This is a genomic window from Enterobacter cloacae complex sp. P40C2, assembly GCF_014930695.1.
In the GTDB taxonomy this organism is placed as follows: Bacteria; Pseudomonadota; Gammaproteobacteria; order Enterobacterales; family Enterobacteriaceae; genus Enterobacter; species Enterobacter pasteurii.
In genome coordinates, this window is the sequence record NZ_JADBRP010000013.1 from 1 (window position 1) to 57,128 (window position 57,128).

53 protein-coding genes and 2 rRNA genes (1 of these 55 running past the window's edge) are annotated in these 57,128 nt (G+C 56.9%); 29 read left to right on the top strand and 26 right to left on the bottom strand.

Annotated features, from left to right (window positions below; translation table 11 throughout):
- Positions 1–187 (top strand): 23S ribosomal RNA (locus IM304_RS18960); the annotation flags it as partial.
- A 65-nt stretch (positions 188–252) separates the two neighbouring features.
- Positions 253–368, top strand: a 5S ribosomal RNA gene (gene rrf / locus IM304_RS18965).
- 80 nt (positions 369–448) lie between these two features.
- Here rrf and mobB read toward each other — a convergent pair.
- Together mobB and mobA are read right to left on the bottom strand one after the other, a co-directional pair.
- On the bottom strand, positions 449–952 hold the full coding sequence (mobB, locus tag IM304_RS18970) for a molybdopterin-guanine dinucleotide biosynthesis protein MobB (RefSeq protein WP_193355935.1): 504 nt from the start codon (positions 950–952) through the stop codon (positions 449–451).
- A complete protein-coding gene (mobA, locus tag IM304_RS18975) occupies positions 949–1,533 on the bottom strand; it encodes a molybdenum cofactor guanylyltransferase MobA (RefSeq protein ID WP_193355934.1) in 585 nt (194 codons plus the stop codon). The genes mobB and mobA overlap by 4 nt, the downstream gene beginning before the upstream one ends.
- A gap of 68 nt (positions 1,534–1,601) precedes the next feature.
- Between mobA and IM304_RS18980 the strand changes: the two genes are divergently transcribed.
- The 3 genes from IM304_RS18980 (at position 1,602) to dsbA (ending at position 3,584) form a co-directional block, all read left to right on the top strand.
- Positions 1,602–1,871 carry a YihD family protein gene (locus IM304_RS18980; protein WP_003861904.1) on the top strand — a complete coding sequence of 90 codons (270 nt, stop codon included), beginning with the start codon at positions 1,602–1,604 and terminating at the stop codon, positions 1,869–1,871.
- Between the two features lie 75 nt (positions 1,872–1,946).
- The gene (locus tag IM304_RS18985) at positions 1,947–2,933 is read left to right on the top strand and encodes a serine/threonine protein kinase (RefSeq protein WP_193355933.1); all 987 of its coding nucleotides are present in this window, start codon (positions 1,947–1,949) and stop codon (positions 2,931–2,933) included.
- A 27-nt stretch (positions 2,934–2,960) separates the two neighbouring features.
- Positions 2,961–3,584: a thiol:disulfide interchange protein DsbA gene (dsbA, locus tag IM304_RS18990; protein WP_148422553.1), complete on the top strand. Its 624-nt coding sequence runs from the start codon at positions 2,961–2,963 to the stop codon at positions 3,582–3,584.
- A 21-nt stretch (positions 3,585–3,605) separates the two neighbouring features.
- Here dsbA and IM304_RS18995 read toward each other — a convergent pair whose 3' ends face one another.
- The gene (locus IM304_RS18995) at positions 3,606–4,514 is read right to left on the bottom strand and encodes an acyltransferase (protein WP_193355932.1); all 909 of its coding nucleotides are present in this window, start codon (positions 4,512–4,514) and stop codon (positions 3,606–3,608) included.
- 439 nt (positions 4,515–4,953) lie between these two features.
- Between IM304_RS18995 and polA the strand changes: the two genes are divergently transcribed.
- Complete coding sequence (gene polA, locus IM304_RS19000) at positions 4,954–7,746, top strand: DNA polymerase I (protein WP_193355931.1); 2,793 nt, start codon at positions 4,954–4,956, stop codon at positions 7,744–7,746.
- A 312-nt stretch (positions 7,747–8,058) separates the two neighbouring features.
- On the opposite strand, the gene yihA is transcribed toward polA, so the two are convergent.
- Positions 8,059–8,688, bottom strand: a complete 630-nt coding sequence (gene yihA / locus IM304_RS19005) for a ribosome biogenesis GTP-binding protein YihA/YsxC (RefSeq protein WP_148422550.1) — start codon at positions 8,686–8,688, stop codon at positions 8,059–8,061.
- Positions 8,689–9,267: 579 nt separating this feature from the next.
- Here yihA and yihI point away from each other — a divergent pair.
- Both yihI and hemN read left to right on the top strand, forming a co-directional pair.
- Positions 9,268–9,783, top strand: coding sequence for a Der GTPase-activating protein YihI (yihI, locus tag IM304_RS19010; protein WP_148422548.1), 516 nt, complete (start codon positions 9,268–9,270; stop codon positions 9,781–9,783).
- Between the two features lie 188 nt (positions 9,784–9,971).
- Positions 9,972–11,345, top strand: coding sequence for an oxygen-independent coproporphyrinogen III oxidase (hemN, locus tag IM304_RS19015; protein ID WP_148422546.1), 1,374 nt, complete (start codon positions 9,972–9,974; stop codon positions 11,343–11,345).
- Between the two features lie 51 nt (positions 11,346–11,396).
- Here the strand turns inward: hemN and IM304_RS19020 are convergent, their stop codons facing one another.
- The 4 genes from IM304_RS19020 to glnA all read right to left on the bottom strand — a co-directional run bounded on the left by IM304_RS19020 (position 11,397) and on the right by glnA (position 15,668).
- Positions 11,397–11,507 (bottom strand): YshB family small membrane protein, encoded by a 111-nt coding sequence (locus tag IM304_RS19020; protein WP_148422545.1) that lies wholly within the window; start codon positions 11,505–11,507, stop codon positions 11,397–11,399.
- 110 nt (positions 11,508–11,617) lie between these two features.
- Positions 11,618–13,030, bottom strand: coding sequence for a nitrogen regulation protein NR(I) (gene glnG / locus IM304_RS19025; RefSeq protein ID WP_148422544.1), 1,413 nt, complete (start codon positions 13,028–13,030; stop codon positions 11,618–11,620).
- 11 nt (positions 13,031–13,041) lie between these two features.
- On the bottom strand, positions 13,042–14,091 hold the full coding sequence (gene glnL, locus IM304_RS19030) for a nitrogen regulation protein NR(II) (RefSeq protein ID WP_148422543.1): 1,050 nt from the start codon (positions 14,089–14,091) through the stop codon (positions 13,042–13,044).
- A 167-nt stretch (positions 14,092–14,258) separates the two neighbouring features.
- Positions 14,259–15,668, bottom strand: coding sequence for a glutamate--ammonia ligase (gene glnA / locus IM304_RS19035; RefSeq protein ID WP_040077943.1), 1,410 nt, complete (start codon positions 15,666–15,668; stop codon positions 14,259–14,261).
- 377 nt (positions 15,669–16,045) lie between these two features.
- On the opposite strand from glnA, the gene typA reads away from it, so the two are divergent.
- Positions 16,046–17,869 (top strand): ribosome-dependent GTPase TypA, encoded by a 1,824-nt coding sequence (gene typA / locus IM304_RS19040; RefSeq protein ID WP_006808726.1) that lies wholly within the window; start codon positions 16,046–16,048, stop codon positions 17,867–17,869.
- An 80-nt stretch (positions 17,870–17,949) separates the two neighbouring features.
- Here the strand turns inward: typA and ompL are convergent, their stop codons facing one another.
- The 7 genes from ompL to yihU all read right to left on the bottom strand — a co-directional run bounded on the left by ompL (position 17,950) and on the right by yihU (position 26,688).
- The gene (gene ompL / locus IM304_RS19045; protein WP_193355930.1) at positions 17,950–18,636 is read right to left on the bottom strand and encodes a porin OmpL; all 687 of its coding nucleotides are present in this window, start codon (positions 18,634–18,636) and stop codon (positions 17,950–17,952) included.
- A gap of 74 nt (positions 18,637–18,710) precedes the next feature.
- Entirely contained in the window at positions 18,711–20,135 is a 1,425-nt protein-coding gene (locus IM304_RS19050) for an MFS transporter (protein WP_193355929.1), read from the bottom strand.
- Positions 20,136–20,179: 44 nt separating this feature from the next.
- Positions 20,180–21,562: an MFS transporter gene (locus tag IM304_RS19055; RefSeq protein ID WP_126787024.1), complete on the bottom strand. Its 1,383-nt coding sequence runs from the start codon at positions 21,560–21,562 to the stop codon at positions 20,180–20,182.
- A 45-nt stretch (positions 21,563–21,607) separates the two neighbouring features.
- Positions 21,608–23,632: an alpha-glucosidase gene (locus tag IM304_RS19060; protein WP_193355928.1), complete on the bottom strand. Its 2,025-nt coding sequence runs from the start codon at positions 23,630–23,632 to the stop codon at positions 21,608–21,610.
- A 16-nt stretch (positions 23,633–23,648) separates the two neighbouring features.
- Positions 23,649–24,890 (bottom strand): sulfoquinovose isomerase, encoded by a 1,242-nt coding sequence (gene yihS, locus IM304_RS19065; protein WP_038985317.1) that lies wholly within the window; start codon positions 24,888–24,890, stop codon positions 23,649–23,651.
- Positions 24,891–24,904: 14 nt separating this feature from the next.
- Positions 24,905–25,780, bottom strand: coding sequence for a sulfofructosephosphate aldolase (yihT, locus tag IM304_RS19070; protein ID WP_193355927.1), 876 nt, complete (start codon positions 25,778–25,780; stop codon positions 24,905–24,907).
- Between the two features lie 17 nt (positions 25,781–25,797).
- Positions 25,798–26,688 (bottom strand): sulfolactaldehyde 3-reductase, encoded by an 891-nt coding sequence (yihU, locus tag IM304_RS19075; protein ID WP_193355926.1) that lies wholly within the window; start codon positions 26,686–26,688, stop codon positions 25,798–25,800.
- Between the two features lie 155 nt (positions 26,689–26,843).
- Here yihU and IM304_RS19080 point away from each other — a divergent pair, with 155 nt between their 5' ends.
- The 8 genes from IM304_RS19080 to IM304_RS19115 all read left to right on the top strand — a co-directional run bounded on the left by IM304_RS19080 (position 26,844) and on the right by IM304_RS19115 (position 32,327).
- Positions 26,844–27,740: a sugar kinase gene (locus IM304_RS19080; protein WP_193355925.1), complete on the top strand. Its 897-nt coding sequence runs from the start codon at positions 26,844–26,846 to the stop codon at positions 27,738–27,740.
- Positions 27,741–27,774: 34 nt separating this feature from the next.
- Positions 27,775–28,575, top strand: a complete 801-nt coding sequence (locus IM304_RS19085) for a DeoR/GlpR family DNA-binding transcription regulator (RefSeq protein ID WP_193355924.1) — start codon at positions 27,775–27,777, stop codon at positions 28,573–28,575.
- Positions 28,576–28,693: 118 nt separating this feature from the next.
- Positions 28,694–29,293, top strand: a complete 600-nt coding sequence (gene yihX, locus IM304_RS19090; protein ID WP_193355923.1) for a glucose-1-phosphatase — start codon at positions 28,694–28,696, stop codon at positions 29,291–29,293.
- Positions 29,287–30,168 (top strand): virulence factor BrkB family protein, encoded by an 882-nt coding sequence (locus IM304_RS19095; protein WP_193355922.1) that lies wholly within the window; start codon positions 29,287–29,289, stop codon positions 30,166–30,168. The genes yihX and IM304_RS19095 overlap by 7 nt, the downstream gene beginning before the upstream one ends.
- Positions 30,165–30,602 carry a D-aminoacyl-tRNA deacylase gene (dtd, locus tag IM304_RS19100; RefSeq protein ID WP_148422532.1) on the top strand — a complete coding sequence of 146 codons (438 nt, stop codon included), beginning with the start codon at positions 30,165–30,167 and terminating at the stop codon, positions 30,600–30,602. The genes IM304_RS19095 and dtd overlap by 4 nt, the downstream gene beginning before the upstream one ends.
- A gap of 44 nt (positions 30,603–30,646) precedes the next feature.
- Positions 30,647–31,588 (top strand): fatty acid biosynthesis protein FabY, encoded by a 942-nt coding sequence (fabY, locus tag IM304_RS19105; protein ID WP_176609165.1) that lies wholly within the window; start codon positions 30,647–30,649, stop codon positions 31,586–31,588.
- 122 nt (positions 31,589–31,710) lie between these two features.
- Positions 31,711–31,953, top strand: coding sequence for a ribbon-helix-helix protein, CopG family (locus IM304_RS19110; protein WP_023618112.1), 243 nt, complete (start codon positions 31,711–31,713; stop codon positions 31,951–31,953).
- A gap of 2 nt (positions 31,954–31,955) precedes the next feature.
- Entirely contained in the window at positions 31,956–32,327 is a 372-nt protein-coding gene (locus IM304_RS19115) for a type II toxin-antitoxin system VapC family toxin (RefSeq protein ID WP_193355921.1), read from the top strand.
- Between the two features lie 39 nt (positions 32,328–32,366).
- Here the strand turns inward: IM304_RS19115 and fdhE are convergent, their stop codons facing one another.
- The 4 genes from fdhE to fdnG are packed head-to-tail and all read right to left on the bottom strand — an operon-like array spanning position 32,367 to position 37,890.
- Positions 32,367–33,296: a formate dehydrogenase accessory protein FdhE gene (gene fdhE, locus IM304_RS19120; RefSeq protein ID WP_022652077.1), complete on the bottom strand. Its 930-nt coding sequence runs from the start codon at positions 33,294–33,296 to the stop codon at positions 32,367–32,369.
- Positions 33,293–33,928 (bottom strand): formate dehydrogenase cytochrome b556 subunit, encoded by a 636-nt coding sequence (gene fdoI / locus IM304_RS19125; protein WP_015569914.1) that lies wholly within the window; start codon positions 33,926–33,928, stop codon positions 33,293–33,295. Before fdoI ends, fdhE begins: the two co-directional genes overlap by 4 nt.
- A complete protein-coding gene (fdxH, locus tag IM304_RS19130; protein ID WP_003861960.1) occupies positions 33,925–34,827 on the bottom strand; it encodes a formate dehydrogenase subunit beta in 903 nt (300 codons plus the stop codon). Before fdxH ends, fdoI begins: the two co-directional genes overlap by 4 nt.
- Before the next feature lie 12 nt (positions 34,828–34,839).
- A complete protein-coding gene (gene fdnG / locus IM304_RS19135; protein WP_148422527.1) occupies positions 34,840–37,890 on the bottom strand; it encodes a formate dehydrogenase-N subunit alpha in 3,051 nt (1,016 codons plus the stop codon).
- 382 nt (positions 37,891–38,272) lie between these two features.
- On the opposite strand from fdnG, the gene fdhD reads away from it, so the two are divergent.
- The 6 genes from fdhD (at position 38,273) to IM304_RS19165 (ending at position 44,327) form a co-directional block, all read left to right on the top strand.
- The gene (gene fdhD / locus IM304_RS19140) at positions 38,273–39,109 is read left to right on the top strand and encodes a formate dehydrogenase accessory sulfurtransferase FdhD (protein ID WP_148422526.1); all 837 of its coding nucleotides are present in this window, start codon (positions 38,273–38,275) and stop codon (positions 39,107–39,109) included.
- A gap of 114 nt (positions 39,110–39,223) precedes the next feature.
- Positions 39,224–39,436, top strand: a complete 213-nt coding sequence (locus tag IM304_RS19145) for a DUF1471 domain-containing protein (protein ID WP_015569916.1) — start codon at positions 39,224–39,226, stop codon at positions 39,434–39,436.
- A 406-nt stretch (positions 39,437–39,842) separates the two neighbouring features.
- Positions 39,843–40,541 carry a DUF1120 domain-containing protein gene (locus IM304_RS19150; RefSeq protein ID WP_193355920.1) on the top strand — a complete coding sequence of 233 codons (699 nt, stop codon included), beginning with the start codon at positions 39,843–39,845 and terminating at the stop codon, positions 40,539–40,541.
- A 74-nt stretch (positions 40,542–40,615) separates the two neighbouring features.
- The gene (locus IM304_RS19155) at positions 40,616–41,299 is read left to right on the top strand and encodes a fimbria/pilus chaperone family protein (protein ID WP_193355919.1); all 684 of its coding nucleotides are present in this window, start codon (positions 40,616–40,618) and stop codon (positions 41,297–41,299) included.
- 17 nt (positions 41,300–41,316) lie between these two features.
- Positions 41,317–43,746, top strand: coding sequence for a fimbrial biogenesis outer membrane usher protein (locus IM304_RS19160; RefSeq protein ID WP_193355918.1), 2,430 nt, complete (start codon positions 41,317–41,319; stop codon positions 43,744–43,746).
- Positions 43,737–44,327, top strand: a complete 591-nt coding sequence (locus tag IM304_RS19165) for a hypothetical protein (RefSeq protein ID WP_193355917.1) — start codon at positions 43,737–43,739, stop codon at positions 44,325–44,327. The genes IM304_RS19160 and IM304_RS19165 overlap by 10 nt, the downstream gene beginning before the upstream one ends.
- Before the next feature lie 39 nt (positions 44,328–44,366).
- Here IM304_RS19165 and IM304_RS19170 read toward each other — a convergent pair whose 3' ends face one another.
- Together IM304_RS19170 and IM304_RS19175 are read right to left on the bottom strand one after the other, a co-directional pair.
- Complete coding sequence (locus IM304_RS19170; RefSeq protein WP_193355916.1) at positions 44,367–44,690, bottom strand: AzlD domain-containing protein; 324 nt, start codon at positions 44,688–44,690, stop codon at positions 44,367–44,369.
- Positions 44,690–45,349, bottom strand: a complete 660-nt coding sequence (locus tag IM304_RS19175) for an AzlC family ABC transporter permease (RefSeq protein WP_193355915.1) — start codon at positions 45,347–45,349, stop codon at positions 44,690–44,692. Before IM304_RS19175 ends, IM304_RS19170 begins: the two co-directional genes overlap by 1 nt.
- Before the next feature lie 102 nt (positions 45,350–45,451).
- On the opposite strand from IM304_RS19175, the gene IM304_RS19180 reads away from it, so the two are divergent.
- The 4 genes from IM304_RS19180 (at position 45,452) to IM304_RS19195 (ending at position 50,563) form a co-directional block, all read left to right on the top strand.
- Positions 45,452–46,000: a helix-turn-helix domain-containing protein gene (locus IM304_RS19180; protein WP_148422519.1), complete on the top strand. Its 549-nt coding sequence runs from the start codon at positions 45,452–45,454 to the stop codon at positions 45,998–46,000.
- Positions 46,001–46,017: 17 nt separating this feature from the next.
- On the top strand, positions 46,018–47,013 hold the full coding sequence (locus IM304_RS19185; RefSeq protein WP_193355914.1) for a LacI family DNA-binding transcriptional regulator: 996 nt from the start codon (positions 46,018–46,020) through the stop codon (positions 47,011–47,013).
- Positions 47,014–47,117: 104 nt separating this feature from the next.
- Complete coding sequence (locus IM304_RS19190) at positions 47,118–49,241, top strand: alpha-galactosidase (protein ID WP_193355913.1); 2,124 nt, start codon at positions 47,118–47,120, stop codon at positions 49,239–49,241.
- A gap of 44 nt (positions 49,242–49,285) precedes the next feature.
- On the top strand, positions 49,286–50,563 hold the full coding sequence (locus IM304_RS19195) for an MFS transporter (protein ID WP_176609175.1): 1,278 nt from the start codon (positions 49,286–49,288) through the stop codon (positions 50,561–50,563).
- On the opposite strand, the gene rhaM is transcribed toward IM304_RS19195, so the two are convergent.
- The 5 genes from rhaM to rhaB form a co-directional block, all read right to left on the bottom strand.
- Positions 50,551–50,865, bottom strand: a complete 315-nt coding sequence (gene rhaM / locus IM304_RS19200; protein WP_193355912.1) for an L-rhamnose mutarotase — start codon at positions 50,863–50,865, stop codon at positions 50,551–50,553. The two genes, IM304_RS19195 and rhaM, sit on opposite strands and share 13 nt — an antisense overlap.
- Positions 50,862–52,010 carry a lactaldehyde reductase gene (fucO, locus tag IM304_RS19205; RefSeq protein ID WP_193355911.1) on the bottom strand — a complete coding sequence of 383 codons (1,149 nt, stop codon included), beginning with the start codon at positions 52,008–52,010 and terminating at the stop codon, positions 50,862–50,864. The genes rhaM and fucO overlap by 4 nt, the downstream gene beginning before the upstream one ends.
- 46 nt (positions 52,011–52,056) lie before the next feature.
- Entirely contained in the window at positions 52,057–52,887 is an 831-nt protein-coding gene (gene rhaD, locus IM304_RS19210; protein ID WP_176609178.1) for a rhamnulose-1-phosphate aldolase, read from the bottom strand.
- Positions 52,888–53,008: 121 nt separating this feature from the next.
- On the bottom strand, positions 53,009–54,268 hold the full coding sequence (gene rhaA / locus IM304_RS19215) for an L-rhamnose isomerase (protein WP_193355910.1): 1,260 nt from the start codon (positions 54,266–54,268) through the stop codon (positions 53,009–53,011).
- A complete protein-coding gene (gene rhaB, locus IM304_RS19220; protein WP_193355909.1) occupies positions 54,265–55,734 on the bottom strand; it encodes a rhamnulokinase in 1,470 nt (489 codons plus the stop codon). The genes rhaA and rhaB overlap by 4 nt, the downstream gene beginning before the upstream one ends.
- Before the next feature lie 301 nt (positions 55,735–56,035).
- Here rhaB and rhaS point away from each other — a divergent pair, with 301 nt between their 5' ends.
- Together rhaS and rhaR are read left to right on the top strand one after the other, a co-directional pair.
- On the top strand, positions 56,036–56,872 hold the full coding sequence (gene rhaS, locus IM304_RS19225) for an HTH-type transcriptional activator RhaS (RefSeq protein ID WP_193355908.1): 837 nt from the start codon (positions 56,036–56,038) through the stop codon (positions 56,870–56,872).
- A gap of 73 nt (positions 56,873–56,945) precedes the next feature.
- Positions 56,946–57,128 carry the 5' end (the start) of an HTH-type transcriptional activator RhaR gene (gene rhaR, locus IM304_RS19230; RefSeq protein ID WP_193355907.1) on the top strand. The gene runs 666 nt beyond the window's last position, so the window shows 183 of its 849 coding nt (coding positions 1–183); its start codon is at positions 56,946–56,948; the stop codon falls past the right edge of the window.

Here is a 57,128-nt window from a genome sequence, read left to right on the forward strand (position 1 = left end):
GGTAGCTAAATGCGGAAGAGATAAGTGCTGAAAGCATCTAAGCACGAAACTTGCCCCGAGATGAGTTCTCCCTGAGACTTTAAGTCTCCTGAAGGAACGTTGAAGACGACGACGTTGATAGGTCGGGTGTGTAAGCGCAGCGATGCGTTGAGCTAACCGATACTAATGAACCGTGAGGCTTAACCTTACAACGCCGAAGATGTTTTGGCGAAGAGACAGAATTTTCAGCCTGATACAGATTAACAGAATTTGCCTGGCGGCTTTAGCGCGGTGGTCCCACCTGACCCCATGCCGAACTCAGAAGTGAAACGCCGTAGCGCCGATGGTAGTGTGGGGTCTCCCCATGTGAGAGTAGGGAACTGCCAGGCATCAAATAAGTGAAAAGGCCATCCGGAAGGATGGCCTTTTTGCGTTTTGGGGTTTTCCTCCTCCCCTGTGAAAGCGGGCGTCAGACCGCACCCCACCTCACAATAAACTCCGCAATCTCATCCACATTATTTAAATCCAGAACCGGTACTTCCAGAGGCAAAGCAGCATCACTCGCCACTGCAATCACGTGCTCATCAAGCGTTAATTCGCTGACATCATGTCCGGCACCGCTTCTGAACAGCAGGATCTTAGGCACGGCCTCATGCTTAAACCCCTCAACCAGCACCAGATCCAGCCTGGAATGATCCATTCGACTGACCAGATAAGCGAGATCCAGCGGCGCTTCATCCGGGGTTTCTGTCATCAATGCCCAGCGCTGATTACTCGCCACCATCGTTTGCGCAGCGCCAGCCTTGCGTAGCTCATAGCTGTCTTTCCCCGGCTTATCGACATCCATGTTATGGTGCGTGTGCTTAATCAATCCGGGACGAATGCCTTTGGCGCAAAGTGCTGGTATCAGTTTTTTTAGCAGCGTGGTTTTTCCGGTACCACTCCAGGCTGAGATCGCTAAAACGGGTATCATTTCTTCTCCTGCATCATCTGCAAATCTTCCGTGGTGTTCACGTTCACAAACGCAGATTTCATGTCGCTGAAGTCAACGGAATGCCCACCGGCCTGGCGCATAAATACCATTACCCGCCGTTCTCCTGCGGCCAGGTAAGCTTCCAGCGCAGCCGTTAACGAGCGGTTCATTAAAGCGATAGTTGGATGATCGCGCTCGCCGTCGTGTACCCATACGACGGGAGCATCACCGCGCCGCTGCACCAGACGTTCAACCAGACAAGACGGGATACAGGGCGTATCGCACGAACAAAAGAGAAACCACTCGCCCCGCGACTGCTGCATAACGGAAAGCATTCCCGCCAGCGGACCGGGGTAATCGAGCTGGTTATCCTGATAAACCGGATATCCACTGCGCTGGTAGATGTCGAGATGCCGGTTAGCGCTGATTGCCATCGACGAGACCCGATCTGCAAGCGTATCAGCAACATGCTGCCATAACGGTTTGTCGTTCAGGAGCTGAAGCCCCTTATCTTTTCCGCCCATTCGCGTTGCTCTGCCACCGGCCAGAACGACCCCGATGATTTCCTGGCGTTGATTCACGAATATCGCCTCTTTTATTGTGGGATTGACCCTGCTAACGTGTCTCTCTAAATGAAAGGAGCACTACCATGAAATGTAAACGTCTAAATGAAGTCATTGAACTCCTCCAGCCGGCATGGCAGAAAGAGCCAGAGCTGAATCTGATGCAATTTTTACAGAAACTGGCCAAAGAGTCAGGTTTTGATGGCGAACTGGCAGACCTTTCTGACGACATCCTGATCTACCACCTTAAAATGCGCGACTCAGCTAAAGATGCTGTTATTCCTGGTATTCAGAAAGACTATGAGGAAGATTTTAAAACCGCACTGCTGCGCGCCAGAGGCGTAATTAAAGAGTAAAAGCTTGTAAGCGGAGCCACCGAAATCGCCACAAGATGATATCCTGAATCATTCGTATAATTTCCGGATGATCGGATGAACGACCAGGCTTTTACTTTCCAGACATTACACCCGGATACCATTATGGATGCGCTGTTCGAGCAGGGTATTCGGGTGGATTCCGGGTTAACCCCTTTAAATAGCTACGAAAACCGCGTCTATCAGTTTCAGGACGAAGAGCGCCAGCGCTTTGTCGTAAAGTTTTACCGCCCGCAGCGCTGGTCCGCAGAACAAATTCAGGAAGAGCATCAGTTTGCCCACGATCTCCTGAATGATGATGTTCCCGTTGCCGCACCGCTCGCATTCAATAACCAAACGCTGTTGACCCATCAAGGGTTTTACTACGCGGTATTTCCGAGCCTGGGTGGAAGACAGTTTGAGGCGGATAATATCGATCAGATGGAATGGGTCGCTCGCTATCTGGGGCGTATTCATCAGACGGGACGTAAAACACCGTTTATGGCCCGTCCGACCATTGGTGTTCAGGAATATCTCATCGAGCCGCGACATATATTCGAAACGTCGACGCTAATTCCGAAGGCGTTAAAGGATAATTTCCTCGCGGCGACCGATAAGCTTATTGATGCCGTAAAAGCCAGCTGGCGAGAGGATATTACGACGCTGCGTCTGCACGGTGACTGCCACGCCGGGAATATTCTCTGGCGCGACGGCCCGCTATTTGTCGATCTCGACGATGCCCGTATGGGCCCAGCGGTTCAGGATCTGTGGATGTTGCTCAACGGTGATAAAGCCGAGCAGCGCATGCAGCTTGAGACCATAATTGAAGCTTATGAAGAATTTAGCCCCTTTAATTCAGACGAAATTGCCTTGATAGAGCCTTTACGTGCGATGCGTTTTGTTTATTATCTCGCGTGGCTAATCAGGCGTTGGGAAGACCCGGCGTTTCCCCGAAATTTCCCCTGGCTTACCGGGGAGGATTACTGGCGCAACCAGATATCCGCATTTACCGAGCAGGTTAAAGTTTTGCAGGAACCACCTTTGCAATTAACGCCGATGTATTAATTGGACACACCCAGGAGAGAGTTAATCATGAAAAAAATTTGGCTGGCGCTGGCTGGTATGATTCTGGCATTTAGCGCATCTGCTGCGCAGTTTACCGACGGCAAGCAGTACATCACGCTGGACAAGCCTGTTGCTGGCGAGCCGCAGGTGCTGGAGTTCTTCTCGTTCTACTGCCCGCACTGCTACGAGTTTGAGCAGGTGCTTCATGTTTCTGATAACGTGAAGAAAAAACTGCCGGAAGGCACCAAAATGACCAAATATCACGTTGAGTTCCTTGGCCCGCTGGGTAAAGACCTGACTCAGGCGTGGGCGGTTGCAATTGCGCTGGGTGTGGAAGATAAGATCACCGCGCCAATGTTTGAAGCCGTACAGAAAACCCAGACCGTGCAGACCGCCGCAGATATCCGCAAAGTGTTCGTAGATGCCGGTGTGAAAGGTGAAGACTACGACGCGGCCTGGAACAGTTTTGTGGTGAAATCCCTCGTGGCGCAGCAGGAAAAAGCGGCTTCAGACCTTCAGCTGCAGGGCGTTCCGGCGATGTATGTTAACGGCAAATACCAGGTGAATACGCGTGGTATGGATACGACCAGCATGGATATCTTCGTACAACAGTACGCTGATACCGTGAAGTATCTGGTTGAGAAGAAGTAACAGACATAACGAAAACGCCGGTCACTGACCGGCGTTTTTGTATGAAGATTTGATACTCGCTATCTGCTCGTCTTTCTCTTTCCAGAGCGTATTAAGCCAAAGCTGGAAACGACGTTTGAAGTTTTTATCGTTTACGTAATCACCATGCAGTGCCGTGTCGACCGGCACCAGATCAACACGAACAACAATACGCGTCAGCTTGCCGCTCAGCATATCGTAGAACGGCGTCCTGTCGTTCTCGGGATAGCAGAGCGTCACGTTCAGCAGCTTATCGAACTGTGCACCCAGCACGTTGAGCGCCATGGCTATACCCGCCGCCTTTGGCGGCAACAGGTTCTGATAGGGGGAGCGAGTCTGCTGGCGCTTCTCTTCGGTAAAGCGGGACCCTTCAACGAAGTTAACTATCGTCGTGGGATGCGCGCGAAACTTTTCGCAAGAGCGGCGCGTGGTTTCAACATCCTTACCACGGCGTTCCGGATGACGAAGCAAATAGCTGCGCGAATAGCGTTTCATAAACGGCATATCCAGCGCCCAGCAGGCCAACCCAATAAAAGGGACCCAGGCCAGCTGCTGCTTCAGAAAGTACTTATTCATCGGTATGCGTTTGCGAAACAGCACGCACAATACAACGATGTCGGCCCAGCTGTGATGATTGCAGATCAGCAGATACCAGTTCTTTTTGTTCAGCATGTCGAGACCCTGAACATCCCACTTAAGCCAGGGGTTAAGGTGCAGCAGGATCGCCAGCCCTTCACACCAGCAATACATCATAAAATTACAAAAAGCAGAAACCGCGCGCCATACCGCAGGAACAGGCAACAGCAGCTTAATTATTCCGGCAATAATGATCGGCACAGAACAGGCGATGGTAACCAGAATGGTTAAAATGACGCTAAGCAATAATGTTATTGCAGCGAGTATTTTCGACATAATCAGTTTTTTCAGATAGTTAGCTGTAAATGAGCAGCCGGCTACCCGGTGCTGGGCGCCGATCTTATCAGAAATTCGCCCTCAGCAGGGCGCTTTCACGCGAAGAGGCGGCGGCCCGTGCCTCATGGCAGCGAATTTATCCATGCAGGAAGCGTGTTTACGTCTTATATCCACAAAGACTAAATAACCATCAGCAAGGGGTGATCTCGCACAATCGTTAATTATTTTGTTGATTTTATTGGGTAAATTAAAATAAAACCTCAAACTTAAAGAACTGTTATTCACCTGTATTGAAAATATTCACAAACTTATCCACAGTTTGATTTTGCGAGCGATCTTCACGATCGCAAAATCTTTTCCGCTATCAGGCGCTAAAACCTGATGTTTTCATCCTTCTGTGGCATCCTTTATCCATAAATTAATTAAAGGCACGGACATTATGGTTCAGATCCCAGAAAACCCACTTATACTCGTCGATGGCTCTTCTTACCTTTATCGGGCGTATCATGCGTTTCCTCCTCTGACCAACAGCGCAGGAGAACCTACCGGCGCAATGTACGGCGTGCTGAATATGCTGCGCAGCCTGATTTTGCAGTATCACCCGACGCATGCGGCTGTCGTCTTTGATGCGAAGGGCAAAACCTTCCGCGACGAATTATTTGAGCACTACAAATCTCACCGCCCTCCTATGCCTGACGATCTGCGTGCGCAGATTGAACCGCTGCACGCTATGGTGAAAGCAATGGGGCTGCCTTTGCTGGCTGTCTCGGGCGTTGAGGCTGACGACGTGATTGGCACCCTGGCGCGTGAAGCCGAAAAGGCAGGTCGCCCGGTGCTGATCAGTACCGGTGATAAAGACATGGCGCAGCTTGTGACGCCGGGGATCACGCTGATCAACACCATGACCAACACTATTCTGGGCCCGGAAGAAGTTGTCGCCAAATACGGCGTGCCGCCAGAGCTCATTATCGATTTCCTCGCCCTGATGGGAGACTCCTCCGATAACATTCCTGGCGTACCGGGCGTGGGCGAAAAAACGGCTCAGGCGCTGCTGCAAGGGCTGGGCGGGCTGGATACGCTATACGCCGAGCCTGAGAAAATTGCCGGGCTTACCTTCCGTGGCGCAAAAACCATGGCCGGAAAGCTCGCCGATAATAAAGAGGTGGCTTACCTCTCCTATCAGCTGGCCACCATCAAAACCGACGTAGAGCTGGAACTTACCTGCGATCGGCTTGAAGTACAGGAACCCGCCGCCGATGAACTGCTTGGCCTGTTCAGGAAGTATGAATTTAAACGCTGGATCACCGATGTGGAAGGCGGTAAATGGCTCCAGGCTAAAGGAGCGAAACCCGCGGCTAAGCCGAAGGAAACCCTCGTCGTAGATGCCGAAGAAGAGGCAGAAGAAGCGGCGACAGCGCTCTCCTTCGATAACTATGAAACCATTCTCGAAGAGTCACAGCTCGTCGCCTGGATTGAAAAGCTGAAAAAAGCACCGGTATTTGCGTTCGATACCGAAACGGACAGCCTTGATAACATTTCTGCCAATATGGTGGGCCTGTCGTTCGCGACGGAGCCGGGTATTGCAGCCTACGTTCCTGTTGCTCACGACTATCTGGATGCGCCAGAGCAGATCTCGCGCGAGCGCGCCTTAGCGCTGCTGAAGCCAATTCTGGAAGACGAGAAAGCGCTGAAAGTCGGTCAGAACCTGAAATTCGACCGCGGCATTCTGCAAAACTACGGTATCGAACTGCGTGGTATTGCCTTCGACACCATGCTGGAATCCTACATTCTGGACAGCGTGGCGGGCCGTCACGATATGGATTCCTTATCGGACCGTTGGCTGAAGCACAAAACCATCACCTTTGAAGAAATTGCCGGTAAGGGCAAAAATCAGCTGACCTTTAACCAGATTGCGCTGGAAGAAGCAGGCCGCTATGCCGCGGAAGATGCTGACGTTACGCTACAGCTGCACCTGAAGATGTGGCCAAAATTGCAGAAGCACGAAGGGCCGCTGAACGTGTTCCAGAACGTTGAGATGCCGCTGGTGCCCGTGCTGTCCCGCATTGAACGCAACGGCGTTAAAATCGATCCAACGGTGCTGCATAACCACTCTGGCGAACTGGCGCAGCGTTTGACGGAGCTTGAACAGAAAGCGCACGAGCTTGCGGGCGAGGCGTTCAACCTGTCGTCACCGAAACAGCTGCAGACTATCCTGTTTGAAAAGCAGGGTATCAAACCGCTGAAGAAAACCCCGGGCGGCGCGCCTTCAACCTCTGAAGAGGTGCTGGAAGAGCTGGCGCTGGACTACCCGCTGCCAAAAGTTATTCTGCAATACCGTGGCCTGGCGAAGCTGAAATCGACCTACACCGATAAGCTGCCGCTGATGATCAATCCGAAAACGGGCCGCGTGCATACCTCATATCATCAGGCTGTCGCGGCAACCGGGCGACTTTCGTCGACCGATCCTAACCTGCAAAACATCCCGGTGCGTAATGAAGAGGGCCGCCGTATTCGTCAGGCGTTTATCGCGCCAGAAGATTATCTGATTGTCTCCGCGGACTACTCGCAAATTGAACTGCGCATTATGGCGCACCTGTCGCGTGACAAAGGCCTGCTGACGGCATTTGCCGAAGGGAAGGATATCCACCGGGCGACGGCTGCCGAAGTGTTTGGCCTGCCGCTGGACAGCGTGACAAACGAACAGCGTCGTAGCGCAAAAGCGATTAACTTCGGCCTTATTTACGGTATGAGCGCATTTGGCCTTTCACGCCAGCTCAATATTCCGCGTAAAGAGTCGCAGAAGTATATGGATCTCTACTTTGAGCGCTATCCGGGCGTGCTGGAATATATGGAACGTACCCGCGCGCAGGCGAAAGAGAAAGGCTACGTTGAAACGCTGGATGGCCGTCGTCTATACCTTCCGGACATCAAATCCAGCAACGCGGCGCGCCGCGCTGGCGCTGAACGCGCTGCTATCAATGCCCCGATGCAGGGCACTGCGGCAGACATCATCAAACGTGCAATGATTGCCGTTGATGCCTGGCTGGAAAAAGAGAAACCGCGCGTAAAAATGATCATGCAGGTACACGATGAGCTGGTATTTGAAGTTCATAAAGACGACCTGGAAAAGGTCTCTCAGAAGATCCATGAACTGATGGAAAGCAGCATGAAGCTGGACGTGCCGTTGCTGGTGGAAGTGGGTAGCGGCGAAAACTGGGATCAGGCTCACTAAGCGTTATCGGAATAACGCGCGTTTTATGTAAGTAAGCAACATAAGTACGCGCGTTTTGTGACGATCATTAGAATTCCCTATGTAAAGAATGAAAAAAAACTACAAAAAGTGCTTTTTCAGGCGACAAAAAAAGAGTAGAGTTAACGACGTAGGGTACAGAGGTAAGATGTTCTATCTTTCAGACCTTTTACTTCACGTAATCGGATTTGGCTGAATATTTTAGCCGCCCCAGTCAGTAATGACTGGGGCGTTTTTTATTGCGGCAAAGAAAACGTCAGGCAAAAAAAAGCGCGGTCATCGCCGCGCCCATCGTTACTCTGCTTCCGCTTCTGTCGCCGGTTCGAGATCGTTGAACCAGCTGTCGAGTTTCTGACGCAGCTTGTCCACGCCCTGCTTTTTCAGCGAGGAGAACGGCTCAACCTGCACATCACCGTTGAACGCCAGCACCGCTTCGCGAACCATGTTCACCTGCGCTTTGCGCGCGCCGCTCGCCAACTTATCCGCTTTTGTCAGCAGCACCAGCACCGCAATATCGCTTGCCACTGCCCAGTCAATCATCTGCTGGTCGAGATCTTTCAGCGGATGGCGGATGTCCATCAGCACCACCAGCCCCTTCAGGCACATGCGTTTTTCGAGGTATTCACCCAGCGCACGCTGCCATTTGATCTTCATCTCTTCCGGCACCTGCGCGTAGCCGTAGCCCGGCAGGTCGACCAGGCGTTTGCCTTCAGCCACTTCAAACAGGTTAATCAGCTGGGTACGGCCAGGTGTTTTTGAGGTCCGCGCCAGGTTTTTCTGATTGGTCAGCGTATTCAGGGCGCTGGATTTTCCCGCATTGGAGCGGCCAGCAAATGCCACTTCAATCCCCGTGTCTGAGGGCAGGTGGCGAATATCGGGCGCACTGGTGACAAAATGCGTCTGTTGGTAGTTCCAGGTAGTCACGTGGTCGTCTCCAAAAATCGTAATCTGCGGGGATTATACCTGAATGCGGGCAAAAGGCTTTTCCCATCGTCATTGACGTGTGAGCGTAAACCCTGAGAAATGTGAGACATCTGCTCCTGAGGTTATAAGACATTTAAGAGAAATCGCAGGCCTCAAAAATGTCAAACCATTAAAATTCAAAGAGTTGATAATGAGTAATATTCTGAAAATCCGGTTTTGTACCTTTTCGTTGCTTGTGCGTTTAGTGAAACAAGGTAAAGTGTGCGCCATGGCGAGGATGCCAACAGGATTACGACTTAAGGACAAGGGTCAGGAGCGCCAGGAGGCGAAGACTCAGGATTGTCAGGATGACCGGCGCCTCGGAGGCGTTTTAACAGGAAACGGAACCGTATCACGGACGGTAGCAGCCAAAGGATAAACAGGGTTTGTTGTAGGTAAACAGGGAATGTGTAACCCGTTAAGGGTTGTGAGTCAGGAAAAAAGGCGACAGATTGCTCTGTCGCCTTTTTTCTTTGCTTGCTTTCTGCTAGATTTCGCCGCAATTCTATACTGAAGAAAACGACTTAAAGATAAAACATCATGAAAAAACCGACCTCCGCAGCGGGCGCGAAACGCCCTGCAAAAGCACGCCGCAAAACGCGCGAAGAACTGAATCAGGAAGCGCGCGATCGCAAACGCGATAAAAAACATCGTGGCCATGCTGCGGGCAGCCGTGCTAACGGTGGCGGTGCCGCGGGCGCTTCTGCAAAAGGCAAACAGCAGAAAGATCCTCGTATCGGCAGTAAAACTCCCATTCCACTGGGCGTGACAGACACCCCGGTCACTAAGCAGCACAAACCAAAGAGCGAGAAACCTATGCTTTCACCGCAGGCTGAGCTGGATTTGCTGGAGAACGATGAGCGCCTGGATGCGCTGCTGGAACGTCTTGAAGAGGGTGAAACCCTGACCGCTGAAGAGCAGACATGGGTGGATGCCAAACTGGATCGCATTGACGAACTGATGCAGAAGCTCGGTCTGTCGTACGACGATGAAGAAGACGAAGAGGAAGACGAAAAGCAGGAAGATATGATGCGTCTCCTGAAAGGTGGAAACTAACATTTGCACCCGGCAGGTACGCTTGCCCTGCTTATAACCCTTCCGGTTATATGTTATCTGGTGTGGTTATTCGTTAAACTACGGCGGTTGTCGCGGCGACAGAAGTGGCTGCGCACCCGAATGATGGCCCGCAACGGAGCCAGAACGGGCCGCCGTATACGAACGCGACACCAACGGAAGGAGTGAGCATGTCTGTACCATCTATCGACTGGGATTTGGCCCTGATCCAGAAATATAACTATTCCGGGCCGCGTTATACCTCATACCCCACCGCGCTGGAGTTTTCCGGGGCTTTCGGCGAGGCGGATTTTCAGCAGGCCGTTGCGCGCTATCCGGAACGCCCGCTGTCGCTCTACGTCCATATTCCGTTCTGCCACAAGCTCTGCTACTTCTGCGGCTGCAATAAAATCGTTACCCGCCAGCAGCATAAAGCCGATCGGTACCTCGATGCGCTCGAGCAGGAAATTGTGCACCGCGCACCGCTGTTTAAAGGACGCCAGGTGAGCCAGCTTCACTGGGGCGGCGGCACGCCAACCTACCTGAATAAAGCGCAAATAAGCCGCCTGATGGCGCTGCTGCGCGGCAACTTCACGTTTAACGACGACGCCGAAATCTCGATCGAGGTTGATCCGCGTGAAATAGAGCTGGATGTACTGGATCACTTACGTAAAGAAGGTTTTAACCGCCTGAGCATGGGCGTGCAGGACTTCAACAAAGAGGTGCAGCGCCTGGTAAACCGCGAGCAGGACGAAGCGTTTATTTTCGCCTTGCTTAACCATGCGCGCGAGATCGGCTTTACCTCGACCAACATTGATCTGATTTACGGCCTGCCGAAGCAGACGCCGGAGAGCTTCGCCTTTACGCTAAAGCGCGTGGCTGAACTCAACCCGGACCGCCTGAGCGTCTTTAACTATGCGCACCTGCCGACGCTGTTCGCTGCTCAGCGCAAAATCAAAGATGCGGATCTGCCCTCCGCCCAGCAGAAGCTGGACATTTTGCAGGAAACCATCGCATCGCTGACCGAAGCGGGCTATCAGTTTATCGGCATGGATCACTTTGCCCGCCCGGATGACGAGCTGGCAATTGCCCAGCGTGAGGGCGTGCTCCACCGCAACTTCCAGGGCTATACCACCCAGGGCGACACCGATCTGCTCGGAATGGGCGTCTCCGCCATCAGCATGATCGGTGACTGCTATGCCCAGAACCAGAAAGAGCTGAAGCTTTACTACCAGCAGGTAGACGACACCGGCAATGCGCTGTGGCGCGGCATTGCGTTAACCCGCGATGACTGCATTCGCCGCGACGCGATCAAGGCGCTTATCTGCAACTTCCGTCTTGAGTTCAGCGACGTGGAGACGCAGTGGGATCTGACGTTCAGCGATTATTTTGCGGAAGACCTGAAGCTTCTGGCGCCGCTGGCGAAAGACGGGCTGGTGGATGTGTCGGAGAATGCGATTGCGGTCACGCCGAAAGGACGTTTATTGATTCGTAATATCTGCATGTGCTTTGACGCTTACCTTCGGCAGAAAGCGCGTATGCAGCAGTTCTCGCGGGTGATTTAAGGCGCAAAGCCGGGTAAGCGAAGCGCCACCCGGCTTTTCATCTGCAACGCGCTAGCTAAACAGCCCAACCAGCGCCGCGCACAATACCGCAGCAACGGCGGTTTGCGGCGTGTGGCTTTCAGCTGCTCCGCTCGACAGTAAAGACACTAGTGATTCCAGCATGATGGTCCCCCCAAATTTCCGGGCACGATCATACAAAACTCATCGGAACAGTAAAGCGCAAAATAACGACAGTTTGCGCTCAATTAATCATCTTTACACAGCGGTAACGATCACTCCATGCCCAGCTCTTTCAGCTTGCGGGTCAGGGTGTTTCGACCCCATCCCAGCAGGCGAGCCGCTTCCTGCTTGTGTCCCTGCGTATGGCGAAGCGCGGTGGTCAGCAGCGTGCGCTCCATTTCAGGCTGAGCCTCAGAAAGCAGGTTTTGATGACCGGAACGCAGCGCGCGATCCGCCCACTGCGCCAGCAGCGTCGCCCAGCTGTCCGGCAGGGCGTGTCCGGTACTGCTTTCCGGCACGGTGGCTTCAAACAGCTCTGCCGGTAAATCCTGAATCAATACTTCCTGTCCGGCGGCCATCACCGTCAGCCAGCGGCAGGTATTTTCCAGCTGACGCACGTTGCCCGGCCACGCCAGACGGGTGAGGGCAGCATCGGTTTCCGGGTGAAGCTGCTTGGCTTCTACGCCCAGCTCGCGGGCTGCCACCTGCAGGAAGTGGCGCGCCAGGCGCGGAATATCTTCCCGGCGCTCGCGCAGCGGCGGCAGATGAACGCGGATCACGTTCAGGCGATGGAAAAGATCCTCACGGAATTTCCCCTCCTGCACCCGCAGCTCCAGGTTCTGGTGCGTCGCTGCGATAATACGCACGTCCACCTTCACCGGGGCATAGCCGCCCACGCGATAAAACTGGCCATCCGCCAGCACGCGCAGCAGACGGGTCTGGACATCCAGCGGCATATCGCCGATTTCATCGAGGAAAAGCGTGCCGCCGTCCGCCTGTTCAAAGCGCCCCTGACGAATGGTATTCGCCCCGGTAAACGCCCCTTTTTCGTGGCCGAACAGCTCAGATTCAATCAAATCCTTCGGGATCGCCGCCATGTTCAGGGCGATAAAAGGCGCTTTCGCCCGCGGGCTGTGGCGATGCAGGGCATGAGCCACCAGCTCTTTACCGGTCCCTGATTCGCCATTAATCAATACGCTGATGGATGAACGTGACAGGCGCCCGATGATGCGAAACACGTCCTGCATGGCCGGCGCTTCACCGATGATGTCCGTCGTTGGCCCAAAGTCGGGGGCGTTGCGGGGCTGCTGTTGCTCCTGATAGTGGCTGATGGCGCGCTCAACCAGCGCAACGGCTTCGTCAATATCAAACGGTTTTGGCAGGTAATCAAACGCGCCCTGCTGGTACGCGCTAACGGCGGCATCCAGGTCGGAGTGGGCGGTCATTATGATGACCGGAAGCATCGGGTGGCGCTGTTTGATCTGCTTTAAGAGCGCCAGCCCGTCCATCCCCGGCATGCGAATATCCGAGAGCAGCACGTCCGGCGTTTTGGTGGTGAGCGCGTCGAGCACCTCGCTGCCGCTCTCAAACGTCGTGCAGCTTAATCCCGCTCCCGTGAGCGCGCGTTCAAGCACCCAACGGATGGAGCTATCGTCATCGACTACCCAGACTATCCCTCGTTGCATAAACGTCACCTTTATTTTTTAATCGGCAGGAAAACCGAGAACTCGGTATGTCCCGGCCAACTGGTAAATTCAATTTTGCCGGAGTGTTGGTCAATCAGGTTACGGGCAATGGATAAGCCCAGCCCGGTACCGCCTTCGCGACCGCTGACCATCGGGTAAAAGAGCGTATCCTGCAGCTGCGGCGGAATACCCGGCCCGTTATCTTCCACGTCAATACGTGCCGCCAGGCGATAGCGAACGCCGTGCAGCGTCAGCTGGAACGCGGTGCGGGTACGCAGAATGATTTCGCCACCCTCCGGGCCCAGCGCCTGCAACGCGTTACGCACGATGTTTAACAGCACCTGCTCAATCTGGTCCGGGTCGTGCGCCAGCTCGGGGAGGCTTGGATCGTAATCACGCACCAGCGTGACGTTGTCCGGCAGCTCCATCGAGACGAGTTTCACCACCCGCTCAGCGACCTTGTGAATGCTTTCCGATACGTGCATCCCCGGCTGCTGCGGCCCGAGCAGGCGATCAACCAGATTACGCAGACGGTCCGCCTGCTCAATAATGACGTTGGTATACTCCGCCAGCGCAGGGTCGGGCAGCGCTTTGGTCAGAAGTTGCGCCGCCCCGCGTAAGCCGCCCAGCGGGTTTTTGATCTCATGGGCCAGCCCGCGCACCAGGTCGCGCGCCGCAATCTGCTGCGCATGCTGAAGCTGCTCCTGGCTGAGGCGACGCTGGTTATCCATCGGCGCCATTTCCAGCAGGATCAGGCCGTCCGGCAGACGCTGTGCCGTGAGGGACAAAATATGCGAGCGTCCGTCGATCACCAGCGTCACTTCGTTATCGGTAAAGCCCTGGCCCGCCTGCAAACTCTCGCGCATCAGGCCGATATTCAGCGAGAAATAGCTCAGCAGTTCCGGCAGCGGCGTGCCAAACAGCTTTCGTGAGCTTTGGGCGAGCAGCTGCTGCGCCGCCGGGTTGGCGTAATGCACCGCCAGCTCGTCGTCGACCAGCAGGATGCTGTTAATCAAAGAATTGAGGATCTGCCCAGCATCGGGCAGCGTGCCAGTTGCCATTCAGCAGTCTCCTGGAGTTGTTGCACTATTTTAGTGCAGTATAGCGTTTTAGAGGTAAAAAGCGCGTGAGATCAGGTTGTTGGTGGAGAAAAAAGCCCATCCGAAGATGGGCTAAAGTTTCCACGGCAACTACCCCCGACGCGAAAGCGCCGGGTAAAACAAATCAGTTAAACGCTGTAGTACAGCTCGAACTCAACCGGGTGCGGCGTCATGCGAACGCGGTCGTTTTCTTCGGTACGCAGCGCGATGTAAGCGTCGATAGCTTCATCGGTGAACACGCCGCCAGCGGTCAGGAACTCGCGGTCTGCGTCCAGCGCCTGGAGGGCTTCTTCCAGAGAGCCGGCAACCTGTGGGATCTCTTTCGCTTCTTCTGGCGGCAGGTCGTACAGGTTTTTATCCATCGCTTCGCCCGGGTGGATCTTGTTCTTGATACCGTCCAGGCCTGCCATCAGCAGCGCTGCGAAGCACAGGTATGGGTTAGCCGCCGGGTCAGGGAAGCGCACTTCGATACGACGCGCTTTCGGAGATGCCACCACCGGGATACGGATAGAAGCAGAACGGTTACGGGCAGAGTACGCCAGCATTACTGGTGCTTCGTAGCCAGGGACCAGACGCTTGTAGGAGTTAGTGGTTGGGTTCGCCAGGGCGTTGATCGCTTTAGCGTGTTTGATAACACCACCGATGTAGTGCAGCGCCTGCTCGGACAGACCCGCGTACTTGTCGCCAGAGAACAGGTTAGTACCGTTCTTGGACAGGGACATGTGGCAGTGCATGCCGGAACCGTTGTCGCCAAACATTGGTTTTGGCATGAAGGTCGCGGTTTTACCGAAACGGTGCGCAACGTTGTGCACAACGTATTTGTAGATCTGAATCTCGTCCGCTTTTTTGGTCATGGTGTTGAAGCGGGTGGCGATTTCGTTCTGGCCAGCCGTTGCCACTTCGTGGTGGTGGGCTTCAACAACCAGGCCCATCTCTTCCATGATCAGACACATGGTAGAACGGATGTCCTGTGAAGAATCGACCGGAGGAACCGGGAAGTAACCGCCTTTCACGCCTGGACGGTGACCTTTGTTACCACCTTCGTATTTGGTGGAAGAGTTCCATGCGCCTTCGATGTCGTCGATAGCCACGTGGGAACCGGAGATGGTCGCGCCGAAACGGATGTCGTCGAACAGGAAGAACTCTGGCTCTGGCCCGAACAGAACGGTGTCCGCGATGCCGGTAGAACGCAGGTACTCTTCAGCACGTTTTGCGATGGAGCGTGGATCGCGGTCGTAGCCCTGCAGCGTGCCTGGTTCCAGGATATCGCAGCGGATGATCAGCGTAGGCTCTTCGAAGAACGGGTCAATGAGCGCGGTGGTAGCGTCTGGCATCAGAACCATGTCGGATTCGTTAATGCCTTTCCAGCCACCAATGGAGGAGCCGTCAAACATTTTGCCTTCTTCAAAGAATTCGGCGTTCACCTGATGAGCAGGGATAGTGACGTGCTGTTCTTTACCTTTGGTATCGGTGAAGCGCAGATCAACAAACTTCACTTCATGTTCGTTCAGCATCGTCAAAACGTGTTCAGCGGACATACTTAACTCTCCAGATTGGTCATTGTCGTCGTGGTAACGAGGTCTTCAAATCGGCTGGGCTGCCATATTTTTACTGTATTTCTGTAAAGCGAAATCTGTGCCAACTTTTAAAACACCCCAAAAAGGCGTTATCATGCGCACCATAGTGCAGAAGGGCTGCACCACATTGGATTCTTTGCACCATTATAGTGCTTCGATGTGAACATTGAGCACCATATTGGTGCAATTTACGTTAAAGTGCCCTTTTACCGCTCCGTGAAAGCGATCACAAAGCATCTCTGCAATACTTGTTTGCGGGGGATGTTTGTGATCCTGTTTTGTAGTGCGATTAATCCGTGTACAATAACGCGCTATTTCTAAATGCCTGAGGCAAAGTTGTGATCGAAAAATTGCGTAATATCGCCATCATCGCGCACGTCGACCATGGTAAAACTACCCTGGTTGATAAGCTGCTGCAGCAGTCCGGTACGTTTGATGCTCGTGCCGAAACTCAAGAGCGTGTGATGGACTCCAACGATTTGGAGAAAGAGCGTGGGATTACCATCCTCGCCAAAAACACCGCTATCAAATGGAATGACTACCGTATCAACATCGTTGATACCCCAGGGCACGCCGACTTCGGTGGTGAAGTTGAGCGCGTGATGTCCATGGTGGATTCCGTGCTGCTGGTGGTTGACGCATTTGACGGCCCGATGCCGCAAACGCGCTTCGTGACCAAAAAAGCATTTGCCCACGGCCTGAAACCTATCGTTGTTATCAACAAGGTAGACCGTCCAGGCGCGCGTCCTGACTGGGTTGTTGACCAGGTATTCGACCTGTTCGTTAACCTCGACGCGACCGACGAACAGCTGGACTTCCCTATCGTTTACGCGTCTGCGCTGAACGGTATTGCCGGTCTGGATCACGAAGACATGGCTGAAGACATGACTCCGCTGTACCAGACGATTGTTGACCGTGTTCCTGCGCCAAACGTTGACCTGGAAGGCACGCTGCAAATGCAGATCTCCCAGCTCGACTACAACAACTACGTTGGCGTTATCGGCATCGGCCGCATCAAGCGCGGTAAAGTGAAGCCTAACCAGCAGGTCACTATCATCGATAGCGAAGGCAAAACCCGTAACGGTAAAGTCGGTAAAGTACTGACTCACCTGGGTCTTGAGCGTATCGAGAGCGACATCGCGGAAGCTGGCGACATCATCGCCATCACCGGTCTGGGTGAACTGAACATCTCCGACACCATCTGCGATCCGCAGAACGTTGAAGCGCTGCCAGCCCTGTCCGTTGATGAACCAACCGTATCCATGTTCTTCAACGTCAACACCTCTCCGTTCTGTGGTAAAGAAGGTAAGTTTGTTACCTCTCGTCAGATCCTTGACCGCCTGAACAAAGAGCTGGTGCACAACGTTGCGCTGCGCGTTGAAGAAACGGAAGACGCTGATGCCTTCCGCGTTTCCGGTCGTGGCGAACTGCACCTGTCAGTTCTGATCGAAAACATGCGTCGTGAAGGTTTCGAGATGGCGGTTTCCCGTCCGAAAGTTATCTTCCGCGAAATCGATGGCCGTAAACAAGAGCCATTCGAGAACGTGACGCTGGACGTTGAAGAGCAGCACCAGGGTTCTGTAATGCAGGCGCTGGGCGAGCGTAAAGGCGACCTGAAAAACATGAATCCAGATGGCAAAGGCCGCGTACGTCTCGACTACGTGATCCCAAGCCGTGGCCTGATCGGCTTCCGCTCTGAGTTCATGACCATGACGTCCGGTACCGGTCTGCTGTACTCCACCTTCAGCCACTACGACGACGTTCGTCCGGGCGAAGTGGGCCAGCGTAACAACGGCGTACTGATCTCCAACGGTCAGGGTAAAGCGGTTGCGTTTGCGCTGTTCGGTCTGCAGGATCGCGGTAAGCTGTTCCTGGGTCACGGTGCTGAAGTTTACGAAGGCCAGATCATCGGTATTCACAGCCGTTCTAACGACCTGACGGTAAACTGCCTGACCGGTAAGAAACTGACCAACATGCGTGCGTCCGGTACTGACGAAGCAACGGTTCTGGTTCCACCGATCAAGATGACCCTGGAGCAGGCTCTGGAATTCATCGATGACGACGAGCTGGTAGAAGTGACGCCTCAGTCAATTCGTATCCGTAAACGTCACCTGACCGAAAACGATCGTAAACGTGCTATGCGCGGTGCGAAAGAAGAGTAATTCGGTTATGCCGTAGGCCGGGGAAGCGCGTGCGCCACCCGGCAGTTAAAAAGCCGCTGAGAGATCAACGGCTTTTTTTATTAAAACGAATAGCGTAATCCCAGGCGAATCCGGTACTGCTCCCGGTTGTAATCATTCCATCTGTCCAGCCACTGAAGCTCGAGGTACGGCAGCCAGTTTCTGTCGATCCTGTAGCTGAACTTGTTGGTGATTTCCCAGTGATGGTCTTTGCCATTTTTGCTGTGGTAATCATTTACCCGCTGGAAAAAGTGCGGCTCAAAGGTGTAGAAAAACGCCTCCGTCACTTTGAAATTCCAGTAGTTAGCAAATTCGTGCGTGTCGTTCTTGTCCATCTGCCCGTTATAGTCCGGCGTGTCGTAGTTGTTATGGTTAAAGCGATAGCGGAGCGTCAGGTTGAACCCGTCCGTAAATTTGTAGTTGGTATCTAAATAGACCGCGCCGCCTGAGCCTGCGCTGCTGTCGTTAATCAATCCGCCGGGCTGGAAGGTAAGTTTGTCGGTTGGTTTAAAGAGCGGATACCACCCCTCTATTTCGTTATAGCTGTGCTTTAGCTCATCCCATTTCCCCACGTTATAGGCGTTGGTGAACATCAGCCCCGCGCCCATATCGAAGTTATAGCCGGCGCGCAGGATAACTTCGTGCAGCTCAGAGGCCGTATTGTATGCTTCGCGGGTTTCGACATAAGCCCCGGCAAATACCGGGAAGGACACAGACGACACGATCAGTACAGTGATGATTCTTTTCATAATTTGTCCATGTATCAGGTACAGAAAGGCCTCCCTCCTGATTAACAGGAAGGAAATACTGGCCGGTTTTATTGTTATAAAGTGACTGCTGACGCTTTATTGTTGTTGGTTATCTCAGGGGTATTCGCGGTTTGTTTTTTCCGTTTTCCAATCTCCTCAATAATAAAGGCGAAGCGCGCTTCGTTGAGTTTATAAAACAGCCCCATGGTCACGGCGGCAACTATCGCCAGGCCGCACGGCCAGAGGAAAATCAGCTGACGCAGGCCCAGCAGCGTACCTGCGCTCTGTACCGCATGGGGAACGTAGCCAATCTGGGTCAGCATGATGCCGGGCAGGAAACCGGCGAGCGCCGCGGAGATTTTGCGCGAGAAGGTATAGCCGGTATAAACCGATCCCTCGGCGCGGATGCCGGTTTTCCACTCGCCGTAATCGACGGTATCCGGCACCAGCGCCCAGTTCAGGCTGTTAACAAACGCGGTGCCGAAAAAGGCCATGCAGGAAAACAGCACGAACAGCAGGGAGCTGGACCCCCAGAAGAAGTTCAGCACGTCGCCTACCGCCCACAGCGCCAGCCCGCCCAGATAGACCGGCTTCTTGCCAAAGCGCTTTACCGCGCCGGGAACCAGAAACACGCCAATCAGAATGCAGCCCATGCTGAAAAAGCCCATCCACGACAGCAGATGCAGATCGTTCAGCACGTATTGGGTGTAATAGACCTGGATCGCCAGCTTGATGTTAAACGCGGCGAGGGTGCACAGGTTGGCGATACACAGCACCAGCAGCGGCGGATTGCGGAAAATCGCGCAGAACGACTTCAGAATACCCGGCTTATGGTGATCGGGCGCGATCTCCACGTAGCGCTCTTTTACCCCGCTGTAGCACCACCACATGCAGAACAGGCCGCCGGTGACAAACACCAGCGCGGCCACCAGATAGCCGAGGGAGGGCTGGCTGACGAACAGCGCCTGGATGGGCATAAAGCCGACGGTGCAAAGCAGCAGCCCCACCGTTGCGCCGCCCTGACGCCACGCCGCAAGCTGCGCGCGCTCGTTCGGGTTTTTGGTGATGGCCGGGACCATCGCACCGTAGGCGCAGTTCATCAGGCTGTAGCAGAGGCCAAACATCATGAAGAGCACGGTGGCGAGGGCCGTTTTCACCGTCAGGCTAAAGTCGTTGGCCATAAACTGCGCCGCGGCGACCAGCGCCACCGGGACGGAGGCGTACAGAATAAACGGCCGGAATTTTCCCCGCGCGCCGATATTACGCCGGGAGTCCAGCAGCACGCCGGTCAGCATGTCGGTGAACGCGGTAAAAAACTTCGCCACCAGGAAAATAATGCCGCCATAGAACGCGGGCATGCCCAGCTCGTCCGTGTAAAACTTCAGCAGATACAACGTGCCAATACAGAGCATCAGATTCGAGCCAAAATCGCCCATCCCGTAGGCGCACTTCTCTCGCAGGCTCAGTTTCAGGGTTAACGGATCAGTATTGTGTGTCATGGTCGATCCTCAGAGCGCCACGCAGGGGCGCCCTATCACGTCATTTATGCCGTACGTTTGCGCAGTTCGATCTCTTCCACGATGCGCACATACATCTTCTCGTTGAGGTTGTAGAAGCAGCCCATCGCCACAATGGTGATGACCGCCAGCAGGCTCGGATAGATAAAAATCAGCTGCCGCAGCCCCTCAACCGTTCCGGCGGACTGCACCACGTTGGGCACATAGCCGATCTGCGTGAGCATGATCCCCGGGAAGAAGCCCGCCAGCGCCTGCGAGACCTTACGAAAGAAGGTAAAGCCGGTATAGACCGTCCCCTCGGAGCGCACGCCGGTGCGCCACTCGCCGTATTCCACGGTATCGGACACCAGCGCCCAGTTCAGGCTGTTCACGAACGCGGAGCCGAAGAACGCCAGGCAGGAGAACGCCACAAAGCTCACCGAGCCGCCGCCGAAGAAGTAGTTAAGCAGATCGCCCGCCACCCAAATCATCAACCCGCTGATGTAGACCTTCTTCTTGCCGAAGCGCCGCACCGCGCCGGGCATCATAAAGACGCCGATAAAAATACAGCCCATGCTGAAGAAGCCCATGTACGACAGCAGGATCGGGTCGTTCAGCACGTACTGCGTGTAGTAAACCTGGATGGCGAGCTTGACGTTAAACGCGCCCAGCGTGCACAGGTTGGCGATGCACAGGATAAACAGCGGACGGTTCCCGGCGATGGCGCGAAACGACTGCAGCAGGCCCGGTTTTTGCGCCGGATTAGCAGGCTGCGTCTCGACGTAACGCTCGGTCACGCCCTTGTAGCACCACCACATAAAAAACAGCCCGAACAGCGAGAACAGCGTGGCGGCAAAGATATAGCCAAGCTGGTCGTTGCCCTCGATAAGGTTCATTACCGGGACAAAGCCCACGGTACAGAGCAGCAGGCCCAGCGTGGCGCCGCCCTGACGCCAGGCGGCCAGCGAGGCGCGCTCGTCCGGGTTTTTGGTAATGGCGGGCACCATCGCGCCGTAAGAGCAGTTCATCATGCTGAAGAACAGGCCGTACAGCATGAACAGCACCGTTGCCATTACCGTTTTGCCGGTTATCTCAAACGGCGTGCCGACGAAGTTGGCAATCGCCAGCAAGGTCACCGGGAAGGCCGCATACAGCACGAACGGGCGAAATTTTCCTTTCGGGCCGATCCTGCGCCGGGAGTCGAGCATGATCCCGGTACCCATATCGGTGAAGGCGGTAAAGAATTTGGCAATCAGGAAGATGATCCCGCCGTAGGTGCCCGGCAGGCCCAGCACGTCGGTGTAAAATTTCAGCAGATACAGCGTGCCGATATCCAGCAGGATGTTAGAGCCGAGATCGCCCATCCCGTAGGCGAGTTTTTCTTTAAACGGCAGGCGCAGGGTTGCCGGATCGGAAGTATGTTGACTCATTATTGTTCTCCGTCTGCCCGCAGGCTTTCCTGCGGGCGAGCCTTATCAGATATGACGTAAGGTGCTAAACAGATCTGCCCATTCGCTTTGCTGGCGATAGAAGACCGGCGGTTTGCCGAGCGGGGCATCAACGGTCACGTCACCGCCCCGGCAGATTTCCCCCGTCCACGCATTCACCCAGCTGTCCTGCGGCAGATAGAGCGTCCAGTCGCGGCGTCCCTCTTCATGAACCGGCGCCACCAGCAGATCGCGGCCAAACAGATACTGGTATTTCAGCGTGTAGGCGCGCGCGTCGTCCTCGTAGTGCAGGAACAGCGGACGCATCACCGGCAGGCCGCTTTTCGCATTCTGCGCGACGGCGGCTTTGATATACGGCTTCAGGGTGGTGAATACGGTGGTCATGCGCGCAAAGTGCGCGATGGTTTCAGCGTCGCCGTCGAACTGCCAGTTATCGCCGGGGCGGTTGCCCTCGTGGGTACGCATCATCGGCGTAAAGGCGCTGAAGTCGCACCAGCGCAGCAGCAGCTCCTTGCTGCGCTTCATCTCGAACAGGGTGGTATAGCCGCCGATGTCGCTGTGGTGCAGCCCGTGCCCGGTCATCGCCAGCGACAGCGCAGCAGGTACTACGGACGCCAGACCGTCGTCCAGGCTCCAGTCGACGTTCTGATCTCCCGCCCACATCATTACCGAGTGCTTCTGGCTGCCGGTGTAGCCCGCGCGCATGAAGAACAGGATCTCCCCAAGCTTGCCGGTCTCTTCCAGCGCCTCGTAGTTACATTTCGCCCACAGTGCGGGCCAGGCGTTGTGCATTATCTCCGCGCTGACGCCGTTGTGCAGGAAGGTATCGGTCGGCAGATATTCCCCGAAATCGGCCATCCAGCCGCCGCAGCCCAGTTCAATCAGGTTCTTTTTGATGACCTCTTTGTACCAGCCGTAGGCTTCCGGGTTGGTCAGGTCGATAACGCCCGCGTAGAACTCGCCGAACTCGACGTGGTAGTCCTTGCCGTCGGCATTTTTAGTCAGATAGCCGCGTTTGGCCGCCTCTTCGCAAAGGTCTCTGTCGCTGGCGACGTACGGGTTGATATAGGAAAGAAACTGCACGCCTTCCTGCTTCCACTGTGCAATACGCTCGTCAAGCTGCGGATACAGCTCGCTGTTCCACTTCCAGTTCCACATCACGCGTTTACCGAAGGAGGTCATGCGGATGCCGGACCAGTCCTGCGCCCAGATGCCGTTCACCTTTACGCCGCCCTCGCGCATGGCGTCGAGCTTCTGCTGACACACCCCGGTGCCGCCCTGAATACCCAGCGTTACGCCGTCGTAAACCCAGTCCGGCAGCTCTGGCTGTCGCCCCAGCAGGCCGGTAAGTTTTTCCAGCAGATCGACGTACGTTTCCGCACATTCGAAGCGCAGCGTGGCGTTATCCTCCCAGAACGCCAGCTCGTGAAAGTCCGGCGCGCTGAAGTCGAAGTTCATATAGCAGCTGTTGTCCACGTGGCAGTAGTACTTCCGGGTGCTCACGAAGGTAGGCTGCGGGAAGAAGGTCCAGTAGTAATCGCCGCCCGCGTTCTCTTTGCAGTCGGCCTGCCAGGTCACGTAGGTCTGCTTATTGCGGCCTACGCCCTGCTCGCTGGTCCACAGCGGGAACGGCTTGCCGCGCAGATCGAAGTACGAGAACTGCTCGCCGCAGCCGTAGATATGCTCCTCCGGCTGCGCCGCCAGCCGCAGCCAGATGCGGTTATGGCAGGTGGCATCATTTTTAAGCTTCAGCTCCAGACGGCCTTCTGCATCCACACCCACCAGCAGCGTGGCGCTCACCGCGTCGCCGCGGGTAAAGCGAATCGCCCAGCCCGCGCTTTGCCGCGTAACGGTCGCGTCCGTCAGGGCAATCTTTTCGTTGAGCTTGTCCTTAATGCTGAAGTTGCCGCGAAACATCTCGATATCGGCCTCGCCCGCGCCGATCCACAGGCAAGGCTCGTCCGTGGTGTGGGACAAAATCAGTCGGTTCTCCCAACTGAGGGTGAAACCATTTTCGTTATTTTTCAGGTCAATATTGTGTAGGGTACGCATAAAAACTCCGTCTTTATTATTTGGCCTGGCTATCCAGTAATCCGGCGGCTACGGCAGGGGCTAAGCCCGGCGCCAGCGGCAGGCGGGGGATCACCAGGCAGTGCAGCAGATGGTAAATATCCTGCTTGCCGTCCCAGACTTTGGTGGTCACTTCGTTATTGGTGTCCAGCTCCTGCCACCAGGATCCGTTCTCGTAATCCATCAGGTATTTGATGCAGTAATCCCACCATTTCTGATACCAGGCTTCGTACTGTGCCTCGCCGGTCACGGTGTAGAGGGCATAGGCCGTACCCATCGCTTCGACGATCGGCCAGCGCACGCGTTCGCGCACGATAGGCTTGCCGTCCCAGCCTACGGAGTAGACGAACCCATCGGCCCCGTCGGGCGCCCAGGCGTCGCGGATGGTGGCGTGGAACAGCCCTTTCGCATCTTCCAGCAGCCACGCCGGCGGGGTTTCAAAGCGGGCCTCCAGCGCGGCGCGCAGGTGCAGCATCAGGCGGCCCCACTCGATCCAGTGTCCCGGCGTGCCGCCGTAGGCGCGGAAGCGGTGAGCGGGGTTATCGATGTTGTAGTCGCGGATCGGGTTCCAGTCGGTGTCGAAATGCTCGTTAACGCGATACTCACCTTTGCGCGCCACGTCGTGAATAATCACCGAGGCGATGCGCAGGGCGCGGTCGAGCCATTTACGGTCGTGGGTGACGTCATACACGATGAGGAAGGCTTCCACGGCGTGCATGTTGGCGTTACCGCCGCGGTAATCTTCCGTTTTGCTGAAGGCTTCATCCCAGGACTCCAGGCACATCTGCTCCCGTTCGCTCCAGAAGTAGCGCTCAATCACCTCGATGGCGTCGTCCAGCAGCCTGCGCGCCTGCGGATGGCCGGTGGTAACGGCGCTTGCCGCACCGAGCAGCACGAAGAAGTGCTGATAGCCCTGCTTGGAGGCATCCACCACGCCTTCATCGTTAACGCAGGCGTACCAGCCGCCGTGCTGTTTGTCGCGCAGCGGGCCGTTGAGGGCATTGATGCCGTGCTCAACCAGGGCGTACGCGCCGGGCCGTCCCATGTTCGCCGCCACCGCGTAAACGTGCAGCATACGGGCGGTGATCCACAGATGCGTGCCCATATCGCTGCGAACCTGCCCGTTATTGCCCAGCCAGCCGAAGCCGGTCGGTACGGCGGCGTTTTTGCCGAAATCAAGAATGCGGTCGGTCTCTTGTTCGAGCCAGCGATTGTGGCTCAGGGTGTTAAACCATTTCATGTTCGGGTCCTTTCTTAACGGCGAGCCATCATTTCGTCGACGATCTCACCGAGACGCTGCAGTTTTGGTACGGAAATGTCGCGGAGCATCAGCCCGGTGTCAGGCAGGCCAATAACCGATGACCAGACGGCGCGTCCGGCTAAAAAGCCCGATGCCCCCGCCTGCATCGCCACGCTCACGGCGCGCGGGAATAGCTTATCGTCCACGCCGGAGGAGAGGATCACCCACGGCATGGCGATGTTCTCGTTCAGCCTCTGCGAGGCCGCCAGCAGCTCCTGCTGCGTGCCTTTGCCAAACAGCGGCATCTCCACTTTGTAGAGGTCGGCGCCGCTGTTGCCCAGCTCTTTGGCCGCGTCGATAATCGCCTGCTCGCGGTTAAACGCGGCACCGCGGCGCGGCGGACGCACAACCGGCTCGATAATGCTCAGCAGCCCGCTGTCGTGGCACAGGGTGTTGAACGCCTTCACCATCTCAAGCCGCTGCTGCGGATCTTCATCGCTGCGCCACAGCACCAGCAGCTTCAGCGCCTTGCCGCCGTCGCGTTTGACGGCCTGAGCGTCGAGGCTCTTGTCTATCACCACGCTGTCGACGGGAATACCGTTCCCCGGAATAAACTCGTCGGCCGCTACAATCATCGCGCAGCTTTTTGCCACGGCCTGCTGCTCCACAATCTGGCGATAGCAGAACTGCTGGTCGACGAGAATGGCAGAGGCGTACGGGGACAGAATTTTCGCGGCATTGACCTTAAAATCCGTCAGGTGCTGGTCGGTAACCGGCACCGGCGCGCCTGCCGCGGCAAACATCAGGCGCATCGCTTCGCGCTGATCCACGGCCAGCATCGCAAAACCGCCGGAAGGTCGGGTGATATCTTTCAGGGTGTACATCGTCATTCCTCAGTCCTTTCGTATCAGTGTGATTTTTTCAGCCCGGCAGATGCGCGAACCTGTTCAAGAATGGCCGTCCAGTCTTCGCGCCCGCGCCCGGCGGCGCGGGCCTGGCTGTAAACTTCGCGGGAGGCCGCGCCCAGCGGCATCGGCACGTGGAGCTGGTTGGCCACGTCCAGGGCGATCCCCAGATCTTTATGCGCAAGGTCGATCATGAAGGCGGGGGAAAGATCCCCTTTCAGCACCTTATTCGGCCATGAGGTGGTGAAGTGGCCTTTGCCCGCCGGCGTGCCGCTCATCACCTTCAGCGCCACCTCAAAGGAGAGGCCGAGGGCTTCACACAGCACGGCCGCCTCGGCGGAGAGGGCGTTGAGGGCGATACTCATGTAGTTATTGATGAGCTTCACGCGGATGCCCATGCCCGGCCCGCCTGCGTTAATCAGCTCGTTGCCCATCGCCATCAATATGGGGGTGGCGCGCTCAACCTGCTGCGCCGTGCCGCCTGCCAGCAGGAGCAGCGTGCCGGCGATGGCATGGTCAGACGTGCGTCCGACGGGCACGTCCATCAGGCTGAAGCCGCGGTCAGCCATGTCGCGGATCAGCGCGTCGGTTTGCAGGGGATGAATGGTCGACATATCAATCACCAGCGCGTCGCGGGATAACCCTTCGCACACGCCGTGCTCGCCGAACAGTACGCTGCGCACCAGGTCGCCGTTGGGCAGCATGGTGATGACGAACTCGGCATCCGTTGCGGCCTGTGCGGGCGTTGCCGCCGCCTTCGCGCCGCTCTCCACCAGGACCTTAACCGCCTGCGGGTTCACATCAAAGACCTGAAGCCGGTGACCTTGCTTCAACAGATTCTTCGCCATTGGCGCGCCCATCTGCCCTAAACCGATAAATGCGATTGCTGACATGCCTCTCTCCTGTCATATCGTGTCAATTTCTGCGCGTTTGTGTTGTCTGTTTTTGATCGTATTTGTAATTTATAGTCAAAAAATTGACAGGGGTCACTTTTTAAACATTTGCTGAAATTAAAATGAAGGCATCAGAAATCGCAGAAGGAATCACCATGACTCGCATTGCTTGTGTCGGCATTACCGTACTGGATCGCATCTGGTATCTCGATGATTTACCGAAGGAAGGTGGGAAATATGTCGCAAAAGACTATACGGAAGTGGGCGGCGGCCCGGCGGCAACGGCTGCGGTGGCAGCGGCGAAGCTGGGCGCGGAAGTGGATTTTATTGGCCGGGTGGGGGACGACGATACCGGCCGACGGCTGCTTGCGGAGCTGGGCTCCCTGGGGGTGAACACCCGCTACACGCGCGTGTTTAAGGGGGCCCGTTCGTCACAGTCGGCGGTGCTGGTGGACGCGAGCGGGGAGCGCGTCATTGCAAACTACCCCAGCCCGGATCTCCCTGCTGCGGCAGACTGGCTGCATGAAATCGACTTCTCTCAGTGGGATATTGTGTTAGCGGACGTGCGCTGGCATGACGGGGCAAAACAGGCGTTTACCCTTGCCCGCCAGCGGGGCGTGCCGACCCTGCTTGATGCGGATGTTACCCCGCAGGACATCGCAGAGCTGGTTGCCCTGAGCGACCACGCGGCCTTCTCCGCGCCGGGACTGCGGCGCTTAACGCAGCGGGATGAGGCCGAAGAAGCGCTGAAAAAAGCACAAACGCTCACAAATGGTCACGTATACGTCACCCAGGGGCGAGACGGCTGCTTCTGGCTGGAGAACGGCGCGTTATGCCATCAGCCGGGCTTTGAGGTGAACGTCATTGATACTACCGGCGCGGGCGACGTTTTCCACGGCGCGCTGGCGTTCAGCCTGGCCCAGCACTCCGCCGCCGCAGACGCCGTGCGTTTTGCCAGCGCCGTCGCCGCGCTGAAATGTACCAGGCCCGGCGGGCGCGCGGGTATACCCGACTGTGATCAAACCCGCTCTTTTTTGTCACTTTTTGTATAAAATGCGGGGCGTGATGGTTTTCAGAGGACAGCCCATGAGCCTTACCGAACTGACCGGCAACCCGCGCCACGATCGTCTGCTGACGCTGATTGCCGAACGCGGCTATATGAACATTGATGAACTGGCCCAGCTGCTGGATGTGTCGACGCAAACGGTGCGCCGGGATATCCGCAAGCTCAGCGAGCAGGGGCTGATCACGCGGCATCATGGCGGCGCGGGCAGGGCATCCAGCGTGGTGAACACGGCATTTGAGCAGCGCGAAGTCTCGCTTACCGAAGAAAAACGGGCGATTGCCGAAGCGATTGCGGACTATATTCCCGATGGCTCAACCATTTTTATCACTATCGGGACGACCGTGGAGCACGTTGCCCGGGCGCTGCTTAACCATAATCATCTGCGCATCATCACCAACAGCCTGCGGGTGGCGCACATTCTTTATAAGAATCCGCGTTTTGAGGTGATGGTGCCCGGCGGTACGCTGCGCCCGCATAACGGCGGCATTATCGGCCCGGCGGCGACGGCATTCGTTTCCGGCTTCCGGGCGGATTATCTCGTGACCAGCGTGGGGGCGATTGAACACGACGGCGCCATGATGGAGTTTGACGTCAATGAAGCCAGCGTGGTTAAGACCATGATCGCCCATTCCCGCCACATTTTACTGGCGGCCGATCATACGAAATACCACGCCTCCGCGGCGGTTGAAATCGGCAACGTGGCTCAGGCAACGGCGCTTTTCACCGATGAGCTGCCCGGCCCGGCGCTGCACAACCATCTTAAATCCAGCAAGGTTGAGGTTGTCGAGGTTCATTCAGGAGAAGAGCAGCAGGCTGGCTGATCGTCTTATGGCCCGATATTCCGTTTCGGGCCGTTCCTGTCTTTAAGCTGAATCTGGTGCATAGCTAAAGTTTCTCTTTCCCGCTACAGTTAGTTTTCCACGGCGAAAGGAGATAAACATGCTTTATATCTTTGACTTAGGAAATGTAATCGTCGATATCGATTTTAACCGGGTGCTGGGCGCATGGAGCGATTTTAGCCGTGTTCCGCTGGCGACGTTAAAGCAGAATTTCGCGATGGGCGAGACTTTCCACCTGCACGAGCGCGGTGAAATCAGCGACGAAGCGTTCGCTGAACGTTTCTGTCAGGAGATGGGGCTCTCGTTGAGCTACGAGCAGTTTTCCCACGGCTGGCAGGCGGTATTTGTCGCGATCCGCCCGGAAGTGATCGACATCATGCACAAGCTTCGCGCGCAGGGGCATCGCGTCGTTGTGCTGTCGAATACTAACCGCCTGCATACCACCTTCTGGCCGGATGAATACCCGGAAATCCACGCGGCGGCAGATAAAGTGTATCTCTCCCAGGAGATGGGGATGCGTAAACCGGAGGCGCAGATCTATCAGGCGGTGTTGCAGGAGGAAGGATTCACGGCGGCGGATGCGGTCTTTTTCGACGACAACGTCGATAATATAGAGGGAGCTAACCAGACAGGTATCACCTCAATTCTGGTGACCGGAAAAGAGACGATACCGAACTACTTTGCGAAGCAGTTATGCTAAAAACCGTTCATCAAAAAGCCAACCACCACACGCGCCCGCTGAGAGCGTGGCTGAAGCTCCTCTGGCACCGCATCGATGAGGACAACATGACCACGCTGGCGGGCAATCTCGCCTACGTGTCGTTGCTCTCGCTGGTGCCGCTGGTGGCGGTGGTTTTTGCGCTTTTTTCCGCGTTTCCGATGTTTGCCGATGTGAGCATGCAGCTTCGCCACTTCGTTTTCGCGAACTTTATTCCTGCCACCGGCGACGTTATCCAGAACTACATAGAACAGTTTGTGGCTAACTCCAGCAAGATGACGGCGGTGGGGGCGTGCGGGCTTATCGTCACCGCGCTGCTGCTGATGTACTCCATCGACAGCGCGCTCAACGCCATCTGGCGGAGTAAAAAAGCCCGGCCGAAGGTGTATTCCTTTGCCGTCTACTGGATGATTTTAACCCTCGGCCCGTTGCTGGCGGGGGCAAGCCTGGCCATCAGCTCTTATCTTCTTTCGCTGCGCTGGGCGAGCGATTTAAACAGCGTGATTGATAACGTGCTGCGCATCTTCCCGCTGATCCTGTCGTGGCTCTCGTTCTGGCTGCTTTACAGCGTAGTGCCGACTATCCGCGTACCCAACCGGGACGCGGTTATCGGCGCGCTGGTGGCTGCGTTGCTCTTTGAGCTGGGCAAGAAAGGATTCGCGCTTTATATCACCATGTTCCCCTCCTATCAGCTGATTTACGGCGTGCTGGCGGTGATCCCCATTTTGTTTGTCTGGGTCTACTGGACGTGGTGTATCGTCTTGCTTGGTGCGGAAATAACTGTCACTCTCGGGGTCTACCGGGAACTCAAAAAAGCAGCAGAAGCTGAAAAACAACAAGAAGCAGACCAACCATGATTGCATTAATTCAGCGCGTAACCCGTGCCAGCGTCACCGTGGCGGATGAGGTGACGGGTGAAATCGGCCCAGGACTTTTGGTGCTTCTGGGTGTCGAAAAGGATGACGACGAGCAAAAAGCCAACCGCCTGTGCGAGCGCGTGCTGGGCTACCGCATTTTCAGCGATGCGGAGGGCAAGATGAACCTGAACGTCCAGCAGGCTGGCGGCAGCGTGCTGGTGGTCTCCCAGTTTACGCTGGCCGCCGATACCGAACGCGGCATGCGCCCGAGTTTCTCAAAAGGCGCGGCCCCGGATCGCGCAGAAGCCCTTTACGAGTATTTTGTTGAGCGCTGTCGCCAACAGGAAATGCCTACACAAACCGGACGATTCGCTGCGGATATGCAGGTATCGCTGGTAAACGATGGCCCCGTCACGTTCTGGCTCCAGGTATGAGCCAACTGGCGGCCTGGCCGCGGGTAACAAGAGAGAGTACAGCTATGTATCACCTTCGAGTACCGCAAACGGAAGAAGAATTAGACGCTTATTACCATTTCCGCTGGGAAATGCTGCGCAAGCCATTACATCAACCGAAAGGATCTGAACGCGACGCCTGGGATGCAATGGCGCATCATCAGATGGTGGTTGATGAAGAGGGTAACCTCGTCGCCGTGGGGCGTCTGTATATCAACGCCGACAACGAAGCCTCTATTCGCTTTATGGCCGTTCACCCCTCCGTTCAGGACAAAGGCCTCGGCACGCTGATGGCGATGACGCTGGAATCCGTCGCCCGTCAGGAAGGGGTGAAGCGCGTGACCTGTAGCGCCCGCGAAGATGCCGTCGAGTTCTTTGCTAAGCTCGGTTTTGTGAATCAGGGGGAAATCGCCGCCCCGCAAACCACGCCGATCCGTCACTTTTTAATGATCAAACCCATCGCCACGCTCGATGACATTCTCCATCGCGCCGACTGGTGCGGGCAGCTCCAGCAGGCCTGGTATCAACACATCCCGCTCAGTGAAAAAATGGGCGTGCGCATTCAGCAATATACCGGGCAAAAATTCATCACCACCATGCCGGAAACCGGCAACCAGAATCCGCACCATACCCTTTTTGCCGGCAGCCTGTTTTCGCTGGCCACGCTCACCGGCTGGGGGCTGATCTGGCTCATGCTGCGCGAGCGTCATCTGGGCGGCACTATTATTCTCGCCGATGCCCATATCCGCTACAGCGCGCCGATCAGCGGCAAGCCGAGCGCGGTGGCCGACCTGGGCGCGCTGGGTGGCGATCTCGACCGTCTTGCGCGCGGCCGTAAGGCACGCGTGCAGATGCAGGTCGAACTGTTCGGGGATGAAACCCCGGGCGCGGTGTTTGAAGGCACCTATATCGTGCTTCCCGCTAAGCCGTATGGCGCGTATGAAGAGGGCGGGAACGAGGAGGAGTAATGTCCAGCTTCTGGAAGACGACTCGCAAAAGCGCTCGCCATTTTCAAAACGTTCTTTATCCCTGTATTCGTTAAGTGTATTTTGCCTGAAAATTAACCGCAGATGATATACTAAGGTGATATATGAGCGTTTTGGCGGAACTTGATATGGGCAGAATACTTATCGATTTGTCTGATGACGTGATTCAACGGTTGGATAACCTCAAGCAGCTGAAAAATCAGCCGCGCGCTGAACTGTTGCGGGAAGCCATTGAGCTTTACCTCGACCAACAGAGTTCTTCGATTATCCGCGATGCGCTTGGCCTGTGGGGAGACCGCAAAGAGGATGGGCTGGAGTATGAGCGTAAGCTGCGCGAGGAGTGGTAATCATGGAACACATGGCAGTGTTTGATACCAATATTCTCATCGATCTCTTTAACAATCGTGTTGAAGCGGCGGATACGATCGATCGTACCGCGTCGCATCGTGCCATCAGCTTAATTACCTGGATGGAAGTGATGGTGGGCGCGCGCAGGCATGGTCATGAAGCGAAAACGGCAGCCGTGATGGGCGCTTTTGAAATTATTGATGTGTCTCGTGATATCGCGGAAAGAAGCGTGATACTGCGTGAAAAGCATGGAATGAAACTACCTGATGCCATCATTTTGGCCACAGCCCAGAGCAGAAATTGTCCCTTGGTGTCGCGCAATACCAAAGACTTTGCCGGAATAGCCGGGGTTGTTTCCCCTTACCACCTGTAGGCCGGGCAAGCTTGCGCTGCCCGGCACTCTCTCAGGAGATTACTCCCCTTCACCCGGGAACAGGAACGGGTTGATAGAGCTACGGGCAAAGCCCTCCTGCTCCATTTTGGCGTCCAGAATCAACGAGGCGAGATCGTCGGCCACCGCTTCGACTTTCGGGTCTTTTTCCTGATACAGAATCTTCAGGTAGGTCCCGCAGTCGCCGCAGCTTTCGGCCTTCACCGCCGCGTCTTCATTTTCCAGCGACCAGTAGTTCAGATCGCGAGTCTGCTCGCAGTTGCTGCACTTCACGCGCACCACGTGCCACTCGGTTTCACACAGGTTGCAGTGCAGATAGCGCAGCCCCTGAGTGGTGCCGATCTGTACCATGCTGGAAACAGGCATTGAGCCACACACCGGACAGAACTGGCGCGCTTCGCCGTATTCGGCGCGGGCTTTACCCGGGATCAGGCTCGCCATTTGCGCCCAGTAGAGCGACAGCGCGGCCCAGATGAACGGCGCTTTATCGCTGCTCACCAGCGAGAAGTCAGACGCGAACAGCGCGCTCGCCATCTCTTCCAGCTCCTGATCGGAGGCTTTTTCCAGGTTCTCAATGACCGCCAGCGCCGTGCCGCTCATCTCGGGCTTCAGCTCGGCAATCAGCGAATGCAGCAGCTTATGCCAGTGCTTGTCGCGCGGGAGGACGTGAATGTCCAGCGGCGGCTTGCCCTGCTCGTTGGCTTCTTTGATGCGTGCGGTGAGGTCCATTTGCAGCGGGTGGTCGTACAGCACCACTTCCTGCGCATGGGCTACCAGCGCGGCAAAACGCAGAAAATCGCCCAGCGGGTTGTTCTCTGCCAGCTCGCGCAGGCGCTCTGCGCGGCGGTTGTAGAGGTTCTTGAGTCTGGGGAATAACAACGGCGGAATATACTCCGCCGTACGTTTCTCGCTCGACCCCAGCTCATCTTGCGGGATTATGCGAATACTCATTCAGATGACTTTTCCTGTTTCTGGCGGACCTCACGGTACCAGCGCGGGTGATGTTTCTTCGCCCACGTTTTGGTTACCCATCCTTCCACCATCGCGGTAATGGTGCCTTTCACCCAAAGGGCGGCGTAAATATGCACCATGATAACCACAATTAACGCTACTGCGGCAAATGAATGCAGCATCAGCGCAAATCGGATCACCGGGATTGAGAAAGCAGGCGCAAAATACGGACGCCAGATGATCACGCCGCTCACCAGCAACAGGACCAGGAAGATAATCGCCGCCCAGAATACGCATTTCTGACCGAAGTTATAACGCCCGGTATCACCTACTTCCTCGTTGACGACGATCTTACGAATATTCTTCGCCCAAAAGATATCATCCCGATTGATTAGGTTATGGTGCCAGTAGCGGAAAAACATGATGATAAACGAGGCAAACATCACCACACCCACGAACGGGTGAAGGATGCGCGCCAGCTGCGGCGTACCCAGTATCTGCATCAGCCAGTTGAAGGACGGGAAGAAGAACCCCAGCCCGCTTATCGCCGCCAGCATGAAGCAGAAGGCGGTGACCCAGTGGTTGATACGTTCCGGCGCGGTGTAGCGCACGATGGTGTCACGTTTTCTCATTTGCGCACCTCGTCTTTCTCTTCATGCAGGTTATCGTCTTCCTCTTCCGCGCGGTTCGGACCAACACCGACGTAGTGGAAGATGCTCGCTGCGAAGGTGGCAGCAAAACCGACCGCTGCCAGCGGTTTCCAGATGCCTTTCCAGAACTTCACGGTGGCGCTGATTTCCGGGTTCTCCGGCAGGCCGTGATACAGATTCGGCTTGTCGGCGTGGTGCAGCACGTACATCACGTGCGTGCCGCCAACCCCGGCCGGATCGTACAGGCCAGCGTTATCGTAACCACGGGTTTTCAGCTCGCCCACGCGCTCGGCCGCCAGCGTCTTCATATCCTCTTTGGAGCCAAAGTGGATAGCGCCCGTCGGGCAGGTCTTCACGCACGCTGGCTCCTGGCCGACGTTTACGCGGTCAACGCACAGCGTACATTTGTAGACGCGGTTGTCTTCCGGGTTCATGCGCGGCACGTCGAACGGACAGCCCGCGATGCAGTAGCCGCAGCCAATGCACTGCTCGGACTGGAAGTCGACGATACCGTTAGCATACTGAATGATAGCCCCTTCTGACGGACATGCCTTCAGGCAGCCCGGATCCGCACAGTGCATACAGCCGTCTTTGCGAATAAGCCATTCCAGTTTGTCGTTCTGCTCCACTTCCGAGAAGCGCATTACCGTCCAGGACTTGGCGGTCAGGTCCGCCGGGTTGTCGTACACCCCAACGTTGTGACCCACTTCGTCACGGATGTCGTTCCACTCCGAACAGGCCACCTGACAGGCTTTACAGCCGATACAGGTGGTTACGTCGATAAGCTTCGCCACTTCCTGCTGATGGTCCCGCGCCTGAGGCGCGGGCGTGAAACCGTTAGTCGCGGAACGACGGATAATATCCTGAGATTGATAAGCCATAAGTCGTCTCCGTTACACCTTTTCCACGTTCACGAGGAAGGCCTTAAACTCCGGCGTCTGCGTGTTCGCATCGCCGACGAACGGCGTCAGGGTGTTCGCAATGAACCCTTTCTTCGCCACGCCCTCATAGCCCCAGTGGATCGGAATACCGATGGTATCCACCTGCTGACCGTGAACGTTCAGCGTGCGAATACGCTTGGTCACCACCGCCTTGGCTTTGATATAGCCACGGTTGGAGGAGACCTTCACGGTATCGCCATGGGCAATGCCGAGCTTGTTCGCCAGCTTCTCGCCGATCTCCACAAACTGTTCCGGCTGCGCGATGGCGTTAAGCAGCGCGTGCTTGGTCCAGTAGTGGAAGTGCTCGGTCAGACGGTAGGTGGTACCCACGTACGGGAACTTGTCCTTTTTACCCAGCGCTTCAAAGTCGCCCTTGAAGATACGGGCTGCCGGGTTAGAGACCACGTTCGGGTGCAGCGGGTTAGTGCCCAGCGGCGTTTCAAACGGCTCGTAGTGTTCCGGGAACGGCCCTTCCGCCATCTTGTCGATAGCAAACAGACGGCCCATCCCTTCAGGCTGCATGATAAACGGCCCGACATCGCTGCCCGGTGCGGCAGTGCTGTAGTCCGGAATATCCACGCCGCCCCATTTCGCGCCGTCCCACTTCAGCAGCTGACGCTTCGGATCCCACGGGTTGCCCTGCGGGTCAGCGGATGCGCGGTTATAGAGGATGCGGCGGTTCAGCGGCCACGCCCATGCCCAGCCGAGCGTATTGCCCAGACCCGACGGGTCGGCGTTGTCGCGGTTGGCCATCTGGTTGCCTTTCGGCGTCCAGCTACCGGCAAAAATCCAGCAGCCGCTTGAGGTGGTACCGTCATCGCGCAGGTGCGCGAAGGTGCTGAGTTGATCGCCTTTCTTCGCCAGAACCGCACCGGTAGCCGGGTCGATAACGTCCGCCAGCGCCTTACCGTTGCTCTCCATCGCCACTTCTTCCGGCGCTGGGTTTTCTGGCGTCGAGTAGTTCCAGGTCATGTTCAGAACTGGTTCAGGGTTCGCGCCGCCTTCAGCCGCGTACATCTTACGCAGGCGTAAGAAGATACCGGCCAGGATCTCGCCGTCGTTCATGGCGATGCCCGGGGCGTCCGCGCCTTTCCAGTGCCACTGCAGCCAGCGGCCGGAGTTGACGATAGAACCGTTCTCTTCCGCGAAGCAGGTGGACGGCAGACGGAACACTTCGGTCTGGATCTTCGACGGATCGACGTCGTTCGATTCACCGTGGTTCTGCCAGAAGGTCGAGGTTTCGGTATTGAGCGGGTCAATGGTCACCAGGAACTTCAGCTTCGACAGAGACTCGACAACCTTGTTCTTGTTCGGGAACGACGCCACAGGGTTGAAGCCCTGGCAGATGTAACCGTTGACCTGGCCCTGGTGCATCATCTCGAAGTACTGGAGTACGTCGTAACCTTTGTCCCACTTCGGCAGCCAGTCAAAGCCCCAGCTGTTTTCCGCCGTCGCCTTGTCGCCGTAGAAGGCTTTCATCAGCGAGACGAAGAACTTCGGATAGTTGCCCCAGTAGTTCACCTGGCCTTCGAGCAGCGGTTTTGGCGTGCTGGCCGTCAGGTAGGTTTGCAGGTCGGTCTGTTTCTCGCTTGGCAGGTTCATGTAACCCGTCAGGCTTTGCGACAGCAGGCCGAGGTCGGTCAGACCCTGAATGTTGGAGTGGCCGCGCAGGGCGTTCACGCCGCCGCCTGCCATCCCCATGTTGCCGAGCAGCAGCTGAACCATCGCCATGGTGCGGATGTTCTGCGCGCCGATGGAGTGTTGCGTCCAGCCGAGCGCGTACAGGAACGACGCGGTTTTATCTTTCGCGCTGGTTTCCGCAATCAGCTCGCAGACCTTCAGGAAGTCCGCCTTCGGCGTACCGCAGATGTTTTCCACAACGTCCGGCGTGTAGCGCGAAACGTGCTCTTTCAGCAGGTTCCACACGCAGCGCGGGTGTTGCAGGGTGGTGTCGCGCTTCGCAAAGCCGTTTTCGTCCAGCTCGTAGTTCCAGCTGGTTTTGTCGTATCTGCGTTTTTCGGCGTCATAACCGCTGAACAGGCCATCTTCGAAGTGGTAATCCTCGCGCACGATCAGGCTGGCGTTGGTATAGGCTTCGGTGTATTCGCGGTTATATTTTTCGTTGGTCATCAGGTACAGCAATACGCCTGACAGGAAAGTGATGTCAGTACCTGAACGAATAGGGGTGTAGAAATCCGCCACTGACGCCGTACGCGTAAAGCGGGGATCGATCACAATCAGTTTCGCACCGTTGTGGATTTTGGCTTCCATCGCCCAGCGGAACCCGACAGGGTGCGCTTCAGCGGCGTTACCGCCCATCACCACGATAAGGTTGGCGTTCTTGATGTCGACCCAGTGGTTGGTCATCGCACCGCGACCAAATGTTGGAGCAAGACTTGCTACCGTTGGTCCGTGTCAGACACGCGCCTGGTTGTCGACCGCGAGCATGCCGAGTGCGCGCGTGAATTTCTGGGTTAAATAACCGGTTTCGTTACTGGACGCTGAAGCACACAGCATCCCGGTGGAGAGCCAGCGGTTAACCGTGACGCCGTCGGCGTTTTTCTCAATAAAGTTGGCATCGCGGTCTTCTTTAATGTGTTTTGCGATGCGGTCAAACGCCTCTTCCCAGCTAATTTGCTGCCACTTGTCGGAGCCAGGCGCGCGGTATTCCGGGAATTTAAGGCGGCTTTCGGAGTGGATAAAGTCCACCAGACCGGCCCCTTTCGGGCACAGCGCGCCGCGGTTGACCGGGTGATCCGGGTCGCCTTCGATATGGAAGATAGATGCTTTGGCGTTTTTCGCACCGTCGCCGAGGCTATACATCAACAGCCCACAGCCGACGGAGCAGTACGTACAGGTGTTACGGGTTTCGCGGGTACGCAGCAGTTTGTACTGCCGCGTTTCCGCCAGCGCTACGCCGGGCGCAAAGCCCAGTGCCGCCGCCGTGGTGCCTGCCATACCGCCAGCGCAGATCTTAAAGAACTGCCTTCTGCTGACCTGCATGGGTCACTCCTTGTTCGACATTGCTTATATATGTAGTTTTTACTTCGCGGTTGAGAATGGACCGCAAAGGAGAAAAATTTGCGTTAATCCCTCATGTCTCCGAGGGATATGCCCAGAATACCACAATGTCGGTACGCCTGTTCCAACGGCGTTAAAACAAAGTGAACGTATTATCACTCCATTGATTATAAAATGTGATATCAATCACAATATTAACCCTGCATGTTAAAGGGGTGTAGCAGGAGGCAGGTTGCACCTCTCCCAAGTGAGTAGGTAAACTTGTCGAAGATGGCTGCTGAAAAGTTGATCCATACTATGCGTATCGCCTGTGATTTATGCTGCAATAGCAGGCTCACTTCCGTGGTTGTTCAGGAATACCGTTGTGTCTAAACAAAACCGTGCTACCCACGCGTCGCCACTGCCTGCGGGCATCGTGGAACTGTCGGTGCACAGACCGCCCCACATTTCGCATGCCACGCCGGATTTTCTGGCGGAAGAAGTTCCCGTTGCCCTGGTGTACAACGGTATTTCGCACGTGGTGATGATGGCCTCGCCGAAAGATCTTGAGCTGTTCGCCATTGGTTTTTCCCTCTCGGAAGGCATCATTGCGCATCCGCAGGAGATCTACGGCATGGACGTCGTGCAGGCCTGCAACGGTCTTGAAGTGCAAATTGAGCTCTCCAGCCGTCGCTTTATGGGGCTGAAAGCGCGCCGCCGCGCGCTGGCCGGACGAACCGGCTGCGGCGTGTGCGGCGTTGAACAGCTTAACGATATCGGCAAGCCCATTGTCCCGCTGCCGTTTACCCAGACGTTTAATCTGGCGCATCTTGACCGGGCGCTCGGGCACCTGAACGACGTGCAGCCTGTCGGCCAGCTCAGCGGCTGTACGCACGCGGCGGCGTGGGTTTTGCCGTCCGGGGATATTGCGGGCGGACATGAAGATGTGGGCCGTCACGTGGCGCTGGATAAGCTGTTAGGCCGCCGCGCACGGGAAAGCACGCTCTGGCAGCAGGGCGCGGCACTGGTTTCCAGCCGCGCCAGCTATGAGATGGTGCAAAAGTCCGCGATGTGCGGGGTAGAGATCCTGTTTGCGGTGTCGGCGGCAACCACGCTGGCGGTGGAAGTGGCGGAGCGCTGCAACCTGACGCTGGTGGGGTTCTGCAAGCCGGGAAGGGCGACGATTTATACCCATCCACAGCGGTTAATAGTTAATCAGTAATTTTGAATGATAATAGCAAATCCTTCCGCTATCAGTTGAACGGGATGAGGACTAATATTTATCTCATCAAGGCACGGTGCCTTACCTAAACAACTTAACGAAAGGGTTTAAATCATGAAAAGCATCAAAACTTTTGTCGCTGTAATCGCTCTGGCTGCTTCATTCGGTTCTTTCGCTGCACAGACCGTCACCGCTTCCGCCTCCACGCTGGATGGTGCAGAAGCGAAAATCGCCGCGCAGGCTCAGGAAGCGGGCGCGTCATCCTACAAAATTACCCAGGCGTTCACCGGTAACCGCGTGCACATGACCGCTGAACTGAACAAATAAGCCGTATTGCCACTGTCCCTCGCTCTTCGGAGCGGGGACAGGTGTAAATTAAATATCACTGGCAAAGGCTTTACCTCTCCTTATTTCCTCTTTATTGTCTCTTCTGTTTATCCTTCGTCGTTAAATAAACCTCTAAAATAATATTTCTGGCCAGGTTGGCGATAATATTATTTAAATCTATGCTTTTTCTCACCCGAAGCAATTTTCTTGCTTGTTATATTCGTTTTCCAAATGCTTGATCTTAATAATTAAGGAATTCCTCAGGCGTTAATCCTAAAGATGAAGCAGATAATTGATAGGGGTTATTGATGCTGGTATTTTCCTGCAATTAATATTGATTTTCTAACCCCTTGGTCAAATGTTGGCATTTGGCTTTATTTGTACTTCACCTTAATAAGGAAATTGAATGAACGCGCTTATCAAAAAAGGAGTGCTGGCCACAGCGTTAGCGATGTCGGTTAATACGGCCATGGCTGCACAAAGCATTGATATTAAGGTCACCGGTAAAATTCTTCCGTCATCCTGTACCCCAGCCTTCCCAAGCGGCGGCGGTGTAGCTGACTTCGGTACCATGAAAGTTTCCTCTCTCAATTCGACAAGTGAAACCCCGCTGGCGGATATGAAAGAAATTCCCGTTACCATTACCTGTGAGGAAGCCACGCGTGTTGCGGTGAAGTTTACCGATGCGCGTGACGACTCCTCTCCAACAGAAAGTGTCAAAATAGGTAATGGTTTTGTAGGCTCACCAAATTCTGTGTTTGGTCTGGGAATGTATAACGATAAAAAAATTGGTGCCTATGCATTAGCGTTATTCCGCAACCAGGGCGCAAACACTAATGGTAATGGTGATCCACTTTATCCATTGATAAGCATAGATGGCGGAAAAGGCTGGGTTGTTAGAGGCGCCGACTATATGCAAATTAACAGCGACAATTCTGAAATATATGCTTTCACTTCAGATAAGGCAGGTAGCGCGCCTTCTCCAGAAAGTAAGATCAACTTCAAAGTTGCTGTAAGCGCCACAATTAACCCAACCAACGATTTAAACGTCACGGATGAAGTGACGCTGGACGGTTTAACCAACGTAGAGCTGGTTTACCTCTGATTATCGCACTGTTGATAATTCACTGCTCCTCTGATTAGGGGAGCAGTCCCCATCAATATTAACGGACTAATATTATGATTCTCTGTAAAAAAACGTTGCTCTGCGTTTGCCTCTTTTCGTCGTTGCAGACGTTTGCCGCCGGTATGGTGCCAGAAACTTCTCTGCTGTTAATTAACGAAGACGAGCGGGGAGCGAGCATGGATGTGAAAAATAGCGACGATACCGCCCAGCTTCTTTATACCCGCATTGTCGATTTACCGGACGATCCAAAACCCGGCGTGGTTGTCACTCAACCGGTGGTGCGCGTGAATGCCGGAAAAACGCAGCGCGTACGCTTTGTCTTAAAAGACAGCGCGGAAAAATTAAAAACTGAACACTTAAAGCGCGTCATCTTTTCCACTATTCCGCAACGAGAGCAGAATAAAGTGAAAATGGTTTTCAGCCAGAATCTGCCCGTCATTATTCGCCCGGCAGGTCTCGACGTGAATATGGAGCCCTGGAAAGATCTGCGCTGGCAGATTAAAAACGGCAGCCTGACGGTGGTAAACGATACCCCTTATGTGGTGCGTATGGAGCAACACGCAAAATTACTACCGTCCGGAATTAAGGTGAAATTCGACAAAAGCTATATTCTTCCCGGACAGACGATGATAGCGGCGTCGGATAACACATTATCAGGGCAGAATAACAAGGTGGAAATGTACCCTGCCACCCGCTTTGGCTATAAAGCCGGTTCTTACGTTGCTGAATTAAAATAATAAAAGACGGAGTGGCCATGATAATTTCCACCTGTAAAACAGGCGTGCTGGCATTTTGCCTGAGCGCGGTGGCGTTCGGCATTCGTGCAGAAATTCATCCCACTACAGCGCCCGCTATGGAGCTGGCAAGAGCGTTTTTCGATACCGAAGCGTTAAAACAGAGTGGCCTCGATCCGGCAATTGCTGACTATTATGCCGTCTCCCCGCGATTTATACCGGGCTATCATAACGTCACCGTGGTAATTAACGGCAAAAAGCGCGGCATTATGCCCGTGAAGTTTAATGACGAAGGTCTTCCCTGTATTGATAGCGAATTTCTGGATGCCGCTGGGTTATATAAAAAACTCAAGCGCGAAACGTGCCCTTCAATTCACCAGTACTGGAAAAACGCGACGGTCGTCACTTCTCCGGACGTCGACGAAATTTCACTGGTTGTTCCGCCAGAGGCCATTAACCCGGAAAGCGGCCGTCAGGTGGCTGACGTGCGCGGCGGACGCGCGGCTATGCTGAACTACTCCATGTTTGGCACCCATTACGACTTCGATAATGATAAATCCGATCGCTTTCAGTCTTCGTTTGAGTTTGGCTTTAACGCCGGCGACTGGATTGTGCGCAGCTCGCAGTTTATCAGCGACGGCAGCGGCATGGCCTTCGAGAGCGAATCGCTTTATACCTATGCACAGCGCACCTTTACCGACTACGGCGTGATGGTGCAGGGGGGGCAAATTAACATCGCCAACAGCCGCTTCAGTATGCCGGGCATTTATGGCGTACAGATGATGCCGGATAACGCCCTTCAGCCTGGCTATAGCAGCGGCATTGAGGTGAGCGGTATAGCCCGTAACGCCCAGGCGCGCGTGGACATTCGCCAGGGCGGACAGCTGATTTTCTCCACGCTGGTGCCGGCCGGGCCGTTCACCTTAAGCGATGTACCCATTGCCAACCTGAACACGGATTTAAGCGTCACGGTGGCGGAAACCGACGGCAGCGAAAGCCATTTCACGGTTGCCGCCAGCACCTTCCGTAGCAACCACGTGGGCCGCGCGCCGGGCTTTTCCCTGGCCGTCGGGCGTGCGGAGGACATGGAGACGAGCTTTACGCAGCCGTGGATTGTCGCCGCGTCAAACGGCTGGTCCATTAACAGCCGGATGAACTTTCTCGCCGGCATGGTGATGGCGGATAACCACTATTACGGCTTCTCCGCCAACGTTGACACCGTGCCGATGCAGCATATGTACGCCTCGCTGGGCTTTCTCGGCTCCGTTGATAACCTCTCGCAAACCGACGGTAACAAAACCACGCTGGATCTCGGCTACGCATTACCGTGGGGGCTCGGCCTGTCCCTTGGCGGGAGCTACGGTACGCCGAAGTACCGGGAAATGCAGGAGCTTTACAGCGACGACGACGATTACTCGACCACGAAATACGACACCAACGTTGGCGTAAGCTGGGCTAACACGACGCTGGGCCATTTCTCGCTGAGCTATTACAACAACCAGACCTGGAACAGCGAATACGACAGCCGCCGCATCATTTCGTCATGGTCCCGGTCGTTCCGCTATTTCAACGTCAGCGTAAACTGGGAGTCAGACATCAGCCACGGTGATAAGTACGCCAGCGACAGCGATATGTTTTACGTGAACGTCTCTGTGCCTCTGGGCCGCTCCGGCGTGTCCACCAACAGCTGGTATCGTGAAAACGAGGGCAAAGCCTCTTACGGCACCCGCGCAATGGGTTCACTTAACGATGAAAATACCTACACGGTGGGCGTCTCTCAGGATCGCGACGACAGCGTAACCAGCTGGGATGGTTCACTGAACAGTAACCTGCACTACACCACGCTCGCGTTGGGGATTGGCGGTGACAATGAAAGCAACCGCAACTCCTCGATCGCGCTGAGCGGCGGCGTTGTCGCGCACGGTGATGGCGTCACCTTCTCTCCCTATCCGGTGACGGATACCTATGCGGTTGTGGCGCTGGACAAGCCCGTTGCCGGAGTGGCGATCGGCACCCCGCGCGGAAACGTCTGGACGGACAAATGGGGCAGAGCGGTTGTCCCCGCCCTGACGCCGTTTAGCGAAAGTACGGTTGAGATAGATACCCAAAGCCTGCCGGGCAACCTGGACGTCAGCAACGGCCACGCGTCGCTGAAGGCCTCCCACGGGGCATTTGCTCACTGGAAGTTCACCACCCTGAGCCAGCGCCGCGTGCTGCTGAACATTACGCGCGCGGACGGCACGCCGTTACCGAAAGGCGTCTCCGTTGTGAACGGCACAGGGGAGTACGTCACCTCTGCACCGGAGGACGGCATCATTTTCCTCAATGATATTTCCGCCAGCCAGACGCTGTACGCGAAGCTGGATACTGGCCGCTGCACGCTGAGCTTTAGCTTACCGGAAGCGGACCCCACTCAATTCTACGAGGAGATAAACGGAAAATGTCTCTGATTATTCGTCGCACGTGTTTACTGCTGCTGGCCTGCGTCGCCCTCAGCCACGCTTCCTCCGTCCTGGCAGAAGAGGAGTGTCAGGTCGTTTCTTCAGTAAAGACTATCAATAATGGTCTGCTGCGTCGGGAGACGATGCGCGAGGTCAGCACGGATATAGGCGGGAAAACGTACCGGGGCTACGCCTCGTCAGAGCGTGAGATCCAGGTGTCGGCCATCTGCCCGGACGCGCGCAGGATCCGACTTCAGGTGGACGGTCCGGCCCGTGGAAATAAAGCGTATCGCTTCAGCGACAGCGGCGTGCTGAAAATCACGGCGAAAGAGGCCCGCATGGATAATGGTGCCGTGCAGCTGGCAGCCGTGCCGCGCGGATCGGCGCAGATAACCGCTGGCGCGGCGGAGGTCGTGCTGCCGCCGGATATGTCTCTCGTGGCGGTGAACGGCAGCGAGGTGGCGGGCAAACAGCTGGTCGTTACGCTCTCCGTGGTCACTTACCTTAACGATAGCGCGTTTAAGACGGGCAATACGGCGGAGCTCGAAGAAATGCTGACGGTGAATTACGTTACCCTCGCGGCGCAGTAAACGCCGCCTTGCCCGACGGACGCGCGCTGTCGGGCTTTTTTACTCTACTCCTGCCAGGCGCAGCAGCGCCGTCACTACCGCAGCCGCCACGATCACCACAATCAACGGCATTTTGCGCCAGGCCAGAAACACCGCAAATCCCACGCCCAGCACGCGCGCCATCCCGGCGAAGTGTTCCCCTTCATAGAAGGTGGTCGCCAGCGCGACGGAGAACAGCAGCACCGTTGCCGCATCTGAAAGCAGCGCCTGCGAGCGTTCAGAAAGCGCCAGCCGGCTGCCGAGCCTGGCTCCGCCAAGACGCATCAGATAGGTTCCCGCAGATAAAATGGCGATGCCGAGAATAAAGACCGTCATGTTGTCCATTATTTTTTCCTCGCGGCGAGACCCAGTAAAGAGAGCAGAACCGGCAGGCCCACCGGAGCGAACGGCACGGCGGCCAGCGACAGCGCCGCGCCGCTGCAGGCGCGGACAAGCGTGGTGCGGTTTTTAAATGCCGGTACCACTAATGCCAGCAGGATCGCCGGAAACACCGCGTCCAGCCCGATGGTTTCCGGGGCAGGCAGCAGCGTGCCGACCAGTGCGCCCAGCACCGCCCCCAGCGGCCAGACGATCGCCACGCCCAGGCCGCACAGCCAGTAGGCCGCCTTTCGCTGCTCGGCGGTTTTTTGCGACAGGCCGAACACCACGCTTTCATCGTTCATGATATGGCAGCCCAAAAGGCTCAGGCCGCGCTTGCCCACCAGGTCGCGCACCGTTACGCCGAACGGCACGTGGCGGGCGTTCACCAGTAAACCCGCAGCGGCCGCCGCCAGCGGGTTGCCGCCGCTCGCCACGATGCCGATAAACATAAATTCAGACGCGCCCGCCAGCACGGTGAGGGAGAGGATAAACGGCACCCAGAGCGGGAAGCCGTAGGCCATCGCCAGCGAGCCGTAGGACATGCCGACCACGCCCACCGCGAGGCAGACCAGGACAATCGCTTTTATCGTGTCGCCTTTCAGGCAAGAGAGGTGATGTTTCATACCATTTTAGCCATATCGAACGTATTTCCATTATAATGAACGCATCAAAAACGTTTTACAAGGCGAACGATTCGTTCGTTATAGAGAGACAGAGGCCGTTTTATGACGCAGCCAATCAGCGTGATCGCCAAAAGCCTGGTGCGGGAACGCCTGCGAACCGGGCTTTCGCTGGCGGAGATTGCACGCCGTGCCGGGATCGCCAAATCCACGCTTTCTCAGCTGGAGTCCGGCAACGGCAATCCTAGCCTGGAAACGCTCTGGTCGTTGTGCGTGGCGCTGGATATTCCCTTCGCCCGGCTTCTGGAGCCGCAGCAGCCTGCCACGCAGGTGATCCGCCGCGGCGAAGGAACAAAAGTGGTCGCCGGGCAGGCGAACTACGAGGCTATTTTGCTGGCGGCGTGTCCGCCGGGCGCGCGTCGCGATATTTATCTGCTGCTGACTCAGCCGGGAGCCGACCGTATTTCCCAGCCGCATCCGCCCGGATCGGTCGAACACATCATCGTGACGCAGGGGCGGGCGATGGTTGGCCTGGTCGACGCGGCGGAAGAGCTTGGTCCGGGAGATTACATTTGCTACCCCGCCGACCAGCCGCATATCTTTAAGGCGCTGGAGCCAGACACGCACGCGCTTCTGGTGGCCGAACAAAATTAACGAAGATACGGAAAATCATGTCGCTTAAAGCCATTGCTAAAGAACTGGGGCTGTCCGTCACCACCGTCAGCCGCGCCCTCAACGGGTATGATGACGTTTCTGCTGAGACGCGCGCCCGCGTGGAGGCGGAGGCCCAGCGCCGTGGCTACCGGCCTAATACCTTTGCCCGTCGCCTGAAGATGGGCAAAATTGACGCCGTCGGGCTCGTTTTCCCGGTCCATCCCGTTCCGCTCAATAACAGCGTATTTATGGACATGGTCGGCGAAATTAGCCACGAACTGGCGCGACATGAGATCGACCTGCTGCTCATCGCCGATGACGATCTGGCGGACAAGCACAGCTATATGCGCATGGTGCAAAGCCGGCGCGTGGACGCGCTGATTGTGGCGCACACGCTGGATCACGATCCGCGCCTGGAGCAGCTGCAGGCCGCCGGGTTTCCGTTCCTGGCGCTCGGGCGCAGCCAGCTGCCGCAGCCGTACGCGTGGTTCGATTTCGATAACTATGCCGGCACCTATCAGGCCACCCGCTGGCTGATTGAAAAAGGCCATCAGCGCATTGCCCTGCTGGGCGAAAGCAACAATCAGGCATTTATTACCCAGCGTCGTCAGGGCTATCTCGACGCGCTGCGGGAAGCGGGGCTTTCAAGCGAATGGCTGCGCGCCATGCCGCCTTCGCGCCGCGTGGGGTACGCCACCACGAAAGAACTTCTCTCTCTGCCGCAGCCGCCCACGGCCATCATCACCGACTGCAATACCCACGGCGACGGCGCGGCAATGGCGCTGGCGCAGATGGGACGCCTGTCTGGTGAAAACGCCGTCTCTCTGGTGGTCTACGACGGCTTACCGCAGGACAGTATCGTCGATATCGACGTGGCGGCGGTGATCCAGTCAACCCGTCAGGGCGTCGGGAAACAGATTGCCGGTATGGTGCGCCAGCTGATTAACGGCGACGACATCAGCACGCTTCAGGTGCTCTGGCAGCCTGAATTCTCTCCGGGCCAGACGGCCTAATCTACGCAAAATTCCAAACTCGATCACAGATCCGAAACGTTTTGGTTTGTATCCGAAACGTTTCGGATCAACACTCAGGACATCCCGATGACAGGAGATGTCTGATGCAAGATTCCGTATTTCGACTCGTAAGCAACGCGGTGGACGTGGTAATAAAAACGCGCCCGTTCGCCGAAATTCTCTACTGGGGGCCGCACCTTCAGCACTTTTCGCCGCAGTATGCCGCTACGCTCGCGCGCCCGGTGGCCAACGGCAGGCTTGATGTGGATTCACCGGTTACGCTGATGGCCGAGCTGGGGCACGGCCTGTTTGGTTCCCCCGGCATTGAGGGGCACCGGCAGGGGCTGGACGGTTCCCCGGTTTTCAGCACCACGGACGTGCAGCAGCAGGGGCAAACCCTGACGATAACGGCAGAAGATGAACACGCGGGCCTGCGCCTGACCAGCGAGCTGGCGCTGGACGCCAGCGGCGTGCTGGTCGTGCGCCACGGCCTAACCAACCTGAAATCGCAGGCGTGGCAGGTGGATCGTTTCGCCGTTACGCTGCCGGTGGCCGAGCGCGCGCGCGAGGTAATGGCCTTCCACGGACGCTGGATCAGAGAATTTCAGCCGCACCGCGTCATGCTTGAGCACGACAGCTTTGTCATCGAAAACCGTCGAGGTAAAACCTCCCACGAACACTTCCCGGCGCTGATTTCGGGCACGCCGTCGTTCAGCGAAATGCACGGCGACGTCTGGGGCGTGCACCTGGGATGGAGCGGTAACCACCGCCTGCGCGCGGAGGCAAAAACCGATGGCCGCCGTTATATGCAGGCCGAAGCGCTCTACCTGCCGGGTGAAATGGCGATTGACGAGGGCGAAACGATCTGGACGCCGCGCCTGTATGCCAGCTACTCCGCGCACGGGCTGAACGGCATGAGCCAGCAGTTCCACCGCTACCTGCGCGACAACATCATCCGCTTCCCGGAAAACAAACCGCGTCCGGTACACCTCAACACCTGGGAGGGGATCTACTTCAGCCACGATCCGGAGTACATCATGCGCATGGCCGACGAGGCCGCGGCGCTCGGCGTGGAGCGCTTTATCATCGACGACGGCTGGTTCAAAGGCCGCAACGACGACCATGCCGCGCTGGGCGACTGGTATCTGGACGAGAAAAAATACCCGAACGGCCTGACGCCGGTGATTAACCACGTTAAACGGCTCGGCATGGAGTTTGGCATCTGGGTTGAGCCGGAGATGATTAACCCGGATTCTGATTTATACCGCGCGCATCCTGACTGGGTTCTGGCGCTGCCGGGATACGCGCAGGCGACCGGACGACACCAGCTGGTGCTTAACCTGAACATTCCGGAAGCCTTTGATTACCTGGTGGAGCGAATGAGCTGGCTGCTGGGCGAACATGCGGTCGACTACGTGAAGTGGGACATGAACCGCGAGCTGGTGCAGCCTGGGCACAACGGCAAAGCCGCCGCAGACGCCCAGACGCGCCAGTTTTATCGCCTGCTGGACGTGCTGGGCGAGCGCTTCCCGCACGTTGAGTTTGAATCCTGCTCGTCCGGCGGCGGACGTATTGACTATGAGGTGCTGGCCCGCAGCCACCGCTTCTGGGCATCCGACAATAACGACGCGCTGGAGCGCAGCACCATTCAGCGCGGCATGAGCTACTTTTTCCCGCCGGAGGTGATGGGCGCGCATATCGGTCATCATAAATGTCACGCCACCTTCCGCCAGCACAGCATTGCCTTTCGCGGGCTGACGGCGCTGTTTGGCCATATGGGGCTGGAGCTGGATCCGCTCACCGTGGACGCGCAGGAGCGCGAAGGCTATCGCCATTACGCCGCGCTGCACAAGCAGTGGCGCGAGGTGATCCACCGCGGCACCCAGTGGCGGGTGGATATGCCGGACGCGACCACGCTGGCGCAGGGTATAGTGAGCGACGACAGGAAGCACGGGCTGTTTATGGTCAGCCAGCTCGCGATGCCGGATTACACCCTGATGATGCCGCTGCGCATGCCGGGGCTGGACGCCAGCGCGCAGTACCGCATCACGTTGCTGGATCACCCGAATATTCAGATTACGGGAGAGGGCGGGCACACCATGCGCAAGCTCCCGGCATGGATGAACGCGCCGCAAACGGCAAGCGGTGAGTGGCTGATGCAGGCGGGTATTGCGCTGCCGATTCTGGATCCGGAGACCGCCATTCTGATTGGCGTGGAACGCGTGTAAGGGTGACGGGCCGGGGAGCCGGCCCTCCGTTGAGGATAAAAATAATGAACACAACAACCTGTACCCACAAAGACAACCCTAACTTCTGGATTTTTGGGCTGTTCTTCTTTCTCTACTTCTTCATCATGGCCACCTGCTTTCCGTTTCTGCCTATCTGGCTGTCGGACATCATCGGCCTGAATAAAACCCATACCGGCATCGTTTTCTCCTGCATTTCGCTCTCGGCTATCGCCTTCCAGCCGGTGCTGGGGGTGATTTCGGACAAGCTGGGGCTGAAAAAGCACCTGCTGTGGATTATCTCTGTATTGCTGTTTCTCTTCGCACCGTTCTTTCTGTACGTCTTTGCGCCATTGCTGAAAACCAATATCTGGCTGGGCGCGCTGAGCGGCGGGCTGTATATCGGCTTTGTCTTTTCGGCGGGGTCGGGAGCGATTGAGGCCTACATCGAGCGCGTGAGCCGCAACAGCTTTTTTGAATACGGCAAGGCGCGCATGTTTGGCTGCCTCGGCTGGGGGCTGTGCGCCTCAACCGGCGGTATTCTGTTCGGCATCGATCCGTCGTACGTTTTCTGGATGGGATCGGGGGCGGCGCTGCTGCTGATGCTGCTGCTGGTGGTCGCGAAGCCGAAGCCCAACCAGACGGCGCAGGTGATGAACGCCCTGGGCGCGAACCAGCCGCAGATCACCGCCAGAACCGTGTTCAGCCTGTTCCGCCAGCGCAGAATGTGGATGTTTATTCTGTACGTGATCGGCGTGGCCTGCGTGTATGACGTTTTCGACCAGCAGTTTGCCACCTTCTTCAAAACCTTCTTCGCCACGCCGCAGGAGGGCACCCGCGCCTTTGGTTTTGCGACGACGGCGGGAGAAATTTGCAACGCCATCATCATGTTCTGCTCGCCGTGGATCATTAACCGCATCGGCGCGAAAAACACGCTGCTGATCGCCGGGGTGATTATGGCGACGCGCATCATCGGCTCGTCTTTCGCCACCACCGCCGTGGAAGTGATTGCCCTCAAGATGCTGCACGCGCTGGAGGTCCCGTTCCTGCTGGTGGGGGCGTTCAAGTATATTACCGGCGTGTTTGATACGCGTCTGTCGGCCACTATCTACCTGATTGGCTTCCAGTTTGCCAAGCAGTCGGCCGCGATCTTCCTCTCCGCCTTTGCCGGGAATATGTATGACCGGATCGGCTTCCAGGAGACGTATCTGATGCTGGGCTGCTTCGTGCTGGCGGTTACGGTGGTGTCGGCGTTTACGCTGAGCAGCAGGCAGGAGATTGCCGCTGCCGCGGGCGCGGCAGCGTTAACCGGTCAGTCCAGGTAAAACACCTCTTTCAGCCCGGCACTCACCGGGCTGTTGTCGGGGTTCGACGGCATCACATCGCGCATGTGTTTCCACCAGCGCTGGCAGACGTCGGTATTCGCTACCGCGTTCCAGCGCTCCTCCGATTCAATCTCCACGGTGGCAAACAGCAGGCTGCGTTCACCGTCGAGATAAATGGCGTAGCGGTGCGCGCCGTGGTCCTTCAGCACCGCTTCCAGCTCGGACCAGATCGGATTGTGGCGGCGCGCGTACTCCTCGTGCGCGTCCGGGTTAACCTGCATGACAAAGGCTTTGCGGATCATAATGCCTCCAGGTAGAGCTCGCGAACCTCGTCGCGGCTGGCGGTGCGCGGATTGCATGGCGCGCACGGGTCAGCGAGGGCTTTATCCAGCCAGCCTTCGATATCGGCTTTGCTGACGCCAAGCTGGCTGAAGCCGGACGGAATGCCGACGCGGGCGCTCAGGTCGCGAATCGCCTGAATCGCTGACGTGCTGGCCGCCTCGTCGCTCATACCCTGCGTGTCGACACCCATCGCCTGGGCCACGCGGGCAAAGCGGGCTACGGCGTTCGGGCGGTTAAAGTTTTCGACGATCGGCAGCAGGATGGCGTTGCACACGCCGTGCGGCAGGTTGTGCGTCGCGCCCGGCTGGTGCGCGAGGGCGTGCACGAGGCCAAGGCCAGCGCTGTTAAACGCCATGCCCGCCAGGTATTGCCCAAACGCCATCTGCTCGCGCGCTTCCAGGTTATGGCCGTTGTTGACCGCTTCCGGCAGCCAGCGGTTAATTAGGCGAATTGCTTCCAGCGCGTTGGCGTCGGTCAGCGGGTGCGCGCCAACGGAGACGTAGGCCTCAACGGCGTGGGTTAACGCGTCCATGCCGGTGGCGGCGGTCACGGAGGCGGGAATATCGAGCATCACGCTGGCGTCATCCACGGCGATGTCCGGGATGATGTTCGGGTCGATGATCACCTCCTTCACCTGGCGCGCGGAGTCAATAATTACCGCGTTGCTGGTCATCTCCGCCGCCGTGCCCGCGGTGGTGTTGATCGCCACCAGCGGCACGCCCGGGTTTTTCACCTTGCCGACGCCGGAGTAGTCGGTGGACGGGCCGGGGTTAGCGGTGAGGATCTTAATGGCTTTGGCGGTATCAATCGGGCTGCCGCCGCCGAAGGCAATTACATAATCACACTCCGCGTCCCGGTACGCTGTGAATCCTTTCTGCACCAGCGCTTCCGTCGGGTTCGGGAACACCTCGTCGAACAGGTGATACGACATCTCATGGGCGTCCAGCGCGGTAAACAGGCTGTCGAGCAGGCCCAGCTTCACCAGCTGGCCGTCGGTGACAATCAGCGCTTTTCCCCACCGCTTGTTTGCCACCAGCCTGACCATGTCGCCGATTGCGCCCGCGCCGTGCAGGCTGATTTTTGGAAGTGCCAACATAAAGCTCATGATAATTCTCCTTAACTATCGCCAGTACCGTCCGGCCAGCGAGGGGTTACGCGTATAATTCCAGCGCTGACCGTAGCGGGCTCACGCCGAAGCGCTTGCCGAGCGCGATAAGCTCTTCGCGGGTAATGGTTTGCTTCATACCGCCCATGGAATAGACCTTCACCAGCACCTCCGCCGATTTTTCAGCGGTGTCGATCAGGCCAAAGGTTTCATCCAGCGTCGGGCCGCTGCCGAAGACGCCGTGGAACGGCCACAGCACCAGCGAATGTTTTTGCATATCTCTGGCGGTCGCCTGGCCGATCTCGTCGGTACCCGGCACCATCCACGGCAGAATGCCGACGCCGTCCGGGAAGACCACCAGACACTCGGTGCTGCCTTCCCACAGCTTGCGGGTGATGAAGTCCGAGCTGTTTTCCAGCACGTAGGTCAGGGCGATCAGGTTGGTGGCGTGGCAGTGCATGATCGCGCGGTCCTTGCCGTTGGTCGCCTTAATGCGCTCGCAGTGGGAGAGGAAGTGTGCCGGCAGCTCGGACGTTGGCACCGCGTCGTCCGTCAGCCCCCACAGAATGTGGTAGCCCGCGCCGTCGCTGTCCACCTTCACCACGCCGAGGTTGGCCTGCGGGTCGAGCTGGACGTTGCGGAAGAATTTGCCGGAACCGGTGACGATAAACGGCGTATTGGCGAGCAGCGGCATGGGCTGGCTCAGGGCGATATAGCGCGGCTTCTGATGAAAATCGGCGGCGAACGGCTCGATATCCGCGTCGTCCAGGCGCAGCGTGAGGTTGCCGCCGTTACGCTCGTCCCAGCCCTTCAGCCAGGCGTCGGAGGTGGCTTTGATCATGCCCTGGACGAACCAGGAGGTAGTGATGGTCTGCATAGTTTTCTTTTCCAGTTATCGCGGTGAGGTTGAACCCCTCACCCTAACCCTCTCCCCAAAGGGGAGAGGGGATGGTTTGCTCCCTCTCCCCTTTGGGGAGAGGGCAGGGGTGAGGGGGCAGTTACCCGCGCTGACTCAATACGTCTTTTTCATACGCCCGCACGTTTTCCAGCCACTGGCTGCCTGCCGGGGCGTCGTGACGCTGGCAGTACATTTCCCACACCGCCTGCCACGGCAGGGATTTTTGCTCTTCCAGCAGCGCCAGGCGCGCGGTGTAGTCGCCGTTTGCTTCCAGCTGTTTCAGCGCGGCGACTGGCTCCAGCAGAGCGCGCAGCAGCGCTTTCTTCATGTTGCGGGTGCCGATCACCCACGCCGCGATGCGGTTGATGGAGGCGTCGAAGAAGTCGAGGCCAATGTGCACGCGGTCAAACAGGTCATGGCGGATGATTTCGCTGGCAATCGCCTGGGTTTCGTCATCCAGCAGCACCACGTGGTCGCTGTCCCAGCGCACCGGGCGGCTGACGTGCAGCAGCAGGCGCGGCACGAAGAGCATGGCGGCGGAGATTTTGTCGGAGATCACTTCTGTTGGGTGGAAGTGGCCGGCGTCCAGGCACAGGGCGGTCTGGCGGCTGGTGGCGTAACCCATGTAGAACTCGTTCGAGCCGACGGTGTAGCTCTCTGCGCCAATGCCGAACAGCTTGCTCTCCACCGCGTCGATGTGGTGCGCCGGGTTTAGCTTTTCGCTGATGGCTTCATCCAGCGCGGCCAGCAGGCGCTGACGCGGGGCCAGACGGTCGACGGTGATGTCCTTCATGCCGTCCGGGATCCAGATGTTCATCACCGACGGCGTGCCGAGCTGCTCGCCAAAATACGCCGAGACGCGGCGGCTGGCCTTGACGTGGTCGATCCAGAACTGACGGATGTCGTCGTTGGCGTGGGCGAGGGTAAAGCCGTCCGCGCTCAGCGGGTGCGAGAAGCAGGAGGGGTTAAAGTCCAGGCCCAGCTTGTTGGCTTTCGCCCACTCCACCCAGTTTTTAAAGTGTTCCGGTTTGATCTCGTTACGCGCCACCGGCTCGTCGGACTCCAGATAAATCGCGTGCAGGTTCAGGCGTTTTGGCCCCGGGATCAGGCTCAGCGCCAGCTCCAGATCCGCACGCAGCTCGCTCGCGCTGCGCGCTTTGCCCGGGTAGTTACCCGTCGCCTGAATGCCACCCGTCAGAGAACCGCCCGGGTTCTCGAAGCCGGCCACGTCATCGCCCTGCCAGCAGTGCATGGAGACCGGCAGACGGTCGAGCTGGCGCAGCGCCGCTTCGACATCCACGCCGACGGCGGCGAAACGCTGTTTAGCCAGGTCCCAGGCTTGTTCAAGTTGAGTGGTCATGCGCAAAGCTCCTTAGTCAGTCGTTTTTGCTGAAACTGCGCCCGGTAGCGGGCAATTTCATGGCAGGGATTAGGGGTGAAGGTGGTCAGACGGGTGTTCGCGGCGACTACCGAGCGGAAATCGTCGACGTCTGAAAGTTCGTCCAGGGTCATCAGCTGAATGCCGATATTGCCGAGCGTCGAGGCCTCCACCGGACCCGCCACCACGGTGATGCCGCAGGCGTCAGCGCAGAGCTGGTTCAGCAGCTGGTTCTGACAGCCGCCGCCCACGATGTGCAGCTGACTGAACGGTTTACCGCGAAGGCTCGCCAGCTCGCTCAGGATGTCGGCATAGAGCAGGGCCAGGCTGTCAAAAATACAGCGCGCCAGCTCGGCAGGGCGCGAAGGCACCGGCTGCCCGGCTTCAAAACAGGCGGCCTGGATTTCGGCGCTCATATGCACCGGGTTGATAAAGCGGTCGTCGTTCGGGTTGATCAGGAACGTGCAGGCCTTCAGCTTTTCGGTTTCTGCGATAAGCGCAGGCAGGTCGGCAATGTGCTGCTCTTTCAGCACCCGCTGGAGCAGCCACAGGCCCATGATGTTCTTCAGCACGCGGTAGCGCCCTTCGGCACCGCCTTCGTTAGTGATGTTCGCCGCCAGAGCGGCGTCGCTGGTGTACGGCGTTTTGCTCTCAAAGCCCATCAGCGACCAGGTGCCGGAAGAGAGGTAGGCCGCGTCTTTATCGGCCAGCGGCGATGCGATCACCGCGCTGGCGGTATCGTGGCTGGCGACGCCGACAACCGGGATGGCGTTCCCCTGCGGGCAAATCCACTGCCCGATCACGTTACCCGGATGGGTCGGCGTGCCGAACCAGGAAGGCGAAGCGCCGGTCCAGGCAAGCAGGGTTTCATCCCAGCTATCGGTGTTGATGTTGACCAGCTGCGTGGTGGTGGCGTTGGTGTATTCCCAGTTCATGTTGCCGGTCAGCCGGTAGCTTAAGTAGTCCGGGATCAGCAGCGCGTGCGCCACCTTTTCGGCCAGCTCGGGCTGCTGCTCAACCAGCGCGCGCAGCTGATACAGCGTGTTAAACGGCAGAAACTGAATGCCGCTGCGGCCGTAGATGCTGTCCTTGCCAAGCTGCGCGATGGCGTGCGCCATCAGCCCGTCGGTGCGGCCGTCGCGATACGAGACGGGCAGGCCGACGCGTTCGCCGTGGCCATCGAGCAGAACGTAGTCCACGCCCCAGGTATCAATCCCGATGCTGTCGATGCGAATGCCGTCGTTGCAGACGTTGTTCAGTCCGATGCGGATCTCCGCTTCCAGGGCATCAATATCCCAGGTATCAAAGCCGTCCCGTTTTTGCAGGCAGTTGGCGAAGCGGTGCATTTCGCGAAGCGTAAGAGCGCGCTGGCCGCAGTCCCAGGTGGCGAGCATTACGCGGCCGCTGGATGCGCCTAAATCGACAGCCACACAATGGCGAAAAGTCATGGTCAGGTCCCTTCTAAAGTCATTAGCGCTGAGTGTAAAAAAGGGAGGAAAAGGCCACCTTCTCGTCACTGACAGCCCAAAACTCGCGCTGGCAAGAAAGCAAAGATGAACGTGAGGGAGTTCACAGTTTCCAGGAATGGCGGGGTTTTCAGGCAGTGTGACGCTGACCGCATTTCCCGATCTTTCCGCCTGTTTCTTGAAAAATCGGCAGCTTTTGCGCGGTTTGCTGTCAAAAATTTAAGGTGAGCGCGAAAGGCCTTAATTACTATTTTGAGAACTTTTCTCATTGGTGGAGGCCGTAATGACCGTACTGCACAGCGTCGATTTTTTTCCTTCGGGAGCTTCTCCGGTCGCGATTGAGCCACGGCTTCCTCAGGCTGCCTTTCCAGAACATCACCATGATTTTCATGAGATTGTGATTGTGGAGCACGGGACGGGCATTCATGTCTTCAACGGCCAGCCGTATACCATCAGCGGCGGCACGGTGTGCTTCGTGCGCGACCACGACAGGCACCTGTATGAACATACCGACAACCTGTGCCTGACCAATGTGCTCTATCGTTCGCCGGATGCGTTCCAGTTTATTTCGGGGCTGAACCAGCTGTTGCCCCAGGAGCAGGACGGACACTATCCGTCGCACTGGCGGGTAAATCAGTCCACGTTGCAGCAGGTGCGCCAGCTGGTGAGCCAGATGGAGCAGGGCGAAGACGGGCAGGAGACGCACGCTATCGTCACCCGCGAGCTGCTGTTCATGCAGCTGCTGGTGCTGCTGCGCCGCGGCAGCCTGGTGGAAGGCCTGGAAAATAACGACGGCCGGCTGAACCAGCTGATGGCCTGGCTGGAGGACCATTTTGCCGAGGACGTGTGCTGGGAGACGCTGGCGGAGGATTATTCGCTGTCGCTGCGCACGCTGCATCGTCAGCTTAAGCAGCGCACGGGGCTGACGCCGCAGCGCTACCTTAACCGCCTGCGCCTGATCAAGGCGCGCCATCTTTTACGCCACACCGACGAAAGCGTCACGGATATCGCCTATCGCTGCGGTTTCGGCGACAGCAATCACTTTTCGACCCTGTTTCGCCGGGAATTCAGCTGGTCGCCGCGCGATATCCGGCAGGGGAAAGACGCGTTGCTTCAGTAACGCGAGGGCAGTCACCGTTTTCAGACCGCAAAAAGGCTAATAATGTCCGGTTATTCACCGTAGAGGTTGTGGTGTGGCCGCTCAGTTAATTCTTCGCAAAGATGATTTTTTCGCCTCCGCGAGTCAGGCCGTCGCGGTGGCGGACCGCTACCCGCAAAACGTCTTTGCCGGGCACACCCACGAGTTCTGCGAGCTAGTGCTGGTGTGGCGCGGCAACGGTTTACACATCCTCAACGACCGGCCCTACCGTATCACG

What these genes read in the sequence shown, in the direction of transcription:
- mobB (WP_193355935.1), bottom strand. Translation starts at nt 952, where the DNA reads ATGATACCCGTTTTAGCGATCTCAGCCTGGAGTGGTACCGGAAAAACC.
- IM304_RS18980 (WP_003861904.1), top strand. Translation starts at nt 1,602, where the DNA reads ATGAAATGTAAACGTCTAAATGAAGTCATTGAACTCCTCCAGCCGGCA.
- IM304_RS18985 (WP_193355933.1), top strand. Translation starts at nt 1,947, where the DNA reads ATGAACGACCAGGCTTTTACTTTCCAGACATTACACCCGGATACCATT.
- dsbA (WP_148422553.1), top strand. Translation starts at nt 2,961, where the DNA reads ATGAAAAAAATTTGGCTGGCGCTGGCTGGTATGATTCTGGCATTTAGC.
- IM304_RS18995 (WP_193355932.1), bottom strand. Translation starts at nt 4,514, where the DNA reads ATGTCGAAAATACTCGCTGCAATAACATTATTGCTTAGCGTCATTTTA.
- polA (WP_193355931.1), top strand. Translation starts at nt 4,954, where the DNA reads ATGGTTCAGATCCCAGAAAACCCACTTATACTCGTCGATGGCTCTTCT.
- yihI (WP_148422548.1), top strand. Translation starts at nt 9,268, where the DNA reads ATGAAAAAACCGACCTCCGCAGCGGGCGCGAAACGCCCTGCAAAAGCA.
- hemN (WP_148422546.1), top strand. Translation starts at nt 9,972, where the DNA reads ATGTCTGTACCATCTATCGACTGGGATTTGGCCCTGATCCAGAAATAT.
- IM304_RS19020 (WP_148422545.1), bottom strand. Translation starts at nt 11,507, where the DNA reads ATGCTGGAATCACTAGTGTCTTTACTGTCGAGCGGAGCAGCTGAAAGC.
- glnG (WP_148422544.1), bottom strand. Translation starts at nt 13,030, where the DNA reads ATGCAACGAGGGATAGTCTGGGTAGTCGATGACGATAGCTCCATCCGT.
- glnL (WP_148422543.1), bottom strand. Translation starts at nt 14,091, where the DNA reads ATGGCAACTGGCACGCTGCCCGATGCTGGGCAGATCCTCAATTCTTTG.
- glnA (WP_040077943.1), bottom strand. Translation starts at nt 15,668, where the DNA reads ATGTCCGCTGAACACGTTTTGACGATGCTGAACGAACATGAAGTGAAG.
- ompL (WP_193355930.1), bottom strand. Translation starts at nt 18,636, where the DNA reads ATGAAAAGAATCATCACTGTACTGATCGTGTCGTCTGTGTCCTTCCCG.
- IM304_RS19050 (WP_193355929.1), bottom strand. Translation starts at nt 20,135, where the DNA reads ATGACACACAATACTGATCCGTTAACCCTGAAACTGAGCCTGCGAGAG.
- IM304_RS19055 (WP_126787024.1), bottom strand. Translation starts at nt 21,562, where the DNA reads ATGAGTCAACATACTTCCGATCCGGCAACCCTGCGCCTGCCGTTTAAA.
- IM304_RS19060 (WP_193355928.1), bottom strand. Translation starts at nt 23,632, where the DNA reads ATGCGTACCCTACACAATATTGACCTGAAAAATAACGAAAATGGTTTC.
- yihS (WP_038985317.1), bottom strand. Translation starts at nt 24,890, where the DNA reads ATGAAATGGTTTAACACCCTGAGCCACAATCGCTGGCTCGAACAAGAG.
- yihT (WP_193355927.1), bottom strand. Translation starts at nt 25,780, where the DNA reads ATGACGATGTACACCCTGAAAGATATCACCCGACCTTCCGGCGGTTTT.
- yihU (WP_193355926.1), bottom strand. Translation starts at nt 26,688, where the DNA reads ATGTCAGCAATCGCATTTATCGGTTTAGGGCAGATGGGCGCGCCAATG.
- IM304_RS19080 (WP_193355925.1), top strand. Translation starts at nt 26,844, where the DNA reads ATGACTCGCATTGCTTGTGTCGGCATTACCGTACTGGATCGCATCTGG.
- IM304_RS19085 (WP_193355924.1), top strand. Translation starts at nt 27,775, where the DNA reads ATGAGCCTTACCGAACTGACCGGCAACCCGCGCCACGATCGTCTGCTG.
- yihX (WP_193355923.1), top strand. Translation starts at nt 28,694, where the DNA reads ATGCTTTATATCTTTGACTTAGGAAATGTAATCGTCGATATCGATTTT.
- IM304_RS19095 (WP_193355922.1), top strand. Translation starts at nt 29,287, where the DNA reads ATGCTAAAAACCGTTCATCAAAAAGCCAACCACCACACGCGCCCGCTG.
- dtd (WP_148422532.1), top strand. Translation starts at nt 30,165, where the DNA reads ATGATTGCATTAATTCAGCGCGTAACCCGTGCCAGCGTCACCGTGGCG.
- fabY (WP_176609165.1), top strand. Translation starts at nt 30,647, where the DNA reads ATGTATCACCTTCGAGTACCGCAAACGGAAGAAGAATTAGACGCTTAT.
- IM304_RS19110 (WP_023618112.1), top strand. Translation starts at nt 31,711, where the DNA reads ATGAGCGTTTTGGCGGAACTTGATATGGGCAGAATACTTATCGATTTG.
- IM304_RS19115 (WP_193355921.1), top strand. Translation starts at nt 31,956, where the DNA reads ATGGAACACATGGCAGTGTTTGATACCAATATTCTCATCGATCTCTTT.
- fdhE (WP_022652077.1), bottom strand. Translation starts at nt 33,296, where the DNA reads ATGAGTATTCGCATAATCCCGCAAGATGAGCTGGGGTCGAGCGAGAAA.
- fdoI (WP_015569914.1), bottom strand. Translation starts at nt 33,928, where the DNA reads ATGAGAAAACGTGACACCATCGTGCGCTACACCGCGCCGGAACGTATC.
- fdxH (WP_003861960.1), bottom strand. Translation starts at nt 34,827, where the DNA reads ATGGCTTATCAATCTCAGGATATTATCCGTCGTTCCGCGACTAACGGT.
- IM304_RS19145 (WP_015569916.1), top strand. Translation starts at nt 39,224, where the DNA reads ATGAAAAGCATCAAAACTTTTGTCGCTGTAATCGCTCTGGCTGCTTCA.
- IM304_RS19150 (WP_193355920.1), top strand. Translation starts at nt 39,843, where the DNA reads ATGAACGCGCTTATCAAAAAAGGAGTGCTGGCCACAGCGTTAGCGATG.
- IM304_RS19155 (WP_193355919.1), top strand. Translation starts at nt 40,616, where the DNA reads ATGATTCTCTGTAAAAAAACGTTGCTCTGCGTTTGCCTCTTTTCGTCG.
- IM304_RS19160 (WP_193355918.1), top strand. Translation starts at nt 41,317, where the DNA reads ATGATAATTTCCACCTGTAAAACAGGCGTGCTGGCATTTTGCCTGAGC.
- IM304_RS19165 (WP_193355917.1), top strand. Translation starts at nt 43,737, where the DNA reads ATGTCTCTGATTATTCGTCGCACGTGTTTACTGCTGCTGGCCTGCGTC.
- IM304_RS19170 (WP_193355916.1), bottom strand. Translation starts at nt 44,690, where the DNA reads ATGGACAACATGACGGTCTTTATTCTCGGCATCGCCATTTTATCTGCG.
- IM304_RS19175 (WP_193355915.1), bottom strand. Translation starts at nt 45,349, where the DNA reads ATGAAACATCACCTCTCTTGCCTGAAAGGCGACACGATAAAAGCGATT.
- IM304_RS19180 (WP_148422519.1), top strand. Translation starts at nt 45,452, where the DNA reads ATGACGCAGCCAATCAGCGTGATCGCCAAAAGCCTGGTGCGGGAACGC.
- IM304_RS19185 (WP_193355914.1), top strand. Translation starts at nt 46,018, where the DNA reads ATGTCGCTTAAAGCCATTGCTAAAGAACTGGGGCTGTCCGTCACCACC.
- IM304_RS19190 (WP_193355913.1), top strand. Translation starts at nt 47,118, where the DNA reads ATGCAAGATTCCGTATTTCGACTCGTAAGCAACGCGGTGGACGTGGTA.
- IM304_RS19195 (WP_176609175.1), top strand. Translation starts at nt 49,286, where the DNA reads ATGAACACAACAACCTGTACCCACAAAGACAACCCTAACTTCTGGATT.
- rhaM (WP_193355912.1), bottom strand. Translation starts at nt 50,865, where the DNA reads ATGATCCGCAAAGCCTTTGTCATGCAGGTTAACCCGGACGCGCACGAG.
- fucO (WP_193355911.1), bottom strand. Translation starts at nt 52,010, where the DNA reads ATGAGCTTTATGTTGGCACTTCCAAAAATCAGCCTGCACGGCGCGGGC.
- rhaD (WP_176609178.1), bottom strand. Translation starts at nt 52,887, where the DNA reads ATGCAGACCATCACTACCTCCTGGTTCGTCCAGGGCATGATCAAAGCC.
- rhaA (WP_193355910.1), bottom strand. Translation starts at nt 54,268, where the DNA reads ATGACCACTCAACTTGAACAAGCCTGGGACCTGGCTAAACAGCGTTTC.
- rhaB (WP_193355909.1), bottom strand. Translation starts at nt 55,734, where the DNA reads ATGACTTTTCGCCATTGTGTGGCTGTCGATTTAGGCGCATCCAGCGGC.
- rhaS (WP_193355908.1), top strand. Translation starts at nt 56,036, where the DNA reads ATGACCGTACTGCACAGCGTCGATTTTTTTCCTTCGGGAGCTTCTCCG.